General features: G+C 66.1%; 53 protein-coding genes and 1 tRNA gene (1 of these 54 only partly in view). 35 read left to right on the forward strand and 19 right to left on the reverse strand.

The window, feature by feature from the left end; genetic code table 11:
• Positions 1–466 precede the first annotated feature (466 nt).
• The 7 genes from ACFVVK_RS12930 to ACFVVK_RS12960 all read right to left on the reverse strand — a co-directional run bounded on the left by ACFVVK_RS12930 (position 467) and on the right by ACFVVK_RS12960 (position 9,135).
• Positions 467–1,234 carry a GntR family transcriptional regulator gene (locus tag ACFVVK_RS12930; RefSeq protein WP_390267258.1) on the reverse strand — a complete coding sequence of 256 codons (768 nt, stop codon included), beginning with the start codon at positions 1,232–1,234 and terminating at the stop codon, positions 467–469.
• A gap of 68 nt (positions 1,235–1,302) precedes the next feature.
• Entirely contained in the window at positions 1,303–1,986 is a 684-nt protein-coding gene (locus ACFVVK_RS12935; RefSeq protein WP_390267261.1) for a hypothetical protein, read from the reverse strand.
• Between the two features lie 99 nt (positions 1,987–2,085).
• On the reverse strand, positions 2,086–2,907 hold the full coding sequence (locus ACFVVK_RS12940) for an HAD-IIA family hydrolase (RefSeq protein ID WP_390267264.1): 822 nt from the start codon (positions 2,905–2,907) through the stop codon (positions 2,086–2,088).
• A 169-nt stretch (positions 2,908–3,076) separates the two neighbouring features.
• Positions 3,077–4,486, reverse strand: a complete 1,410-nt coding sequence (gene eat / locus ACFVVK_RS12945) for an ethanolamine permease (RefSeq protein ID WP_390267267.1) — start codon at positions 4,484–4,486, stop codon at positions 3,077–3,079.
• Positions 4,487–4,915: 429 nt separating this feature from the next.
• Complete coding sequence (locus ACFVVK_RS12950; RefSeq protein WP_390267270.1) at positions 4,916–6,286, reverse strand: iron-containing alcohol dehydrogenase; 1,371 nt, start codon at positions 6,284–6,286, stop codon at positions 4,916–4,918.
• Entirely contained in the window at positions 6,270–7,772 is a 1,503-nt protein-coding gene (locus tag ACFVVK_RS12955) for an FGGY-family carbohydrate kinase (protein WP_390267273.1), read from the reverse strand. The genes ACFVVK_RS12950 and ACFVVK_RS12955 overlap by 17 nt, the downstream gene beginning before the upstream one ends.
• Positions 7,773–8,265: 493 nt before the next feature.
• Positions 8,266–9,135 carry a hypothetical protein gene (locus ACFVVK_RS12960; RefSeq protein ID WP_390267276.1) on the reverse strand — a complete coding sequence of 290 codons (870 nt, stop codon included), beginning with the start codon at positions 9,133–9,135 and terminating at the stop codon, positions 8,266–8,268.
• A 30-nt stretch (positions 9,136–9,165) separates the two neighbouring features.
• Between ACFVVK_RS12960 and ACFVVK_RS12965 the strand changes: the two genes are divergently transcribed.
• From ACFVVK_RS12965 to ACFVVK_RS13025, 13 genes are all read left to right on the forward strand, one after another.
• Positions 9,166–10,260 carry a hypothetical protein gene (locus ACFVVK_RS12965; RefSeq protein ID WP_390267279.1) on the forward strand — a complete coding sequence of 365 codons (1,095 nt, stop codon included), beginning with the start codon at positions 9,166–9,168 and terminating at the stop codon, positions 10,258–10,260.
• 4 nt (positions 10,261–10,264) lie between these two features.
• A complete protein-coding gene (locus ACFVVK_RS12970) occupies positions 10,265–11,254 on the forward strand; it encodes an HAD-IIA family hydrolase (protein WP_390267282.1) in 990 nt (329 codons plus the stop codon).
• Positions 11,255–11,263: 9 nt separating this feature from the next.
• Complete coding sequence (locus ACFVVK_RS12975; RefSeq protein WP_390267285.1) at positions 11,264–11,626, forward strand: hypothetical protein; 363 nt, start codon at positions 11,264–11,266, stop codon at positions 11,624–11,626.
• Positions 11,623–12,435, forward strand: coding sequence for a TlyA family RNA methyltransferase (locus ACFVVK_RS12980; protein WP_390267288.1), 813 nt, complete (start codon positions 11,623–11,625; stop codon positions 12,433–12,435). Before ACFVVK_RS12975 ends, ACFVVK_RS12980 begins: the two co-directional genes overlap by 4 nt.
• 22 nt (positions 12,436–12,457) lie before the next feature.
• Complete coding sequence (locus ACFVVK_RS12985; RefSeq protein WP_390267291.1) at positions 12,458–13,495, forward strand: NAD kinase; 1,038 nt, start codon at positions 12,458–12,460, stop codon at positions 13,493–13,495.
• A gap of 3 nt (positions 13,496–13,498) precedes the next feature.
• Positions 13,499–15,235: a DNA repair protein RecN gene (gene recN, locus ACFVVK_RS12990; protein ID WP_390267294.1), complete on the forward strand. Its 1,737-nt coding sequence runs from the start codon at positions 13,499–13,501 to the stop codon at positions 15,233–15,235.
• A gap of 52 nt (positions 15,236–15,287) precedes the next feature.
• Positions 15,288–17,069, forward strand: coding sequence for a CTP synthase (locus ACFVVK_RS12995; RefSeq protein ID WP_390267664.1), 1,782 nt, complete (start codon positions 15,288–15,290; stop codon positions 17,067–17,069).
• Between the two features lie 27 nt (positions 17,070–17,096).
• Positions 17,097–17,762, forward strand: coding sequence for an NUDIX domain-containing protein (locus tag ACFVVK_RS13000; RefSeq protein ID WP_390267297.1), 666 nt, complete (start codon positions 17,097–17,099; stop codon positions 17,760–17,762).
• A complete protein-coding gene (gene xerD, locus ACFVVK_RS13005) occupies positions 17,759–18,820 on the forward strand; it encodes a site-specific tyrosine recombinase XerD (protein ID WP_390267300.1) in 1,062 nt (353 codons plus the stop codon). The genes ACFVVK_RS13000 and xerD overlap by 4 nt, the downstream gene beginning before the upstream one ends.
• 111 nt (positions 18,821–18,931) lie before the next feature.
• Positions 18,932–19,453 carry an RNA polymerase sigma factor gene (locus ACFVVK_RS13010; protein ID WP_390267303.1) on the forward strand — a complete coding sequence of 174 codons (522 nt, stop codon included), beginning with the start codon at positions 18,932–18,934 and terminating at the stop codon, positions 19,451–19,453.
• A 2-nt stretch (positions 19,454–19,455) separates the two neighbouring features.
• Positions 19,456–20,247, forward strand: coding sequence for a hypothetical protein (locus ACFVVK_RS13015; RefSeq protein ID WP_390267306.1), 792 nt, complete (start codon positions 19,456–19,458; stop codon positions 20,245–20,247).
• Positions 20,248–20,296: 49 nt separating this feature from the next.
• Positions 20,297–20,782, forward strand: coding sequence for an 8-oxo-dGTP diphosphatase (locus tag ACFVVK_RS13020; RefSeq protein ID WP_390267309.1), 486 nt, complete (start codon positions 20,297–20,299; stop codon positions 20,780–20,782).
• A 156-nt stretch (positions 20,783–20,938) separates the two neighbouring features.
• Positions 20,939–21,844, forward strand: a complete 906-nt coding sequence (locus ACFVVK_RS13025; RefSeq protein WP_390267312.1) for a hypothetical protein — start codon at positions 20,939–20,941, stop codon at positions 21,842–21,844.
• 94 nt (positions 21,845–21,938) lie between these two features.
• Here ACFVVK_RS13025 and ACFVVK_RS13030 read toward each other — a convergent pair whose 3' ends face one another.
• From ACFVVK_RS13030 to ACFVVK_RS13050, 5 genes are all read right to left on the reverse strand, one after another.
• On the reverse strand, positions 21,939–23,078 hold the full coding sequence (locus ACFVVK_RS13030) for a bifunctional 2-methylcitrate synthase/citrate synthase (RefSeq protein ID WP_390267315.1): 1,140 nt from the start codon (positions 23,076–23,078) through the stop codon (positions 21,939–21,941).
• 61 nt (positions 23,079–23,139) lie between these two features.
• Positions 23,140–24,042, reverse strand: coding sequence for a methylisocitrate lyase (prpB, locus tag ACFVVK_RS13035; RefSeq protein ID WP_390267318.1), 903 nt, complete (start codon positions 24,040–24,042; stop codon positions 23,140–23,142).
• The gene (locus ACFVVK_RS13040) at positions 24,042–25,562 is read right to left on the reverse strand and encodes an MmgE/PrpD family protein (RefSeq protein WP_390267321.1); all 1,521 of its coding nucleotides are present in this window, start codon (positions 25,560–25,562) and stop codon (positions 24,042–24,044) included. The genes prpB and ACFVVK_RS13040 overlap by 1 nt, the downstream gene beginning before the upstream one ends.
• A gap of 10 nt (positions 25,563–25,572) precedes the next feature.
• Complete coding sequence (locus ACFVVK_RS13045) at positions 25,573–26,214, reverse strand: GntR family transcriptional regulator (protein ID WP_390267324.1); 642 nt, start codon at positions 26,212–26,214, stop codon at positions 25,573–25,575.
• A gap of 185 nt (positions 26,215–26,399) precedes the next feature.
• Entirely contained in the window at positions 26,400–27,599 is a 1,200-nt protein-coding gene (locus ACFVVK_RS13050; protein ID WP_390267327.1) for an ROK family protein, read from the reverse strand.
• 169 nt (positions 27,600–27,768) lie between these two features.
• Here ACFVVK_RS13050 and ACFVVK_RS13055 point away from each other — a divergent pair, with 169 nt between their 5' ends.
• Genes ACFVVK_RS13055 through ACFVVK_RS13075 form a run of 5 tightly spaced genes read left to right on the forward strand, consistent with a single transcriptional unit; the run spans position 27,769 to position 33,274 of the window.
• Positions 27,769–29,181 carry an extracellular solute-binding protein gene (locus ACFVVK_RS13055; RefSeq protein ID WP_390267330.1) on the forward strand — a complete coding sequence of 471 codons (1,413 nt, stop codon included), beginning with the start codon at positions 27,769–27,771 and terminating at the stop codon, positions 29,179–29,181.
• Positions 29,156–30,121 carry a carbohydrate ABC transporter permease gene (locus tag ACFVVK_RS13060; RefSeq protein ID WP_390267333.1) on the forward strand — a complete coding sequence of 322 codons (966 nt, stop codon included), beginning with the start codon at positions 29,156–29,158 and terminating at the stop codon, positions 30,119–30,121. Before ACFVVK_RS13055 ends, ACFVVK_RS13060 begins: the two co-directional genes overlap by 26 nt.
• Positions 30,118–30,987 (forward strand): carbohydrate ABC transporter permease, encoded by an 870-nt coding sequence (locus tag ACFVVK_RS13065; RefSeq protein WP_390267336.1) that lies wholly within the window; start codon positions 30,118–30,120, stop codon positions 30,985–30,987. The genes ACFVVK_RS13060 and ACFVVK_RS13065 overlap by 4 nt, the downstream gene beginning before the upstream one ends.
• Entirely contained in the window at positions 30,987–32,066 is a 1,080-nt protein-coding gene (locus ACFVVK_RS13070) for an ABC transporter ATP-binding protein (protein WP_390267339.1), read from the forward strand. Before ACFVVK_RS13065 ends, ACFVVK_RS13070 begins: the two co-directional genes overlap by 1 nt.
• A gap of 2 nt (positions 32,067–32,068) precedes the next feature.
• Positions 32,069–33,274: a CehA/McbA family metallohydrolase gene (locus ACFVVK_RS13075; protein WP_390267342.1), complete on the forward strand. Its 1,206-nt coding sequence runs from the start codon at positions 32,069–32,071 to the stop codon at positions 33,272–33,274.
• A gap of 127 nt (positions 33,275–33,401) precedes the next feature.
• On the opposite strand, the gene ACFVVK_RS13080 is transcribed toward ACFVVK_RS13075, so the two are convergent.
• From ACFVVK_RS13080 to ACFVVK_RS13090, 3 genes are read right to left on the reverse strand one after another with little or no spacing between them, the layout of a single operon-like run.
• Entirely contained in the window at positions 33,402–36,122 is a 2,721-nt protein-coding gene (locus ACFVVK_RS13080) for a hypothetical protein (protein WP_390267345.1), read from the reverse strand.
• Complete coding sequence (locus ACFVVK_RS13085) at positions 36,119–37,255, reverse strand: Gfo/Idh/MocA family protein (protein ID WP_390267348.1); 1,137 nt, start codon at positions 37,253–37,255, stop codon at positions 36,119–36,121. The genes ACFVVK_RS13080 and ACFVVK_RS13085 overlap by 4 nt, the downstream gene beginning before the upstream one ends.
• A complete protein-coding gene (locus tag ACFVVK_RS13090) occupies positions 37,255–38,160 on the reverse strand; it encodes a TIM barrel protein (RefSeq protein WP_390267351.1) in 906 nt (301 codons plus the stop codon). The genes ACFVVK_RS13085 and ACFVVK_RS13090 overlap by 1 nt, the downstream gene beginning before the upstream one ends.
• Positions 38,161–38,423: 263 nt before the next feature.
• Here ACFVVK_RS13090 and ACFVVK_RS13095 point away from each other — a divergent pair, with 263 nt between their 5' ends.
• A complete protein-coding gene (locus tag ACFVVK_RS13095) occupies positions 38,424–39,179 on the forward strand; it encodes a GntR family transcriptional regulator (RefSeq protein ID WP_390267354.1) in 756 nt (251 codons plus the stop codon).
• 66 nt (positions 39,180–39,245) lie between these two features.
• Here the strand turns inward: ACFVVK_RS13095 and ACFVVK_RS13100 are convergent, their stop codons facing one another.
• Positions 39,246–39,959: a response regulator gene (locus ACFVVK_RS13100; protein ID WP_390267357.1), complete on the reverse strand. Its 714-nt coding sequence runs from the start codon at positions 39,957–39,959 to the stop codon at positions 39,246–39,248.
• Entirely contained in the window at positions 39,956–41,662 is a 1,707-nt protein-coding gene (locus tag ACFVVK_RS13105) for an ATP-binding protein (RefSeq protein WP_390267360.1), read from the reverse strand. The genes ACFVVK_RS13100 and ACFVVK_RS13105 overlap by 4 nt, the downstream gene beginning before the upstream one ends.
• A gap of 135 nt (positions 41,663–41,797) precedes the next feature.
• Here ACFVVK_RS13105 and ACFVVK_RS13110 point away from each other — a divergent pair, with 135 nt between their 5' ends.
• The 10 genes from ACFVVK_RS13110 to ACFVVK_RS13155 all read left to right on the forward strand — a co-directional run bounded on the left by ACFVVK_RS13110 (position 41,798) and on the right by ACFVVK_RS13155 (position 51,774).
• On the forward strand, positions 41,798–43,165 hold the full coding sequence (locus ACFVVK_RS13110; RefSeq protein ID WP_390267363.1) for a cation:dicarboxylate symporter family transporter: 1,368 nt from the start codon (positions 41,798–41,800) through the stop codon (positions 43,163–43,165).
• A 322-nt stretch (positions 43,166–43,487) separates the two neighbouring features.
• On the forward strand, positions 43,488–44,387 hold the full coding sequence (locus ACFVVK_RS13115; protein ID WP_090956659.1) for a ParA family protein: 900 nt from the start codon (positions 43,488–43,490) through the stop codon (positions 44,385–44,387).
• 170 nt (positions 44,388–44,557) lie between these two features.
• Positions 44,558–45,337, forward strand: a complete 780-nt coding sequence (locus tag ACFVVK_RS13120; RefSeq protein ID WP_390267667.1) for a segregation and condensation protein A — start codon at positions 44,558–44,560, stop codon at positions 45,335–45,337.
• A gap of 68 nt (positions 45,338–45,405) precedes the next feature.
• Positions 45,406–45,999 (forward strand): SMC-Scp complex subunit ScpB, encoded by a 594-nt coding sequence (locus tag ACFVVK_RS13125; protein WP_390267670.1) that lies wholly within the window; start codon positions 45,406–45,408, stop codon positions 45,997–45,999.
• 122 nt (positions 46,000–46,121) lie between these two features.
• Positions 46,122–47,351 carry a pseudouridine synthase gene (locus ACFVVK_RS13130; protein WP_390267367.1) on the forward strand — a complete coding sequence of 410 codons (1,230 nt, stop codon included), beginning with the start codon at positions 46,122–46,124 and terminating at the stop codon, positions 47,349–47,351.
• A gap of 2 nt (positions 47,352–47,353) precedes the next feature.
• Complete coding sequence (locus tag ACFVVK_RS13135) at positions 47,354–48,463, forward strand: prephenate dehydrogenase (RefSeq protein ID WP_390267370.1); 1,110 nt, start codon at positions 47,354–47,356, stop codon at positions 48,461–48,463.
• Positions 48,463–49,248 (forward strand): (d)CMP kinase, encoded by a 786-nt coding sequence (gene cmk, locus ACFVVK_RS13140; protein ID WP_390267373.1) that lies wholly within the window; start codon positions 48,463–48,465, stop codon positions 49,246–49,248. The genes ACFVVK_RS13135 and cmk overlap by 1 nt, the downstream gene beginning before the upstream one ends.
• Before the next feature lie 73 nt (positions 49,249–49,321).
• Entirely contained in the window at positions 49,322–50,002 is a 681-nt protein-coding gene (locus ACFVVK_RS13145) for a lysophospholipid acyltransferase family protein (RefSeq protein ID WP_390267376.1), read from the forward strand.
• Complete coding sequence (gene der / locus ACFVVK_RS13150) at positions 49,999–51,549, forward strand: ribosome biogenesis GTPase Der (protein WP_390267379.1); 1,551 nt, start codon at positions 49,999–50,001, stop codon at positions 51,547–51,549. Before ACFVVK_RS13145 ends, der begins: the two co-directional genes overlap by 4 nt.
• Positions 51,550–51,697: 148 nt before the next feature.
• A tRNA-Pro gene (locus ACFVVK_RS13155) sits at positions 51,698–51,774 on the forward strand.
• A gap of 89 nt (positions 51,775–51,863) precedes the next feature.
• Here ACFVVK_RS13155 and ACFVVK_RS13160 read toward each other — a convergent pair.
• Positions 51,864–52,733, reverse strand: a complete 870-nt coding sequence (locus ACFVVK_RS13160) for an Fpg/Nei family DNA glycosylase (RefSeq protein WP_390267382.1) — start codon at positions 52,731–52,733, stop codon at positions 51,864–51,866.
• A 235-nt stretch (positions 52,734–52,968) separates the two neighbouring features.
• Here ACFVVK_RS13160 and gcvH point away from each other — a divergent pair, with 235 nt between their 5' ends.
• From gcvH to ACFVVK_RS13185, 5 genes are all read left to right on the forward strand, one after another.
• On the forward strand, positions 52,969–53,355 hold the full coding sequence (gene gcvH, locus ACFVVK_RS13165; RefSeq protein WP_390267385.1) for a glycine cleavage system protein GcvH: 387 nt from the start codon (positions 52,969–52,971) through the stop codon (positions 53,353–53,355).
• 173 nt (positions 53,356–53,528) lie between these two features.
• Positions 53,529–54,005, forward strand: coding sequence for an FHA domain-containing protein (locus ACFVVK_RS13170; protein WP_390267388.1), 477 nt, complete (start codon positions 53,529–53,531; stop codon positions 54,003–54,005).
• Positions 54,006–54,022: 17 nt separating this feature from the next.
• Entirely contained in the window at positions 54,023–54,745 is a 723-nt protein-coding gene (locus ACFVVK_RS13175) for a MerR family transcriptional regulator (RefSeq protein ID WP_390267391.1), read from the forward strand.
• Positions 54,745–55,248 carry a bifunctional nuclease family protein gene (locus ACFVVK_RS13180; RefSeq protein WP_390267394.1) on the forward strand — a complete coding sequence of 168 codons (504 nt, stop codon included), beginning with the start codon at positions 54,745–54,747 and terminating at the stop codon, positions 55,246–55,248. Before ACFVVK_RS13175 ends, ACFVVK_RS13180 begins: the two co-directional genes overlap by 1 nt.
• Before the next feature lie 261 nt (positions 55,249–55,509).
• Positions 55,510–56,106, forward strand: coding sequence for a MerR family transcriptional regulator (locus tag ACFVVK_RS13185; RefSeq protein ID WP_390267397.1), 597 nt, complete (start codon positions 55,510–55,512; stop codon positions 56,104–56,106).
• Positions 56,107–56,196: 90 nt separating this feature from the next.
• On the opposite strand, the gene ACFVVK_RS13190 is transcribed toward ACFVVK_RS13185, so the two are convergent.
• Positions 56,197–57,057, reverse strand: a complete 861-nt coding sequence (locus ACFVVK_RS13190; RefSeq protein ID WP_390267400.1) for a ParA family protein — start codon at positions 57,055–57,057, stop codon at positions 56,197–56,199.
• 321 nt (positions 57,058–57,378) lie between these two features.
• Between ACFVVK_RS13190 and ACFVVK_RS13195 the strand changes: the two genes are divergently transcribed.
• Positions 57,379–57,393 carry the 5' end (the start) of a pyruvate carboxylase gene (locus tag ACFVVK_RS13195; protein WP_390267403.1) on the forward strand. It continues 3,384 nt past the right edge of the window, so only the first 15 of its 3,399 coding nucleotides appear in the window; the start codon lies at positions 57,379–57,381; its stop codon lies beyond the right edge, outside the window.

Here is a 57,393-nt window from a genome sequence, read left to right on the forward strand (position 1 = left end):
GCCGGAACACCATTCAGGTCGAGGACCCCAACCACCAGGTTGGGGTCCTCCCGCATTTAACACCACAAGCCGCCCGGAAAACACCCCGGCACCAGACACGCTCCCTCACTTCGCGCCCACCCGGGCCGGACGCTCCCACACGTTGTGCACATCCGGGCCGGACGCTCCCTCACGTTGTGCACATCCGGGGGAGACGCTCCCTCACCTTCCGGCGTGACCGGCGGCCGGGAGGTGCGGGAGCCGTCAAAACCGCGGGAGCATCAGAAAGGAACCTGCCACAGCTGAGGGAGGGTCGCGGCCTGCGACGAGAGTTCCTGATTTGCCCAGGCGTTCTCTCACCGGAGACGGGAGCTGCGACCACGCAACCGTGCTGCATGATTCGCGAGCCATGGGTCCGGCCGGCCGGACAACTTTAAATGAGTCGGCCGGGCACGCTTTGGGCGTGCCCGGCCGTTCTTCAGGTGATTTAGGACCGCGTCTCAGCAAGAGCCGGGGCGGTCTCGACGCTGTGGGCTGGCGGTTGGGCGCGCCGGTTGAGCCACATTTCGAAGACGTCGCTGGTGTGCCATTCGTAGGAGGCGAGTACGGGTGTGCCGTTGATGTCGTAGTCGACCTCGTCGAAGTAGAGCAGCGGGACGCCGTCGCTGACCCGCAGCTGTGCGGCCTCCGGGGGTCCGGCGAGGACGGGGAGCAGTTTGGCCCGCCCGTTCCGGACGCCGTAGTTGAGGTTTTCAAGCATGTCGAACAGCGAGGCGCCCAGGTTGCCGCGGATTTCTTCCGGGACGATGGCCAGCGGCACGCGGTCCACGCTGTAGACGACGGGCCGGTCATCGGCGAACCGGACCCGTTCGACGACGACGACCTCGGCCCCGTGGTCCAGTTTGAGCCGAGCACGGTCGCCGTCGTCGGCGGGCTGGACGCGCTGGGAGATGATCCGGATGCTGGGGGTGAACCCGGCGGCCTGGATCATCGCGGTGTAGCTGACGTTCAGGTCCAGAGCGTGGCGCTGCGGCACCCGGGTGACGAAGGTTCCCTTGCCGTGGAGGCGGGAAAGGTACCCGGCGTCGATCAGTGCCCGGTAGCCCTCGCGGACTGTGGCCCGGCTGACGGCGAACTTGATGGACATTTCGTCTTCGTTGGGGAGTCGGTCGCCGACCACATACGTGCCGTTGCTGATGAGCTCCGTGAGTTCATCGCGAACCTGTTCTGCAAGATTTGGCCGGCGACCCGACATGGTGTCCTCCCTTTGACAATGAATCCAGTGTACTGGCGGTTGGGGGCGGGGGTTGGATCCGTCCGGGGTTAGACCCGGGCGTCGTCGTGCGCGAAGGCCAGCGCGGTGCGGACCTGGGACACGACGTCCTTTTCGCCGGGCAGCTTGCCGTCGAAGATGGCCGCGCCGATGGTGAAGCCCCACGCGCCGGCCTCGGCGAGTCCGCGGATCTGCGCCTCGGAGACGACCGAGCCGGCGGCGATGGTGGGACCGTCGACAACCTCCGCGACGGCGGCGGTCAGTTCCAGCGGGTCAACGGAGGCGTGGCGGTAGGCGAGCAGATCCACGCCGTGGACGCCGTCCATTTTGGAGAGTTCGGCGGCGTGCGCGGTGATCTCCTCGATGCTGCCCAGCAGTGCACTGGGGTGCCCGGCGACCCGGCCCGGGAAGGGGGCGAACTTGATTCCCGTGCCGGCGAGCTTTTCGATAGCTTCGGCGGCGAACTTGCCGCCGACGATCCAGTCCACGCCGGCGGCGATGGCGGCGTCGACGGAGTCCATCTCGTCGGCCTTGTCCACCGAGACGATCTCCAGGTAGACCACGAGGCCTGCGGCGTGCGCCGCGGCGGTCAGTTCGCGGGCCTTCTCGGCGGTGGCGCCGACATCCTTGAAGCCGATGTGACGCAGGCCGGTGTCTTTGACCTGCTCGAGGACCTCGAGGGCGTTGTCGACGGTGCGGTCGTTGTGGGTGAGCATGAAGATGAATTCAGACATTGTTCTTGTTCTTTCTGTGGGTGGGTGGTGCGTTTTGGGGGTTTGCGGGTGGTGCGTTTGGGTTGGTTTGGGGCTGTGGGGGATCGTTTCCCGGTCCCGTCAGGCCGCGATGAGGCCGCGGACGTCGTCGAGGACGTGGGTGGGGTGAATCGTCGAAGCGGCGAGATGCTCATCCGTCGTCGCCCCGGACATCACGAGGGCTGAAGCCATGCCGGCGTTCAGGCCCATGGCGACGTCCGTCAGCAGCCGGTCGCCGACCATGACAGCCTCGTTGGCGGGGACGCCGAGCCGGTCCAGGAAGGCATTGGCCATGTGGACGCTGGGCTTACCGACAATCGCCTCGGCCCGGCCGCCGCTGCAGGCCTCGACGGCGGCGAGCATGGCGGCGCAGTCCGGCAGGCCACCGTCCGGGGTGGGGCAGTACGGGTCGGGGTTCGTGGCGACGATGACTGCGCCGGCCTTGACCGCCTGGTAGGCCCGGGTCAGTTTGTCGTAGTCGAAGGTCCGGTCAAAGGACACGACCACGACGTCGGTCTCCAGGGGGTTTTCGGTCAGAGTGAACCCGGCGCGGCGCAGGGACTCGATGAGCACCGGTTCGCCCACGGCGAGGACCCGGGATCCGGGGTGACGCCCCGTGAGGTACAGGGTGAGCGCGTCCAGGGCCGAGATCACGTCGTCTGCAACGGCCGGGATGCCGAGCTTGGTCAGCTTCGCCGCGTAGTTCTCGGCGGTTTCGAGGGGCTTGTTGGTCACAAACACCACCCGGGCGCCGGAGTCACGCAGCGCTGCCACGACGGCGTCCGCACCTTCGATGAGGTCATCACCGAGGTAGAGCGTGCCGTCCAGGTCGAAGGCGTAGCCCCGGTACAGCGGGGTTGTCCCGGTCCGGGCCGCTTCTTTGGCGAGCAATTCAACGGGCATCTTTGCCCTCCTTCCGGCTCCTGAGAGCCTGTAATACCGGTCTAACGTTAGACGTCTAGCGACTCAAGTTCGTATTGGGGTTGTGGCGGAAATTCATTAGCGGGTTTTTGGGCTGCCTGGCGGGGGCTGCTGCAGGGGTGCAGTGGCCCCCGCCAGGCGGCCGGGGTGGTCAGGCTTCTTCGGTCAGGGCGTGCTCGGTCAGTGCCAGTTCTTCTTCGGCGGTGTAGTTGCCGACCCGCTTGCGGCCGACGGCGAAGTAGTAGGCCATGAACAGTGCCACCATGATCGCGGCGATGACGAACGCGAGCGGGAAGCTGACCAGGGCGGCGGGGATCAGGACCCCGGCCAGGACCAGGGCGATCCACATCGTCACGCGTCCACCGCGGGCCTTGTAGGGGCGGTGCAGTTCGGGGCGCTTCTTCCGCAGCACCAGGGCTGCGGCCATCATCAGCATGTAGGACACTGCTGCGACGAGCACCGAGAGGGTCACCAGGACCGGAATGGCGTCCGGGAGGATGGTGGCGCCGAGGACGACGAAGACGAAGCCGACCACGCCGGGGACGATGAGCGAGCCGATCGGGGCGTGATGCTTGTTGAGCTTGGACAGCCATGCCGGCAGGTAGCCTGCCCGGGACAGGGCGAAGGTCTGGCGCGAGTAGGCGATCACGATTGCGTGGAACGAGGCGACCAGGGCCGCGAGGCTGAAGCTGGCGATCACCGGAACGATCCAGGTCTGGGATCCCACGACGTTGGACAGGGCCACGGTCAGCGGGGCAGCGGCGCCGGGGAAGTCTGAACCGCCGACGCCTGCGGCGACCGTGAGCGTCCCGAGGCCGACCACGGCCAGCGTGAGGAAGGCCATGACCAGTGCCTTGGGGATGTCCTTGGCGGGGTTCTTGGTCTCTTCGGCGGCCATGGGAAGGCTCTCGATGGCGAAGAAAAACCAGGCGGCCAGCGGCAGGGTGGCCCAGAGGCCGCCGATGCCGTTCGGGAGGATGGCCCCGCCGGAGTAGGCGTTCAGGTTATCCAGCGACATCTTCGGAGCACCGATGGCCATGAAGACTACGAGGCCGATGACGGCGACGGCGGTGAACACGAACTCAACCTTCATCGAGTTCCCGGCGCCCAGGAGGTGGACCACCGTTGAGCCGATGTACAGGACCGCGGCGCTGACCAGGATCGGTACATCGGGGAAGAGGACCTGCACGTACGCGCCGACGGTCAGCGCCACCGCGACCGGGGCAAACACGAACTCGAGCAGGACGCTCACTCCGGCGAGGTATCCCCAGACCCGGCCGAGGGCCGTGCGGACGTAGGCGTAGGCTCCGCCGGCGTGGGGCACTGCCGCGGACAGTTCGCCGATCACGGTTGAGAGTCCTGCGTAGAGAAGGCCCATGATGGCAATCGCGATCAGATAGCCCCAGTAGCCGGTAAGCCCGAGGCCTGCGTTCCACCCGTAGTAGTCGCCGGAGATGACGGCGCCGACGCCGATGCCCCACAGCAGGAGAGGGCCGGCAACTTTGTGGAGTTTTTTCTTGCCCTCCGCCTGCACGGGGGAAAGTGTAGCTGTTTGTGACACGTACCTGCTCCTTTGCGGGTTGTATCGATTTGGTGGGAAAGCCCCATGGATTTCCGGTGGCATGCCGTGCTGGGTTGCTGTACCAGCAGGGCCGGGCGCCGGTGGTTCGTTGCCGGCGCCGGGCCGCCGCGGATGGCGGCAGGCCCGGCCTTTCTCGCGACGGCCTTGGCTGGGAGTTGCCGGGGAAGCGACGTTGCTTCCCCGGACCCTCTGGCCTCTGCCTGCCTGAGCGGCTTGTGTATTAAGCATAGCAAGTCGTTAGACGTCTAACAAGAAGATATTTTGGTGAATTTGCGGATACTGAAACCCGTGCTGGAAGACACGGGGTACGACAGGGACGGCCAAGTGCGGCGGGTGCCGCGGACAGGCGCCCAGGCCGCAATCCCGGTCCGCCAGGCGGTCCGGGATTGCAGCATGTGGCGAGGGTGGTTAGAGGCCGGCGCCGATCCGTTCTGCCTCAGCCAGTGCGGCCAAGACGTCGGTCATGGTCCATGCGCCAGTCAGGTAGGCGAGGTCGGCGATGTTGAAGCGGTTGCGCATCAGGTGGCAGTTCATGAGCGCCCAGATCACGTCGTCCTCTTTGCTGGGGTTTTCGAGTTCGGAGAACCTGGTGGGTGCGCCGGCGGCGCGCAGCGCCGCGACGATGGCTTCGGGTTCGCCAAGCAGGCCCGAGAGCACGTGGGCGTGCGCGGCCCAGGATTCGGCGGCGTCGCGGATTTTGGTGCCGGCGTCGACGGAGCGCAGGTGTTCGAGCTTCTTGGAATAGTCGGACCAGCACTCGTTGCTTGTGGCGCCGGCCTCGTCCATCCAGTCGAAGGCTTCCCGGACGGTGCGTTCGGCCTCGGCCGGGGACGGGAGCCGGAGATTACCGATGTTTCCGGTGCGGAGCCGCTCGTTCATCTTTCGCCACAGAATCGCGACAACAATGGTCGCGACGCCCACCTGGGCACCGTGGTGGGCGGTGTCTTTGCCGCGGGCGCTGTTGGCCATGTCCAGCATGTGGCTGATGACGTGTTCCATGCCGGAGGACGGGGAGGTCTGTCCCGCGACGCCCATCGAGATGCCGGACAGGGTCACGAACTTGGCCAGTGTGGCCAGGGACTCCGGGTCGGATGACCCTACGCCTTCGGCCAGTCCTAGCAGTTCGGCGCCGTGGCGGCGGGTCATCGTCGCGGCTTCGTCGGAGAAGCCGCGGTCCATATCGACCAGGGAGGACAGGTACCAGTCCGCGGGGGCGGTGAACATGGAAATCATGTCGCCGAGTCCGGAGCGGTTCAGCAGGGCCGGGGCGCCCTCGAGGACGGTGCTGTCCACAACAAGGGCGCTGGGCCAGCCGGAGTGGGCCGTGCGCTTCACGCCGTTGATCAGCAGCACTGACTGGTCGTCGGCGAAACCGTTCACCGAGGCGGCGCTTTGTACGACGACGTGTGGCCTGTCTCCCGCCGCGACCTTGCCTATGTCGCACAGCGTGCCGGAGCCGATTGTGACAATGACGTCCGCGCCGGCGCAGCCCGCGGTGGCATCGCTGACGGTACGCTCGTCTGCGTGGACGTGGCCGGGCAGGGTAACGGCGGTAACGGTGCCGAGGGTTTCGAGGAGGCCGGCGACTGCGGGCTTGAGGAACATGCCGGAGCCGGTGGTGTACTCGTCCTCGTCGGTGAGGAGTGCGATGGTGTTGTGTTCGGGCAGTGCGGCGACGATGTCCCGGACGGAGTCGAGCACCTCGGGGCCGATGACGACCCGGTCGAGGCCGACCAGCGGGTGCGTGAGGTAGTGGTCGAGGTCAGACGAGAGCGTCATGGCGTGATTCCTTCTGGGAGATTGATTCGACGGCGTCGAAGAGGGAGCGGTAGTCCTGGTAGGCCGATTCGAGGGCCTCGGCGTGAGCCGGTTGGGGATCAATGGTGGTGGGGTCAAGCTCGACAACGGCGTCGACGGCTGTTTCGAGGCTGCGGAAGATGCCGGCGGCAACGGCGGCGAGTAGTGCCCCACCCGTTGCGCTGGTCTCTTCGGTCAGCACCTTCTGGATCGGGGTGCCGCAGAGGGTCGCCTTGGCCGAAAGCCACAGCGAGCTGCGGCATCCGCCGCCCACGACCCGGACCGACTGGGCCAGGCCCAGGGCGTCGATCCGGTCGTAGATGTCCCGGAACGCGAAGCAGTTCGCCTCGATGATTGCCCGAGCCAGGTCGGCGGAGTCGTGATTCATGGACAGGCCGGAAAACGTCCCGCGCAGGGAGTCGTTCCACCGCGGTGCCATCGATCCGGTCAGAGCCGGGATGAAGCGGACACCGCGCGCACCAGGTTGTGACTGGGCGGCCCGGTCGAAGAATTCCTGCTGGCTGATGCCCAGCACGTTCTTGGCGAACCACAACGTGTTGCCGCCGGCGACGAATCCGGGGTTCTCGATCAGGTAGCTGCCGTCAACCGCGTGCGCATGCGTTTCGACGAGTTTTGTCTCATCGAAGACGGGAACGCTGCTCGAGACACCGACCGGCTCGGCCGTGCCGAGGATATCGACGACCACCCCGGAGCGAACGCCCCCGGCGCCCAGGCAGGCAGCGTGGTCATCGCCCGTGCTGACCACGACCGCGCAGTTTGTGGACAGGCCGAGCGCATCAGCGGCTTCTGCAGTCAGGTTGCCCGCGACGTCGGTGGCGCGGCCAATCTCCGGCAATTTTGCCCGGTCCAGCCCGGCCGCGTCGATGAGTTCATCGCTCCAGTCGCGGGCGACGACGTCGTACAGCAGGGATGACGACGAGTTGGCGTGGTCCTGGATGGAGCGGCCGGTCATCCATGCGACAGCGTAGCCGCCAACTGACGGCAGAGACGCGGCCTGACGGTAGACCTCGGGCTCATTGTCAGCCAGCCACATGATTTTGGGCGCAGTGTGCGAAGCATCGAGGTTCAGTCCTGTTCGGGCGAACAGCCGATCCGGATGGATGGCATTCCCGAGCCGGGCAACCTGGTCCGTGGCACGCCGGTCAAGCCAAATGATCGCCGACCGCAGCGGGCGCAGGTGCCTGTCTATGGGAACCACCCCATCCACCTGGCTCGACAGTCCGAGGTGTGTTACTTCGGCCGGATTTACACCGGTCCTGGCGAGCACGGCACGCACACTTGCGGCAATGCCGTTCCGGTAGTGCGCGGGGTCCTGCTCTGCCCAGCCGCTGTGCGGGTGCTGCATTGCGTAGCCGCTGTTTGCTGTTGCGACGATATCGCCCTCCGGCGACATGAGCACCGCCTTGGCGCTCTGCGAGCCAAGGTCGCAGCCGATTACATATCCCATGAAATACTCCTTTGTATCCCAGTGGCCTTCCCCCAGAGCCATCTCCATCTGCGTAAGTCGTCAGACGTCTAATAACTATGGTAAGAGCGCGTGCCATGATCGTCAACTCATCGATTCGCCCAGCCGGATCAGGCCGCCTGAAGGGAGTGGCAGGGCCATCACTGTCCGGTACATTTCCCTGAACCGACGGCGTTCTCGGGACTCCGTGGCGGTCAATTAGCGAAGCGGGCTGCCGTGCCCGCGGCAGTTGGCCGCGCCCCAACGCTTCCGAGGGACCCGCGCATCCCGCGCCCCAACGCTTCCGAGGGACCCGCGCATCCCGCGGCAGGGGCGTTGTGAGTCTCGCCACCGACCGGGGCCAGCGGCCGTTGCCGTTAGCCGGTGCCGGGTTGCTCGCCTAGAATTGGGGGAGATGTACGGACTTCGAAGCGCTTGTTTTCGGGTTGCGTAGGAAACGAAACACGGAACAGAGCGGCTGCGATTGCGCCAGTGGTCAGCTCTCAACAGGAGGAATCCCAGCATGGCTGAGCACAATGATGGCAACCGCGGCGGCAAGGCCCGCGACAACTCTGGCGGACGTGGTTCCGGTGGAGCCCCATTCCGCGGCACGAGCAACTCTGGCGGCGATCCCCGCGGGTTCCGTTCCAGGGAAGACCGTGACCGCAAGCCGTATGGTGACCGTGCTCCGCGCGAGGGCGGGGATCAGCGTGGTTTCGGCGGCAGCGAGCGTAAGCCGTACAGCGGTGGCGGCGAGCGTAAGCCGTATGGTGATCGTGCCCCGCGTGAAGGTGGCGGCCAACGCAGCTTCGGTGGCGACAGCCGCCCGTCTTATGGTGACCGCAAGCCGTACAGCGGCGGCGGCGATCGTGACCGTAAGCCGTATGGTGATCGTGCCCCGCGTGAAGGTGGCGGCCAGCGCAGCTTCGGCGGCAGCGAACGCAAGCCGTACAGCGGTGGCAGCGAGCGTAAGCCGTATGGTGATCGTGCCCCGCGTGAAGGTGGCGGCCAGCGCAGCTTCGGTGGCGACAGCCGCCCGTCTTATGGTGACCGTAAGCCGTACAGCGGCGGCGGCGATCGTGACCGTAAGCCGTATGGTGACCGTGCCCCGCGTGAAGGTGGCGGCCAGCGCAGCTTCGGTGGCGGCGATCGCAAGCCGTACAGCGGTGGCGACAGCCGCCCGTCCTATGGTGACCGTAAGCCGTATGGTGATCGTGGTCCGCGTGAGGGCGGCGAGCGTCGTAGCTTCAGCGGCGGCGACCGTGATCGCAAGCCGTACAGCGGCGGTGACAACCGCAAGCCGTTCGGCAACCGTGAGGACCGTCCGGCACGCGGCTTCGACCGTGGCGAAGCAGGTCCGCGCCAATTCGGACGCGACCGCCCCGAGGACCGGCCCGTGCGCGTGCCGAACGCCCGCGATCTTCGCAGCGCCAACCGTCCCGACCGCGAGCGTTCGCCCCAGATCGAGGAGGATGTCACCGGCAAGGAGCTCGACCGCGCCACGCAGCACCAGATCAAGACGCTCGAAGGCACCAGCGCCGAATGGGTTGCACGCCACCTGGTCATGGCAGGGCGGCTTCTGGACGAGGAGCCGGAGCTGGCCTTCCAGCATGCCTTGGCAGCCAGCCGCCGTGGCGGACGGCTCGCGGCCGTCCGCGAAGCTGTCGGTCTGACCGCCTATGCGGCCGGTCACTTCGGTGAAGCACTCCGGGAATTCCGTACCTACCGCCGAATCAGCGGCTCCAACATGCACCTGCCAGTCATGGCTGACTGCGAGCGGGGCCTTGGCCGCCCGGACCGGGCACTGGACATGGCCCGGTCCGAGGAAGCCAAGGATCTTGACGCCCCGGGCAAGGTGGAACTGGCCATCGTTGCCGCCGGAGCCCGAACCGACCTCGGGCAGCTGGATGCCGCGGTGTCGGAGTTGGAGATCCCGCAGCTGGACATCAACCGCGCCTTTTCCTACAGCCCTCGGTTGTTCCGCGCCTACGCTGATGCCCTGACGGCCGCCGGACGCGAACCCGAAGCCGCCAAATGGCAGCGGCAGGCCGGCGTCGCGGAAAACGCACTTGGCCTCGGGGAAGAAGAGGAACCGGACATCATCGACCTCGGCTGGGACGAGGAAGAAGAAGCGCGCGAGGAAGAGCGGCAGCGCCAGCTTCGCGCCCAGCAGGCCGCCGACACGCAGGCCGGGATGGACCACGGCGCACCGCGCGCCGCAGACGCTGCAGCTGCGGAAATCTCCGGTCCCGCCGGAGCGCGGAACGGCGTGAACCCGATCGACGAAGGTTCCGATGACGCAGAGGCGGACCACTTCGAGTCCGACGACGCCGAGTCGGACGAGGATTCCCTGGAAGCCGACGTTCTCGACGGAGCCGACGGCGAGACCAACGAGGCGGACGGGGAAGCCGGCGAGGAGCCGGACACGGAAACGGAACACGAACCTGTCGACGACTCAGAGCTCGCCGGGCGTGACCGGGTCGAGGACTAGTCGCGTGAGCGGAGCTGCACTGATCTCAACCTTTGATGCCCTGCTTTCCGATCTGGACGGCGTGGTCTACGCCGGCGCCCACGCCATTCCTGGCGCCGTGGAGTCGTTGCGCCGGCTCGCCGACGTCGGCGTAGGACTGGGTTATGTCACCAACAACGCCTCCCGCTCGCCGGCACAGGTCGCGCAGCACCTGCGCGAGCTCGGCGCCCCCGCCGAGGACAGCCAGGTAGTGAGTTCCTCGCAGGCTGCGGCGGCGCTGCTGGCCTCCCTGCTCCCGGCCGGAGCGCACGTGCTCATCACGGGAAGTGCCGCCCTGGCCCAGGAAATTGAGCTGGTCGGCCTGGTTCCCGTCCACAGCGCGGCGGAGAACCCTGTCGCCGTTGTGCAGGGCTTCAGCCCGGATATTGGCTGGAAGGACCTGGCCGAGGCGACGTACGTCGTCACGGGAGGCGCCCTGTGGGTGGCGACGAACACGGACATGTCCATTCCCCAGGCGCGTGGAATCGCCCCGGGCAACGGGACGCTGGTGGCAGCCGTGGCGGCAGCAACCGGTAAGACCCCGATCGTGGCCGGCAAGCCGGAAGCACCGCTGTTCCACACCGCGGCCAAGCGGCTGGCCGCCGACCGGCCGCTCGTCGTCGGCGACCGCCTGGACACCGACATCCTGGGCGGCAACAACGCCGGCTTCGCCACGGTGGCCGTGCTGACCGGAGTGGACACAAGGGAGTCGATCCTCGCCGCCCGGACGGTGGAGCGACCCGATTTCCTCATCCACGACCTGACGGCCCTGTACGCACCGTACCCGGCAGTGGAGCACGACGACGGGCGGTTCCGCAGCGGTACGGCCTCGGCGATCGTCCGCGGACAGTCCGTCCACATCAGGGGCGACCCCGCCGATCTCGATTCGTGGCGTGCCGCCTGTTCGGCCTGGTGGGCCGCGAACCCCGAGACGGTCACTCCGCTGGCTCCGGACCTCGAGTGGCTCGATCACTAGACTGGACTCATGACCGAGCTAAACCAGGAGCCCCGCACGGAGCCCAGCGTCGATCCTGAGCCGTTGCCGCGCGAGCAATTGGATCACGCATCCGGACCCGAAGGGCCGCCGGAGGCCGCTGAAGAAGCACCGCCACTGGCGGCCGGCGTCGACTGGCCCGCACTGCAGGCGCAGAGCCAGGCCCACGGCCAGGACCGGACCGTCAGCGCCGTGCTGGACCGCCTCGCGGCCGTGCGGCTCACGCCGGTGTCCGGCCACGGCGAAGTCTATGCGGGCATGCACGATGCGCTGCTGGAGGCCCTGAATGAAGACGTGGCCTCCCACGCCGGCCCGGCGCGCCGTATCCATGCCGCGGGGGACGGGGGAGCGTGAGCCGGCTTGACCAGGCCCTCGTCAGCCGCGGGCTGGCCAGGTCCCGCACCCACGCCGCCCGCCTCATTTCCGAGGGCAAGGTGAGCTCCGGCGGCGAGGTCCTCGCCAAGGCCTCCCTGCAGATTCCGGACGGCACCGCGCTGGACGTGGCAGCCTCAGCCGAGGACGGCTACGTCAGCCGTGCGGGGCACAAGCTGGCCGGGGCGCTGGATGCCTTTCCCGCCGTCGACGTCGCCGGCAAGCGCTGCCTCGACGCAGGCGCCTCGACCGGCGGGTTCACCGATGTGCTGCTCCGCCGCGGTGCCGCACACGTGGTCGCCGTCGATGTCGGGCACGGCCAGCTGGTCCCGGAGATCCGGCACGACGCCAGGGTCTCCGTCCATGAAGGCCTCAACGTCCGGTACATGACGCCGGCGGGGATCGGCGGACAGGCCGCGCTGACCGTGGCGGACCTGTCCTTCATCTCGCTGACCCTCGTGGTGGCACCGCTCGCCGCCTGCACCGGGCCAGGCGGCGACCTTGTGCTCATGGTCAAGCCGCAGTTCGAGATCGGCAAGGACCGGCTGGGCCGGACCGGCGTGGTGACCTCGGAGCGGGAACGCCGGCTCGCGGTCGGCAAGGTGGCTGCCGCCGCCGTTGACGCGGGGCTGGAACTGAAAGGCCTCGCCCAAAGCCCGCTGCCTGGCCAGGACGGCAATGTCGAGTACTTCCTGTGGATTAAACGCCCGATGTCGGAAGTCCCGCCTAAGATCGAGGAGCGGGACGCAGCGGTTGCTGCGTTGCTCGGAACAATCTGGCCGAACCACTAGTACCACCAGAAGGCGGAACCTGATGAGCAGGCGTGTCCTCATCCTTGCCCACACGGGACGCGAGGAGTCCCTCAAAGCTGCCTGGGAGGCCTGCGCCCTCCTGTACGGATCCGGCCTGATCCCCGTGATGCAGGAGACCGAGCTCGGGGACATGGTCCGTTTCTTCGGCCAGCTCGACCACCCAGTCGAGGTCCTGCACGACCACGTGCAGCTGCCCGACGTCGAACTGGTCATGGTGCTCGGCGGCGACGGCACGATCCTCCGCGCCGCCGAGCTCGTCCGGGAAGTCGACGTGCCGATGCTCGGCGTCAATCTCGGCCACGTGGGATTCCTGGCCGAGAGCGAGCGTGCAGACCTCGCGCAGACCGTCGAGTGGGTCGCCAGCCGTGAATACACGGTGGAGGAGCGGATGACGATCGACGTCCAGGTGTGGGTCCGGGGCCAGAAAATCTGGCATACCTGGGCCCTGAACGAGGCCGCGATCGAAAAGGCCAACCGGGAACGGATGCTCGAGGTGGTCACCGAAGTCGACGAACGCCCGCTGACCTCCTTCGGCTGCGACGGCGTGGTTCTGGCCACGCCCACGGGCTCCACCGCTTACGCCTTTTCTGCCGGTGGCCCCGTAGTTTGGCCCGAGGTCGAAGCCCTGGTGATCGTGCCCATCAGCGCCCACGCCCTCTTCGCAAAGCCGCTGGTCGTCTCGCCCCGGTCCAGGCTCGCCGTCGAGATCCTCAACCGGACCGATGCCCAAGGCGTCCTGTGGTGCGACGGCCGGCGGTCCGTGGATCTGCCGCCCGGTGCACGCGTCGAAGTGACCCGCTCGGCGACGCCCGTGCGGCTGGCCAGGACGCACCAGACACCGTTCTCGGGCCGGCTGGTGCGAAAGTTCCAGCTCCCGATCCAAGGCTGGCGCGGCCCCATGCCGCAGGCCGAGACCATCCACACCGGACCCATCCCGATCATCCGCACGCCGCGGCCCATGCCGCCGCTGCCCTCGCCGCGCGACGCGGAACCCGGTGACACGCCCGATTCCTCGCCCGATCCCTCAACCGGGAAGTGAAGCATGCTTGAAGAACTGAGAATCCGCGACCTCGGCGTCATCACCGACGCCACCCTGCCGCTGGGCCCGGGCCTCAGCGTGGTGACCGGCGAAACCGGCGCCGGCAAGACCATGGTGGTCACCGCCGTCGGCCTGCTCCTTGGCGCCAGGTCCGACGCCGGCGCCGTCCGCAGCGGCGCGAAGAGCGCATCGGCCGAGGCGGTGCTGAAGCTCGACGCCGGGCACGCCGCCGTCGCGCGGTCCCGTGAGGCCGGCGCGGATGTTGAGGAGTTCGACGGCGGCGCTGAACTGCTGCTGGCCCGCAGCGTCGGCGCTGACGGCCGCAGCCGCGCCTACCTTGGCGGGCGGGCAGCACCTGTCGGCGTGCTCGCCGAAATCGGCGAAACCCTCGTGGTGGTGCACGGGCAATCGGACCAGATCCGGCTCAAGAGCCCGGTGGCGCAGCGCGGCGCCCTGGACAAGTTCGCGGGGGAGAGCCTGGCGGGAACACTGTCCGCATACCAGGAGTTGTACGCCCACTGGAACGCCAGCCAGGCCGAACTCGACGGACTGCGCAGCGCCGCGCGCGAACGCCTCCGCGAGGCTGAGTCGCTGCAGGCGGCCCTGGCCGAGATTGACGCCGTCGACCCGCAGCCGGGGGAGGACGAGGCCCTCAAGGCCGAGGCCGTGAAGCTGGCCAACGTGGAGGAACTGCGGATCGCGGCCAGCACCGCGCACCAGGCGCTCATTGCCGAGGACTTTGGCGAAGAAGCAGATGCCACCACCCTGGTGGACGCCGCCAAGCGCACGCTGGAGCACGTTGCCGAACACGACGAGGAACTGGGCTCGGCCGCGGCCCGCCTGGCCGAGGTGGGATTCCTGCTCAACGACATCGCCGCGGAGCTCGCCAGCTACCAGGCCGCCCTGGACACCGAGGGCCCGGAACGGCTCGCCGAGATCGAGGAGCGCCGGGCCGCGCTGGCCAAACTGGTCCGCAAGTACGCGCCAAGCATCGACGAGGTGCTGGTCTGGGCCGAGGAAGCCCGGGCCCGGCACGATGAGCTGCAGGACGACTCCACCCGGATCGAATCCCTGGACGCCGAGGTCGCCCGTGCCGAGGCCGGGCTCCGGAAGCAGGCCGCCGCCATCAGCAAAGCGCGCACGAAGGCGGCGAAGGACCTCTCCGCCCGGGTCAGTGCAGAGCTGACCGCCCTGGCCATGGCGGACGCCACCCTGGTCATCAACGTGGAACCCTCGGGACAGCTGGGACCGTTCGGCGCCGACGAAATCTCGTTCCTGCTCCAGCCGCACTCCGGTGCCCCGGCCCGGCCGCTGGGCAAGGGCGCCTCCGGCGGTGAACTCTCCCGCGTCATGCTTGCCATCGAAGTGGTGCTGGCCGCCGTCGACCCCGTCCCGACCTTCGTCTTCGACGAGGTCGATGCCGGTGTCGGCGGCCGCGCCGCCGTCGAAATCGGCCGCCGGCTGGCGATGCTGGCCCGGCACGTCCAGGTTCTCGTGGTCACCCACCTGCCACAGGTGGCAGCCTTCGCGAACCAGCACATCCGCGTCACCAAGACGTCCGTCCGCGGCGCCGACGGCGCCACCGCCACGGGCTTCACCTCCAGCGACGTGCAGCTGCTGGACGAGGCCGAGCGCGTCCGCGAGCTGGCCCGCATGCTGGCGGGCCAGGAGGACTCGGATTCCGCCCGGGCCCACGCCCAGGAACTGCTGGACGACGCCAAGCTCCTGCCGCAGGCCTAAGGACAACAATCTCACCGGTATTCCGGCAAAGAACGCGTGGAAGGCGGAAATGATGATAAGCTCAAACCCCGTGGTGCAGCGATCAAACTCTCGTGTAAATTCCCGGTTTCCGGGCTCGTCCAAGACGACCAAACACATCTTCGTCACCGGTGGTGTAGCGTCCTCGCTCGGTAAGGGACTGACGGCTTCGAGCCTCGGTCACCTCCTGCGGGCCCGCGGTCTGTCTGTAACAATGCAAAAGCTCGATCCCTATCTCAATGTCGATCCGGGCACGATGAACCCCTTCCAGCACGGCGAAGTCTTCGTCACTGACGACGGCGCCGAGACGGACCTGGACATCGGCCACTACGAGCGTTTCCTCGATGAAAACCTCGAAGGCTCGGCCAACGTCACAACCGGTCAGGTCTACTCGACGGTCATCGCCAAGGAACGCCGGGGCGAATACCTCGGCGACACGGTCCAGGTCATCCCTCACATCACCGATGAGATCAAGCGCCGCATGCGGCTGCCCGCCGAGGGCAAAAACGCACCCGACGTCATCATCACCGAAATCGGCGGAACCGTGGGCGATATCGAATCCCAGCCGTTCCTCGAATCCGCCCGGCAGGTCCGCCAGGACATCGGCCGTGGCAACGTTTTCTTCGCGCACGTCTCCCTGGTGCCGTACATCGGGCCGTCGCAGGAACTGAAAACCAAGCCCACGCAGCACTCCGTGGCCGCGCTGCGCTCCATCGGTATCCAGCCCGAAGCGATCGTGATCCGATCGGACCGCGAAGTGCCGGAGGCCATGCGCGCCAAGATCGGCCGGATGTGCGACGTCGACATTGAAGCCGTCATCGGCTGCCCGGACGCGCCCAGCATCTACGACATCCCCAAGACCCTGCACACCCAGGGCCTGGACTCGTACATCGTCCGCGCCCTGGACCTGCCGTTCAAGGACGTTGACTGGACCAGCTGGGACAGGCTCCTCGAGGCCGTCCACAACCCCAAGCACGAGGTTGAGGTTGCCCTGGTGGGCAAGTACATCGACCTCCCGGACGCCTACCTGTCGGTCACCGAGGCCCTGCGCGCCGGCGGCTTCGCCAATGACACCAAGGTCAAGATCCGCTGGGTCCCCTCGGACGAATGCGAAACGCGCGAGGGCGCAGTGCAGTCCCTCGACGGCGTCGACGCCGTCTGCGTCCCGGGTGGCTTCGGCATCCGCGGCCTCGAAGGCAAGCTCGGCGCGCTGAAGTACGCCCGCGAAATCAAACTCCCGGTCCTGGGCCTGTGCCTGGGCCTGCAGTGCATGGTGATCGAGTACGCCCGCAATGTCGTCGGCCTCGAAGGCGCCTCCTCCTCCGAGTTCGATCCGGAATCGAAGTATCCGGTCATCGCCACGATGGAAGAGCAGCTCGAATTCGTTGAGGGCCGCGGCGACCTTGGCGGAACCATGCGCCTGGGTCTCTACGAAGCCAAGCTGGACGAAGGCTCCGTCGTTGCCGAAACCTACGGCGCGACGACGGTCAGCGAACGCCACCGGCACCGCTACGAGGTCAACAACAAGTACCGCGGGCAGATTGCCGCCAAGGGCCTGTCCTTCTCGGGCACGTCGCCCGACGGCAAGCTGGTGGAGTACGTCGAACTTCCCCGCGAGGTGCACCCGTACTACGTCGCCACGCAGGCCCACCCCGAGCTCAGCTCGCGCCCCACGCGCCCGCACCCGCTGTTCGCCGGCTTGGTCAAGGCGGCCCTGCAGCACCAGCGCGACGCCGACGCCGCACCGGCCAGCCGTGCCAAGCCGGCGGCTCCGGCCGCTGACGCCGAGCCGTCGTCCGCAGCTGTGTCGAAGTAATTTCCAACTAAATCAAAGGACGGCGCGATGCCCGGTAAGTCTGAGACCCACAATGCTGCACGGCAGGTTTCGGATGAACCGAGCCCGCGCCGTCTTTTGTCGTCCCGGAAGGTGTACGAGGGCCGCATCTGGGATGTGGTCAGCGACAGTTTCCAGCTCAATAACGACGGCGATGCCCTGGTCCGGGACTACATCCAGCACCCCGGCGCCGTCGCGGTTTTGCCGATGAACGACGCCGGCGAGGTGCTGCTGATCAAGCAGTACCGGCACCCGGTCGCCATGGATCTTTGGGAGATCCCGGCCGGGCTGCTCGACGTCGAAGGCGAAGATTTCGTGGTCGGCGCGGCCCGCGAGTTGGCTGAGGAAGCAGACCTCGTGGCAGAGCGCTGGAACGTGCTGGTCGACTTCTTCAACTCCCCGGGATCCTCCAGCGAGGCCATCCGCATCTACCTGGCCCGCGGCCTCACCGACGTGCCTGGACACGAACGGCATATCCGCACCGACGAAGAGGCGGAAATCGAGCTGCACTGGACCCCGCTCGACGCCGCGGTTCGGGCAGTGCTGGAGGGCCGCCTCCACAACCCGTCCGCCGTCGTCGGCATCCTTGCGGCCGCAGCGGCGCAGGCGGACAACTTCCAAGGCCTCCGCCCGGCCGATGCGCCGTGGCCGGAACATCCCAGCCAGCGCCGATGACCGATGCGCTGACTGCCGCGCTTCCGGCCCCCGCGCAACCGCCGGCCCCCGCGCCAGTGGAGGCAGCCGCTCCCGGAAGCCGGCCCACCCGGCCACCCACAGCGATAGACCGCGCAATTACTGACTACTTGCAGCACATGGGGGTGGAACGGGGGCTCGCGACCAACACCCTCTCCGCCTACCGGCGGGACCTGGCCCGTTATGCCAGGCACCTCATGCACACAGGCCGGGAACGCCCGGACGAGATCACCCGGCATGATGTCACCGGTTTCGTCCGGGCCCTCTCCGACGGGTCCGACGGCGGCTCCGCCCTGGGCATCCGCTCCGCCGCCCGCACGGTGGTGGCCGTGCGCGGACTCCACAAATTCTGGGCGCTCGAAGGGGTCACGCCGACCGACCCGGCCAGCGATGTCCACCCGCCGATGCCCGGCAAACGCCTGCCGAAGGCCATCAGCGTCGATGAGGTGACAAGGATTCTTGAGGCCGCCGGCACCGACACCGCGGCCGGCCTCCGCGACCGGGCGCTGCTCGAGTTCCTGTACTCCACAGGCGCCCGAATCAGCGAGGCCGTGGGCCTGGACGTGGACGACATCTCGCTGCAGGCCGCGGGCCAGGGGGACCCGGAGGCCGGAACAAGCGACGGCCCCGCGATCGTCCGGCTCTTCGGCAAGGGCTCCAAGGAACGCCTCGTTCCGCTGGGATCCTACGGGGCGCGGGCCCTCGATGCCTACCTCGTCCGCGGCCGGCCCCTGCTGGCCGCCAAGGGCAAGGGCACCCCCGCCCTGTTCCTCAACGCCCGCGGCGGCAGGATCAGCCGGCAAAGCGCGTGGACCATCCTTAAGACCGCGGCCGAGAAGGCCAACATCACCAAGGACGTTTCACCGCACACCCTGCGGCATTCCTTCGCCACCCACCTGCTGGAGGGCGGCGCCGACGTCCGGGTGGTCCAGGAACTGCTGGGACACGCCTCCGTGACCACCACTCAGGTGTATACCCAGGTAACGGCCGATACATTGCGGGAGATCTACGCCGCCGCGCACCCTCGGGCCCTCGGCTAAGCCGCATTTCGCCGGTTCCGGCACCGCGTGCAGGTTCCTGCGAACTTTCTTGCTGGCCCGTGTAATGAATCACCGTTCACAGGACACTTAGACATCAAGAAGAAGTCATCGATGTCCGGGGGAACCACCATGTTGGCTGCCAAAGAGCAAGCGTTCATTGATCTGCACACCCAGCACTCCGCGCGCGTGTACCGCTACATTGCCTGCCGTATCAGTGACCGGCACCGCGCCGAGGAACTAACTGCGGACGTCTTCAGAATTGCCTGGGAAAAAGAGCTGTCGGAATCGCCCGGCATTGGCTGGCTGCTGGCGACGGCCCGGAACGTGATCGGCAATGAGTACAAGGGCCGCCGTCGCCGGCAGGAACTCGTCGAGAGACTGAAGGTTCAGGCCCGCAGCCAAGTCCCCGCGTCAAATGATGAAGAACGGATCGCCGTGGCAGATGTGCTGGTACGGCTCAGGGAGCGGGACCGCGAGGTTCTTATGCTCAGCTACTGGGACGAGCTGACCACCGCAGAACTGGCGCAAACGCTGGAATGTTCCTCTTCGGCAGCTGCAGTCCGCCTGCACCGGGCACGCCGGGCATTCGCGAAAGCTGCCCCCTCACATCTCATGACCGAACGGAAGGACTAGCCATGGACCGCATCGAACAGCTCATGAAGGATGCAAAACCCCGGGTGGGAGAGCCCGACGCAGTGCCGGGAAATGACTTTGTCCGCTCGAGCGTATTTTCCACGGATCCGAACCTTGTTCGTTTGGCAAGGCGCACGCCGGCACGACGCCATGCCGTGCGGGCCTCGGCCGCGACTGCACTGGCCGCTGCAGCTGTGGTTGGCGCAGTGGTTGTCGGCGGCAACCTCATGCCCCAACCGGCGCCCGGGCCGGCCCAGACGGGCATTCCGGCGCCGGCTGCCTCCGCCAGCCCCTCGCCGGAGCACCCAAGCCCATCCACTGCCGCTCCCACCGCCAACCCCACTGCCTCTCCCACTCCGGCGAAGACCGCAGCCGGCGCTTTGAGCACGGACGGCGTCGAGTGCACCATAGCGAACGTTGACCAGCAGCGCAACGACCAGGAACGGGCAATCAAGGCGATTCCCGCCGCCGAGCGGGCCTACTACACCGTGCTGGGCTGTGCCGACGGATGGCTCGCGTACTCCATCTCCGATGAAGGGGTCCGGGCGCTCCAGCTCGACGGCGGCAATGCGTGGTACATGATCGCCAAACTGCGGAACGGGCGTTTCCTCTGCGACGTCCGGCAGGAATGGTCCAGCGTATTCACCTGGAAGTTCCAAGCGCTGAACAATGACGTCTCGCAAAACGGGCAGCGGCTCACGCCGCAGCAGGCCATGGACAAGGAATTCGAGACAAAGGGGATTCCCGTCGAACTGCGGCCGCAGCTTGTGGGCGATGGTCCGGCAGCCGGGTAGCGACAGCCATATCGCATCGGTGCCCCGCGACCGCTATAGGGTTGAGCACATGAAGCTCACGCCAGTCACTCTCTGCTTCCCGCTCCGTGACGCGGAGACTGGCACCGAGGTGCTGTTGGGCCTGAAAAGAACCGGTTTCGGCACCGGCAAGATCGTGGGCATCGGGGGCCACGTGGAGCCGGGGGAGAGCGACGCCGAGGCCGTGGTCCGCGAGGTCTGGGAAGAGGCCGGCATCGTGGTGCTCCAGGAGGACTTGGCCCACGCCGGCGTCGTCGAGTTCATCTTTCCCGCCCGGCCCGAGTGGAACATGTCGTGCCGCCTCTTCACCACCCGCCGGTGGGACGGCGAGCCCGCCGAGAGCCCGGAAATCACGCCCGAGTGGTTCGACTCCGAGTCGTTGCCGCTGGAGCGGATGTGGCAGGACGCGGCGCACTGGCTGCCTCCGGCGCTGGCAGGCGGAACGATCGACGTCGTCGTGGTCCTCAACGAGGACAACGAGACCGTTGCGTCCGTCCGGTATCCCTCCGCAAAGTGAGCAGGGCTTCCGCGCCGCAGAATTCCGCGACTCGAAATCGTGTTACCGGCAATGCCGCGGACTGACCGGTAGCCTAGGGTTCGAACACTGTGCCGCGGCGATCCGCGCATTCATCGCACATCCGCGAGCGGCACACGGGCCATTTGGGGGCAAGGCATGGACTCAAACAATCACGACCTTCCTGGCGGGGATCCTTGGGACGACGAGCCGTCCACGGGCACCGGGGCACGCCGGCGCTGGCCGTGGGCGGCCGCCATCGTCGCCCTCGCCGTGGCGGCGGTCGCCGGCGGCGTTGCCGTGGCCGGAAACATGGGGTCTGCTGGCCGGGCCCCCGCGGCAGCCTCGACGGCCGCAGTGATGGCACCGACGGCGTCCGCCTCCCTCACGGCGACGCCGTCGCCGATCGTAGCGACGTCGGTGTCCGCGACGCCGCCGTCTTCCGTGCCGCCATCGTCGTCCGCAACCTCGGCTGCGGCCACCCCGGCACCTTCTGCCGGGGCGTGGCGGACCTTCACCAGCGCCGATTCGAAGGTCAGTTTCGACTACCCGGCCTCCTGGCGCGTCTCCGACGCCGGCGGGGGCTCCGGCGGGGTTGATGTTGATGTTGCGAATGAGGCCGCCGTGGTGGTGGCCTCCCTGCACCTCGGCCCGTCCGGTGGGCTCGGCGGCGCGTGCCAGGGCGACGTTCCCTACACGGTGCTTGATTCGGCCGAAGTGGATCTTCCGCACCAGCCCGCGAAGGGCGCTGTCACGCCGAGGTTTGCCTTCCGGGCCCTCCAGGAGCCGAACCGCGTCACGGCGTCCTTCGGACTAACGGACACTCCGGCCGGCCAGAACGGCAGCACCTGCATGTTCTACAACGTGGTCACGGGGCCGCCCGAGTGGCCAATGTTCTCCTTCGCCGACGCTTTCCAGGTCCAGGCGGGGGGCTCGGAGGACGATCCCATGCACAAGGGAGCAAAGACGTTCCCCTCGTTGGACGCAGCCCGGGCCTACATGCAGACCCCGGAGTACCTGAACGCGAAGCGCATGATTACCTCGCTGAAGATCAAAGAGGGCTAGCACGACCCTTTCCGGCAGAACGTCCGGCGGGCCGGCCACCCTGTCGAGGTGACCGGCCCGCCGTCGTACGCGCATAGGAACGCGGACGAAACCGCTACGGCAGGTGCCGTTCCTCTTCGCCGTTGTATTCGCTGAGCGGGCGGATCAGGGAGTTCGCATCCAGCTGCTCCATGATGTGCGCCGTCCAGCCGGTGATGCGGCTGGCAACGAACAGGGGAGTAAAGGTCTGGGTGTCGAAGCCCATGAGGTGGTACGTGGGGCCGGTGGGGTAATCGAGGTTTGGCTTGATGCCCTTCGCCTCGTCCATGGCGGTTTCGAGGCCGTTGTACAGGCCCAGCAATTCGGGCCGGCCGTAGTGCGCGATCATCTTGTCCAGGGCGGACTTCATGGTGGGCACCCGGGAGTCGCCGTGCTTGTAGACCCGGTGGCCGAAGCCCATGACCTTCTTCTTCTGGGCCAAGGCGTTTTCCATCCACTCCTTGGCCCGGGAATGCGCGTCTTCCAGCGACTCCTCGGGCCGGATGCCGATCTCGTCGAAGGTGTGCATGACGGCCTCGTTCGCCCCGCCGTGCAGGGACCCCTTCAGGGCGCCGATGGCACCGGTCACGGCCGAGTGCAGGTCCGAGAGGGTGGAGGTGATCACCCGGGCCGTGAAGGTGGAGGCGTTGAAGGAGTGCTCGGCGTACAAAATCATGGAGACGTTGAACGCGTCGACCACCTCAGGGACGGCCTCCTCGCCGAACGTCATCCAGAGGAAGTTGGCGTCGTAGCCCAGGTCCTCGCGCGGCTCCACGAGGTCCTGGCCGTGACGGCGCCGCTGGTCGTAGGCCACCACCGCCGGCATCGCGGCGAACAGATCGATGGCCTTGGCGAGGTTGGCTTCGCGCGAGGAATCCTCGGCGAGCGGGTGCCGTGCCCCCATGACGGAGGTCGCGGTCCGGCAGACGTCCATGGGGTGGGAGGTGGTGGGCAGCGCGTCGATCACCTGTTTGACCACCGGGTCCAGGGCGCGGCCGGCACGTTCCCTCGCGGTGAACTCGGCCAGTTCCTCTGCGGCGGGCAGTTCGCCGTTCCACAACAGGTAGGCGACTTCCTCAAAGCTGCACCTGGCGGCCAGCTCCTGGACGGGGTAGCCGCGGTACAGCAGGGAGTTGGTGTCCGGGTTGACCTTCGAGACCGCGGTGTAGTCCACCACGACGCCGGCGAGGCCCTTTTTGATGTCTTGTTCAGCCATGCTGAAACTCCTTTGTTCCTATCGCCTGTTACCGGCACGTGCCGGCGGTTCCATGCGGGGCTTACTGACCTGGGATGTGGAAATTAAAGACTCCGGTATCGAAACGGTTGTAAGCCTCATAATCAACGAGATCGTACAAACGCGCACGGGTCAGCATGCTTCCAACCTGTGCTTCCTGGGTTCCGTCGGCCTTAATCGATTCCAGAGTACGCTCCGCAGCACCCATGGCACTACGGAGCAGCGTTACCGGATAAATGACCATGTTCACGCCGACACCGGCCAGCTCTTCAACGGTGAACAGTGCGCTCTGGCCGAATTCGGTCATGTTGGCCAGGATCGGGACGTCGACGGCGTCGCGAATGGCCTTGAACTCGCTCAGATCCTTCATGGCTTCGGGGAAGATTGCGTCCGCCCCGGCCTCCACGAGCGCGCGGGCGCGGTCCTGGGCGGCCTGAAGCCCGTCCGTGGCGCGGATGTCTGTCCGCGCCATGATCAGGAAGTTCGGGTCGCGCCGGGCGTCGGCCGCCGCGCGGATCCGTTTGGTGGCGGTCTCAAGGTCCACCACGTTCTTGCCGTCGAGGTGCCCGCAGCGCTTGGGGTTGAACTGGTCTTCGATGTGGCAGCCGGACAGGCCGGCGTTCTCGAGTTCCTGCACACTGCGGGCCACGTTCATCGGCTCCCCGAAACCGGTGTCGGCGTCGACGATCGCCGGCAGGTCGGTCATCCGGGCGATCTGCCCGGCCCGGGTGGCCACCTCGGTGAGGGTGGTCAGCCCGATGTCCGGCAGGCCGAGGTCATTGGCCAGGACGGCGCCGGAAATGTAGACGCCCGCGAATCCCTTTTCCTCGATCAGCCGGGCCGAGAGCGGGTTGAACGCGCCCGGGAACTGCGCGATGGTGCCCGAGGCCAGAAGCTCGCGGAACCGGATCCGCTTCTGCTCCGGGGTGACTTTCGAGTACAGCATTAGAAGAGTCCCTTCGGCGCGGCGGCGGGGTCGATCACGCCGTCGGCCGCCTGGATGTTCAGCTGGTCCAGTTCGCCGGCGGCGAGTTCGGGAAGCCGCGCAGCGGCGGCGAGGAAGCGCTCGATCTCCTCATCGGCAACGAGGCCGGCGGCGAGGGTGCGGAACTTGTTGACGTACTGCTCCCGCGCGAACGGCCGGGCCCCCAAGGGGTGGGCATCGGCGACCGCGATTTCGTCGGTGATGACGGTGCCGTCCGCCAGGGTGATGACCACGGAACCGCCGAAGGCCTTCTCTGCAATGTCCAGGGAGTGGTAGCGCCGGGTCCACTCCGGATCCTCCACCGTGGTGACCTTGTGCCAGAGTTCCACGGTGTCCGGGCGGGCGGCGCGTTCCGGGGCATAGGAGTCGACGTGGTGCCAGGCGCCGTCCTGCAGTGCCACGGTGAAGATGTACGGGATGGAGTGGTCCAGTGTTTCGCGGCTTGCCGTCGGGCTGTATTTCTGCGGGTCGTTGGCGCCGGAGCCGATCACATAGTGGGTGTGGTGGCTGGTCTTGATCAGCACGGATTCCACGTTGGCCGGATCCTTGACCTCGGGGTGCTCGCCGTGCAGTTTGCGGGCGAGGTCGATCCACGCCTGCGCCTGGTATTCGGCCGAGTGCTCCTTGGTGTACGTGTCCAGGATGGCGCGCTTGGCTTCGCCCGCCTCGGGCAGCGGGACCAGGTAGGAGGCGTCCGGACCGTCGAGCATCCAGGCGATCACGCCGTCTTCGCCCTCGTAGATCGGCACGGGGGAGGTCTGCCCGCGCATGGCACGGTCCGCGGATTCGATCGCCATCTTGCCCGCGAACGCCGGCGCGTGCGCCTTCCAGGTGGAGATTTCGCCCTTGCGCGACTGCCGCGTGGCGGTGGTGGTGTGCAGCGCCTGGCCGACGGACTGGAAGATCGTCTCGACGTCGAGGCCCAGCAGGGTGCCGATGCCGGCCGCCGCGGAGGGGCCGAGGTGGGCCACGTGGTCGATCTTGTGCTCATGGAGGCAGATGGCCTTGACCAGGTTGACCTGGATCTCGTAGCCGGTGGCGATCCCGCGGATCAGCTCGGCTCCGCTGGAGCCGACGTGCTGGGCCACGGCCAGAATCGGCGGGATGTTGTCGCCCGGGTGGGAGTAGTCCGCGGCCAGGAAGGTGTCGTGGTAGTCCAGTTCACGGACTGCGACGCCGTTGGCCCAGGCCGCCCATTCAGGCGCCACGCGCTCCTCGATGCCGAAGACCTTCGAACCCTTGCCGCCGGTGGTGGGGCCGTGGGTGAGGGCCTGGGCCCGGGCCGCGACGATCGGGGCGCGGTTCAGCGAGGCGACCGCCACCGAGGCGTTGTCGATGATCCGGTTAATCACCATGTCGGTGACCTCGTCGGTGACTTCCACAGGATCGGCGGCGACCCTGGCGATCTTGTATGCAAGCTGGTCCTCGCGGGGAAGGTTTTCCTCGCTCTTGTAAACGCGGACGTGGTGTTCCGTGACCATGGTGCTCCTTCTAGTGAGGTACGTGGGTGGCTTTGACGTGGGAAAGACTGCGGTGCAGGTGCAGCGTGGTGGCGGCCTCGGCCAGCCGCGGGTTGCCCGCGGCAATCGCTTCGGCGATGGCGGCGTGCTCGGCGGCGGCGGCGGTGAGCCGGGCGGCGTCGTCGGCGGCCAGGCGCCGGACGCGAACCAGATGGACGCGGAGGCTGCGCATGGCCTGGACGAGGTAGGAGTTGGAGATTGCGGCGTCGATTGCGGCGTCCAGCCGGCCCACCAGCCCGTAGTAGTCGTGCAGGCCCGGACCCCCGGCGCCGATCAGTTCCGGGGCCCGGAGCAGCTCGCGCCGCAACTTCGAGAAGGCCGCCGGGTCACCGCGCTCGGCGGCCAGCGCCGCGGCCCGCCCTTCGAGGGTTTCGCGCAGTTCGAACAGTTCGTCGATGTCCTCCAGGGAAATGTCGGTCACGACGACGCCGCGCCCGCCGGCCGCCGTCGTCAGCCCTTCGGCCGTGAGCCGGCTCAGGGCCTCCCGCAGCGGGGTGCGCGAGACGCCGAGACGCTCCGACTGTTCCACCTCCGCGAGCACCGTTCCGGGCAACAGGCGCCATTCGATGATGTCGTCGCGCAAAGCCGCATAGGCCTTATCGCTGGCGCGCATCCTGCCTCCCTCGGGGGTCGCTGTAGGGGTTGAGCAGAATCAGTGTATACATGAAGGCGCCATTTGCCCAGAACGTCCGCCTTTTCCGTGGAAATGCGGCTGGCTCTGTATACATACAGTGTAGCGTCCAGATGCCCACGAAAACCTCCCCCGCGCCTGCGGTGCCCGGAACAGGAGCGCCAACCCTATTCGAGCAACAGGCCTCCGGATCGGGGAGCGAGGACGTGGTCAAGGACAATGGATGCGGCTCCAACCGCAGCGATGTCCTCTCCCAGGACGGACCCTGCCAGTTCCACCTCATGGATCATTCCCATGGCCAGCCGAGTGGAAAGAGCGGCGCGCAGTACCTCCAGGTAGCGGCTTCCCACCGGCGACCATGACGGTCCGCCGAAAACTATCCCGTCGACGTCCAGGAGGTTGGCGACGTCCTCAACCGCGCGGGCGAGGCGGGCGCCCGCAGCCCGGAAGAGCGCATCTGCTCTTTCGTCTCCGGCATCAGCCAGCGCCGCCAGATCACGGAAGCGGCCGGTGATCAGCAGCAAATCAGTGTCTTCGACAGGGCCGGCGATGATCCCTTCAGTGACGGCTTCCCTCACGAGCTGAACGGGCATGACTGAAACGCCCAGGCAGCCCATTCGCCCACAGCTGCACAACCGGCCTCCTTCACCGGTGGAAAAATGCCCGATTTCGCCTACGTTATTCGATGAGCCACGCACCACTTCGCCGTTCATCACAACGGCTGCGCCGATGCCGCTTCCGAGGTAAATGAAGGCAAAATTCTGGTCTGACCGTTTCTCCCGCACCCATAGCTCGGCGTGTGCCGCCGCCGTCGAGTCTTTGTCCAGAAACACGTTGAAGCCTGTTGCTTTGCCGAGAGATTCGCGCAACTCGACCCTCTCCCAACCCGTCAGCATGGGCGGCCCGACCACCGCTCCCTGATCGAACTCGATCGGACCCGGAGCGGCTATGCCGACGCCCAGCACTAGCGTTCGCGGAATGCCGGTCTCGCTGATCAGTTCCTCGATGGCCGAGGCTAACCTGGCCACGGTTTCATCCGGGCTGGCCACCGCCTCGACCGGGACGTGGCGGCGATGCACCACAGTGCCGGCGAGGTCCAGTAGAACAAAAGTAAGCATGGAGGGATCCAAATGGGCCCCCACGGCATATCTGCTGCTCGGATCGATGGTCAGGGTGGTCCTGGGTTTACCCTGCGGCACGTGGACCTTTCCGCTTTCCCGGATCAGTCCCAGATCGAGCAGCCTGCGGGCAATGTTGGACACCGTTTGGGTCGACAATCCAGTGGCGCCGATGAGCTCCACCCTGCTCAGTCCGGCCTCCGAGCGCCGCACGAGGTCGAGGACGACGGCTTGATTGAAGGCGCTCACGCGCTCAAGATTCGATCCCCGCGGCATGAAAAAACCCCTAACTCAATTTATTTGACTAAGCCCGATCCTAGACTATAGTGGCGTGTGTCACACGCTGTCACACAGTTCGGACACTTCATCAATCAGCTTCGCAGAGGCGGAGCTCTGTCTCCCAAAGGGAACCCCTGATATGACTCGGAAGAGATTTATTGCGGCCGCGGCAGGCGTACTGGCGGGCACCGTTGCCCTAAGTGCCTGTGGCGGCTCTGCTGCACCGTCATCGGCACCTAATCAGAATGCGGACGCCAAAGAGGTCACGCTCACGATCACCGCCAACGCCATCTCCGGCGGCAAGAACGCGGTTGGAGCCGACTGGATCACCAACTACGTCATCCCGAAGTTTGAGGAAGCGCAGAAGGCCAAGGGCGTCACGGCAAAGGTGAACTTCCAGCCCAACGGTGTGGACGACCAGGCCTACAAGACCAAGATCTCCTTGGACCTCTCCACCGGCCAGGGCGCCGATGTCGCCGCCATCGACGGCATCTGGCTCGGCGAGTTCGCAGATGCCGGATACATCAGCCCGCTTGACGATATTGTCGGCAAGGACAGGGTTGCACAGTGGGACGGCTGGAAGCAGATCAAACCCGCTGTCCAGCAGCTCACCACCTACGACGGCAAAGTTTATGGTGTCCCGGACGGCACTGACGGCCGCGTCATCTACTTCAACAAGAAGCTGTTCGCTCAGGCTGGCCTGCCGGCTGACTGGCAGCCGAAGAGCTGGGATGAAATCCTGGACGCGGCGCGGAAACTCAAGAGCCTTCCCGGGGTGACCCCGTTGCAGATCAATGCAGGCAAAGCAATGGGTGAAGCGGCAACGATGCAGGGGTTCCTGCCGCTGCTGCAGGGCACCGGTCAGTCCATCGAAAAGGACGGCAAGTGGCAGGGCAACAGCTCCGCCGTCCAGGACGTGCTGCGCCTTTACTCGACTGTTTACGGCTCGGAGAAACTGGGGGACCCGTTGCTGCAACAGGACGCGAAGGGCCGGGATAAGTCTTTCGAGGAATTCTCCAAGAACAAGTTGGGCATCCTGATCGAGTGCGATTACCTCTGGCGCTCGGTGATCAACCCCAAAACCGGCGTCGCTCCCATGGCAGACCGGGACACCGCTGTCGGCTGGGCCAAGATCCCCGCACAATCCGCGGGCAAGGGCCCCAAGGGTGGTGACTTTGTCAGCATGTCCGGCGGCTCGGGCGAGGTGATCAACCCGAAGACCAAGTACCCGCAGCAGGCCTGGGAACTGCTCCAGTTCATGGCCTCGGCAGATGCCATCAAGGCACGGATCGGCTCGACACCGCAGATCTCAGCCCGCGACGACGTCAACGCTGAGGTCCTTAAGGCCGATCCCTTGCTGAACTTCATCTCCACAGAGGTCCTGCCGGTTACGGCATACCGGCCCGCTCTCGCGGATTACACCCAGGTCTCCGCCGCTCTGCAGGACACCACCGGCCAGATCGTCTCGGGGAAGTCCGCCGAGGACGCAGGCGGCGCCTACCAGAAGGCCTTGGAAGGAATCGTCGGTGGAAACGACAAAACTTTCAAGTGACGAACTCGTAGAGGTACCGGTGCCCGCCGTTGCGGCGGGCACCGGTACGTCCCGGGCAGTCCAGGACGACGGCGATGTCGCCGGTCTCGGCAAGGCCAGGGCTGCTGCTTTCCTGGCGCCGGCCCTGCTCCTGATCTCGCTGTTCCTTGTCTTCCCGGCCCTCTGGACTCTGTATCTGGGCTTGACGAATTACCGGTTGAGCGGCTCGGCCGCAAAAAATCCGCAATTCGTCGGCTTGGACAACTACGTCGCCGCGCTCTCGGACGACAGGTTCTTCAACTCGCTGGGATTAACGCTCATTTTCGTGTTCGGATCTGCGGTTATCGGGCAGTCCGCTCTCGGGTTCGCTATTGCCTGGACTATGACCAGGGTCAAAAAATCCGTCCGGGCAGTAGTGGAGTTCTTTGTCCTCCTGGCGTGGATCATCCCCAGCTCGGTCACTACATTCCTGTGGTACGCCCTCCTGGACCGGAGCGACGGAACCTTGAATGCGATGCTGTCCACGGGCAACACCGCGTGGCTGCTCGATTACCCGCTGCAGAGCATCATCGCGTTCAATACCTGGGTCGGCACGGCGTTCTCCATGCTTCTGTTCAGTTCGGCCCTGGCGTCGGTACCGCCGTCACAGCTCGAGAGTGCCCGCATGGTGGGCGCTGGCGCCTGGTCGCAGTTCCGCGACGTCGTGTTTCCCCATATCAGGGGACACATCCTGACCAACACGCTGCTGATCACGCTCTGGACCTTCAACACCTTCACGCCCTACCTGCTGACCGCGGGGGGACCCGATGACCGGTCCAACATTCTTCCGATCTTCATCTACCACCTCGCCCTGAACGACGGCGCATTGGGCCAGGGCGCAGCTATCTCACTGATCATGATCATCATCAACCTGGTCATCGCCACCGTTTACCTGCGCCTGCTGAAGGAGAGAAAGTCATGACCGCGGTTCCCGGTTCGCGCACCAAGATCCAACGGGAAAGCCGGCAAATGCTGGGACACTTCCTGGGGCTGATGGGCAAGAGCGTGTTCACCGCGCTGGTATTGGCGTTCTTTGTCATTCCCGTTCTGTGGCTTGTCTTCGCACCTTTTGACGCGCACCCGAGCCTAAATGTGAAGCTGCCGGAGTTTACGCTCAACAACTTCAGGGTCCTGCTGGAGAATCCCATCGCCATCGCTTCGCTGGGCAATTCACTCATCCTGGCCCTGGGGTCGATGGCCGTGGTGCTGGTACTCGGGTCGCTTGCCTCTTATTCGCTTTCCAGGGTGAAGATTCCCGGGCGCGATCTGCTGCTCTACACACTGCTGCTGCTCTCATCCATCATCACCGGCACCGCCGCCATGGTGCCGACATTCCTGCTGATGGTGAAACTGGGGCTTATCGATTCCCAGTTCGGTGTCATTCTCGTGCTCAGCGGGGGCATCCTGCCGACAGTAATCTTCATCCTCAAGGACTTTATGGACTCGACCCCTAAGTCCTACGAGGAATCCGCCCGTCTCTATGGCGCCAAGCCGTTGCGGATCCTTTGGGACGTAGTTGTCCCACTGGCCCGGCCGGGACTTGCCACCATCGCAGTCTGGGCCGTGGTGCAGGTATGGGGCAATTTCCTGGTTCCCTACCTCCTGCTGAGGTCCCCGTCGAAGTCTCCCGCGGCAGTGGTGATGTACACCTTCTACACCGAAGGCGGCCAGCCCAATCTCGCCCTGATTTCTGCCTTTTCCCTGCTCTTCTCAATCCCCGTCGTCGCTATGTACTTTTTCGTCAACCGGCGTTACGGGTTCCGCTTCCATGGAGGTATCAAAAGCTAATGGCCAGCATCACCACCAGCTCCCTGATCAAGGAGTATCCCGGCGGGGTCCGCGGCGTGGACGGGATGGACGTCACCATCCACGACGGCGAATTCTTCGCCCTGTTGGGTCCGTCCGGCTGCGGGAAGACCACCCTGCTACGCACCATCGCCGGACTGGAGAAATCCACGTCGGGCAGCATCACAATCGGGGAGCGGGAAGTCACCAACATGGAACCTGGCCAGCGCCGCGTCGCCATGGTGTTCCAGGACTACGCGCTGTTCCCGCACATGTCCATTGCCGATAACATCGCTTACCCGCTGAAGATTCAAAAAGTAGCCAAAACCGAGCGGCTTTCCAGAGCCGAGGAGGTGGGGGACAAGCTGTCACTCCAGGGCCTGCTTGAGCGGCGCCCGGGACAGCTCTCCGGCGGCCAGCAGCAGCGCGTGGCCTTGGCGCGCGCAGTGACCAGCCGGCCCGACGTGTTCCTGTTTGACGAGCCGCTGTCGAACTTGGACGCCCGCCTTAGGCTTGAGGCACGGACGTTCCTTAAAAAGCTGCAGCTGGACTTGGGTGTGACCACTGTTTTCGTCACGCACGACCAAGCTGAAGCGCTCGCCCTTGCCGACAGGATCGCCATCATGCGCTCGGGCAAAATGCAGCAGCTCGGAACCCCCCGCGAAGTCTTTCAGCGTCCGGCCAATACCTTCGTCGCTTCCTTCGTCGGCTCGACCTCCATGAACCTGATCAAGGGCAGCGTTGCCGACGGTATGGTCGCAATCGGCGGCCAGCGCGTGCCGCTGCCGACGGACGCCGCGGGGCGGGTCAGCGACGGTCAGGAGATCACCTGGGGAGCCCGGCCGGAATATCTGGGCTTGTCGGCCGGGCCTGTCCCGGGCGGCCTCGAGGGGACGGTGACGGTGTCCGAAAACCTCGGCGCCTCCGTGCTGATGACGGTGGAACTTCCCGGCAACGAGGAACTGGTCCAGGTTGTGGTGGGCGAGGACGACGAGCCCGGAATCGGTGCCCGCGTGTGGATCACCTTCGAGCCCCGGCGGACCCTGCTGTTCGACGCTGAAGGTCTGCGGATCGGAGACTAGTTGTGCGCATTACCCGCTTGCTCACCCCCGAGGATCGGGTGGAGAGCCTCTACGCTAACGTCCCGTTTGAAGTGCAGGGATGCGAGTCTTTGGAAGTGCTCCTGGAATATGACAGGTCGCGGGCGGTCATTGACCTGGGCTGCACGGGCCCGGACGGGTGGCGGGGCTGGTCCGGCGGGGCCAAGAAACGCTTCGTCATCAGCAGGACGGCCGCCTCAACGGGATACTGCCCGGGAGTGCTGGAAGCGGGACTTTGGAACGTCGTGCTCGGACTTCACCACGTCCCCGCCGAGGGGGTCAGGGTTGAACTGACGATCAATACGCCGGCGACCGGCGGAGTGGATGCGGAGCCTTCTGCTCCCGCCCCGGCCAGCACCGTCCCGGCCAGCCGTCGCCGGAGCCTTCCCGCCGAAGCAGGCATGACGTGGTTTGCCGGGGATTGCCATGCGCACACTCTCCACTCGGACGGCAGCCTCTCGATCCGTCAGTTGGCGGCCGGGGCTGCCCGGAACGGCCTGGATTTTCTCGCTGTGACGGACCACAACACCGTAAGCCACCATCCGCATCTGTTGGGTGTGGGCGGGGAATACGGCATCGCGCTGCTGCCCGGGCAGGAAGTGACCACAGTCCGGGGCCACGCCAACGCGTATGGCCGCATCAACTGGGTTGACTTCCGGCGCCACCCCGACGCCTGGCTCGACCAGGCGGAAGATGAAGGCGGCTTTTTGTCGATCAACCACCCGGTGGCGACCGACTGTTCCTGGCAGTGGCAGCTCTCGCGGAAACCGACCCATGCGGAAATCATGCACGAGACCTGGCTGCCTAACAGGCGCGACACCAGCATCTGGGCGTGGCTGAGCGCCTGGGGCGAGCCGGTGATCCCGCTGGGCGGCGGAGATTTCCACCGGCCCGAGGACGGGCACCCTACCGGGCTGCCCACCACATGGGTCCAGGCCGAAGGTGCCGGGGAAGAGGAACTCCTCGGTGGACTCAAGAGCGGGCCGACTGCCCTCAGCATGGGAATCGACGCGCCGCTGCTGCTGCGTGTCGACGGGGAATTGCTTGCTGTCGACGCTGAGGGGACACTCCTGATCGACTTCGAAGGACGTCGGCAGCTCATCCGCGGCCCCCGCGTAACCATCAAGGATCGGGGAGCGGGCCCGTACCGCCTTGAAACGGCCGACCGTCAGATTCTCGCCCTGACCTAGGCCAACGGATACGTCCTCGTGCGATTTGTCCTCGGCAGCGGGCCACGCTTGCCCCGGAGGCCGCCCTTCAGCGATCTGAAGTGGCGGCCTCCGGTTTTCTCTTTGTCGGCCTGCGGCGCGAGAAGCGCTATCCCCGCGGGCTGAGGCGTAGTGTGCGGATTTCCCACGGCTCGAGCATGAACTTGTATTCGCCGTCAGCCCGTTCCGACTCCAGCGCCCTGCCTGTGAGGTCCACGGTCGCTACCTGGCCAAAGGGGCCGCTGAGCACGGCCCCGGTGCCCTGATCGGCGAGCAGCACAACCCTGATCTCCATGTCATCGCCCACCCGGCGCATGCTGCTCATCCGTACGCTGTCACCGCGCAGGCACAGACCTTGCAGGGCTCCCGGGATTGCCTCCGCTTCCGTTCCTCGGCCCCGCACAACCAGCCCGGGAGCGTTGAAGTGGTCGGAAAGCTGCACGGCGCCTGCGTTGCGATAGCCCTTCGAGGATGCGATGACCGCGAATTCGACATCGACCTCGGTCCCGGCCTCCTGGGCGCCCGGAATCGGGATCTCAGAGGCTGCCGGTTCGTCGCGCAGTGGATGGACGTTGACGCTGATCGATCCGACGGCACGAAGCAGGGTGAGTGCCAGTTCGTTCCCCTCAACCACCTCATACTCGGTCGCATCATGCAGCAGGACAGTGGCAGGTCCTGCCGACACGAAGGTGTAGGCGGGGAAAGTCGGAAGAGGATATTCCCCGCCCCCGCCCTCTGCGGTGAGCGAGCGGCTCGTTATGGAGAACTGGCCCTCGGAAGCCGAAGACTCCACGGGGTGGGGGAGCGGAACGTGCAACCGCAGCCGGTGGTCGGCGGCTTCATTGGTGAACTGAACGCGCAGCCGGACGAATGGTTCGCCACGGCGCAGTTCCACGAACATGTGGACCGGAACGTCCACACGGTCTTCGGACCGGCAACCAAGGCCGGGCTCCATGAAGCGGGGACACGAAAAGTGCCGGCTTACCTTGACTACGGCCCTCACAGACCCGGTTTCCAGCACGTCCACAGTGATAGCCGAAGGCTCTGCGACGAGGATGTCCACGGCCGGCGGGCCGTAGTTATAGCTGTCGCCACAGTCGCCACCGTCAACGAGCCTGCCGATGCCTTGCAGGACCGTTCCGTCCGCGCCGGTCAGAGACACCGTTCCGTCCGAGCCAATCGCCACCGAAACGAGTCCGTTGCTCAAGACCCCGTCTTCGCACGTTACATGCTCCGCAGCCCGGTCCTCACGCTGGAAGACTTTGAAGGGCGTGACCCCCATGGCCGGGACCGGCACGTCGACAAGGACCCTGCGTCTGGGCTGCGCGAGGATGCGGACTTTCCACTCGCCCGGGTGCGCTTCCACGGAGGCCGCCAGGTCCGCCTTGAACGTGACGATGTCGAACACGGGGGTGGAGGGCACCTCCGCGACGTCGAACTCGAGAGAATAGGGCGCAACCCGGTAGTTCTCGATCAGCTGACCAAACAATTCACGTCCGTGGATGCGGTTCATCATGCGTTCGACCAGGACTGAAGCGTCCATCGCCTCATCACCCAGCATGGTCGGCGCTTGTCCCAGTTCCTGGACGGCCAAGACGGCGCCGTCGGCGGTTTCGGCAACCACCGGCAGACCCTCAGCAGGTGCAGGAACTTCCAGTTCGACCATCACCGTGCGGTCCGTGGGCAGGGTGTTGAGAGCTGCAAAGGCGTCGCTGGGAACGCCTTCGGCTACGGACAGGCCAACTTCGTTGCGGACGGCCCGGGCGATCTGGGTGGCTTCGTTCAGGCGTGCCTCGACCTGGTCGACAGTTTCGTCAGTTCCGGATCCGACCACGGAATCGTGGGCTGTGGACTCTATTATGCGGCGCCACGACATGCTGATGAACGGCTCAAAGTCAGCTCCGCTGTGGGTGGCGGCCAGCCGTTCGGCGTCCAGGACCATGCGCTCTGCCTTGGCCATCGCGATTTTGAGGTTCCGGCGGATCGAGAAGACGCCGGGAAGGATGTTGCCGCGCGCGTGCGAACGCAGTTCCCCGTCCACGACCTGCAGGTTTTCCCCCGGAGCAAAGGCGGCCAGGTACTCGTCTAAAGTGGCGACCCTTATGGGGAAAGCCGGAGAATCGTAGGTGTCTACGTGCCTCATGAGGCCTGTATCGGGGGGCATGTGGTCGGTGCCTACCATTCCCAGGATGGGGTCGCCGCGGTAGCGGTCGGCGGTTTCTTGCCGGTATTCCTTCAGCGCGTGGGGGATGTGTTCGGCAATGGCAAGGATGTCGAGGGCACTGCCGTATCCGTCGAAAAGGTATTCCACGCGCACAGATGACCCGTCGGGGGCCACCCAACGGAAGGAATGGCCGCTGACTTTGGACGGTACCCCACGCCACAGGCAGGCATCCGCGATGCCGGCCTGGCTCAGGATCTGTGGCATTTGGGCAACGTGCCCGAACATGTCGGGAAGGTATCCCACATTCATGTACCCGCCCAGCTTCAGCGCACCGGCCATGCCCATTTGGAGATTGCGTATGATCGTCTCGCCCGAGCACAGGAATTCGTCCAGCAGGATCTGCCAGGGACCCAGTGCCAGCTGACCGCTGGCGACGACAGCTTTGACCCTATCTGTATTTTCCGGCCGGATCTCCAGGTAGTCCTCGATCGCCGCTGTCTGACCATCCAGCGTGAACCTGAACCGGGGGTCTTCCTCGGCCATTGCCAAGACGGTGTCGAACATCTGGATCAGCTTGAAGCGGAACACCTGGAACGGTTCGTACCACTCCCGGTCCCAGTGCGTGTGCGGCACGAGGACGATGCCGGTTTCATTTGTGGCGCTCATGCGGACGCTGCCTCTCCGCCTACGGTCATGTTGAGGGACTCCGCGAGAGCCACCGCGATCAGCTGGGCTACCCTTACGTCCGCTTCGCCTTCCGCTATGCCGGTTGGCGGTCTCTCTTGCCCGTTCACCATGCGGTGGAAGGCCACGAGTTCCTGCTCAAACGCTTCTGTCACATCCTCAACCGTGCACGTGGATGCTCCGTCACCTGCTTTTTCCGTCAAGTGCAGCTTTGTGGGCGCGTTGAGTAGATAGGGGACGGTGAATTCGAGTTTCCCCGAGCCTTTGGTGTGGTGCACGGTCACGGTTTCCCGGTAGACCGGATAGTCGGCAAGGAAATGCCAGTTGAAATGGACACGAAGGCCTTCATTCACTGTCCCGCTGATTTCAATGGATCCAGGCTCATCCTGTTGTGCCCAGAAGCTGACGGCGTCAACGGTGCGGACGGGACCTACGAGTGCCCGCACTAGGGCGATGTCGTGGATCAGGCTCCCGAGTATGACGTTGGAGTACAGGCTTCGCAGCAATTCAGGGCTGCTTTGGCCCAGGGCCGCATCCAGCCTGCCGGCGTCGGCCGCTGAAAGCCCGGACAGCACCTCCGTTGGGACATCCCCCGGTGGGCGGCGAAGATTGGCGTAGGCCAGTTGCGCGGAGCCGCTCGGATGGAGAACTTCGACGTTGAGGTATCGCACGTCCTTCCGGTCCGGGAGTCGCTCCTTCAAGGCAAGGACCGCCGGATCGTACTCCTTCATGTAGCCCAGAAGGAGCATGGGCCGGCCTTGGTTTTGCTCGGCTTTGCGCAACAGGCGGATCTCTTCAAGGGAGAACGCGAGGGGCTTCTCGCAGAAAACCGCGACGCCGGCCTCGATGGCTTGCAGCGCCGGCGTGCCGTGGGAGCCCGAGGTCAGCAAGACGACAGCGTCCAACTGCTCACCTTCCAGCATGTCGGCCAGGCTTCCGTAGCGGTGCTCAGCGGCAATGCCGTACTGGTCGCCGATCTGGCCAAGCAGCGCTGGAGACAGGTCGGACACCGCGGCCAGTTCGAACAGATCCCAGCGTCGCTTGATTAGGGGCAGGTGCACGGCCTGGGCGACGGCGCCCAGGCCCACGACTCCAATTCGGAGAAGCAAGGTCATTACGGTATCCACTTTCTGATGACGTTTCGGTTGATGGCATGGTGTTTGCCTGCAAGGTCCGGATCATCTTCCGGCTGCGGTATGGTGTCCTGCTCCACCACGAGCCAGCCGTCATAGCCGCTGGCGATGAGTTCATTCATGAATCTGTCGACCGCCAGGTCACCTGCGCCCAACGGAACGAAGGCCCTACCGGCCCACACATCCCGCATGTCCCCCTTGTTCCTGACAACAGAGCGGAGCACGTCGACGCGGGTATCCTTGATGTGGACGTGGTTGACCCGTCCACTCCATCGTCCGAGACTCTCAACCGGATCCCCGCCTCCCAGGATGAGGTGGCCGGTGTCCAGGGTCAGGCCTACGTCCGTGCAGTCAAGAAACCTTTCGATCTCCTCAGGTGTTTCCACATGCGTGCAGGCATGGTGATGAAACGTGGGCTCAAAACCGCGTTCCCTTACCAGTCGCGCGGCGGCGCTGACGTTCCGTGCCAATGTGCGCCAGCCCCCAGCGGTGAGGGCAACGTCCTTTCCGCCTCCGGGGTTTGCCCGGCGCCGGTCTGAACCGCTGTCCGCCAGCGTCGGTAAAGGGAGCCGCTCATGCCCGCCAACACGGGCCTCCGTGAAAACGTCAAGGGCTTCCGAAAGCAGGGAGAGCGCGCCCGTAAATGCATCGGGATCGCTGAACGGCAGATCAATCCACCCGCCGGCGAGGGACAACCCGTGATTTCCCAGGCGGCCGCGAAGTTCAGCGCCACGACCGAGGAAGCCGACGGGGCCGAGATCGACGCCGCTATAGCCGTGCTTGCTCAAAATGGCGCACACCTCATCGGGGCCAGGCAAGTGGCCTCCTGCTGTCGCGCCCAGGTCAAACACGCCAAAACTCACGGGTGCACCCGCAACTTCAATCAAGGAGACTCCTCGCACGGCAGAAGGAATTGTTGATCCGCAGGGCCAAGGCAGTTCAGTGTTGCCGGGGGAGACCGAGTCAGGACAAGAAGTAATGTAGCCCACACCGCCCACTAAATCAATTAAGTTGAGTAAGCTCAGTGGGCGACCATTGGCCGTTCCTCGGCGAAGGCGTCCCCACGAGAGCCGAGGAAGCCGGACGTCCTCGGATTCCCGGTCGCCGTGCGTCGTATGCCCGCCCCTATTTGTTCCGGAGATGAGCAACAATGCTGCAGTGCCCCATCATTTTGCCCGACACCCTCTTCGCGGACGTTGACCGGGCTGGTCCCGTTCCCTTGTACTTCCAGGTCTCCTCGAGGATCGAAAGCGCGATCCTGTCGGGAGAGTTGCCAGCCGGCGCGCGCCTGGAGAATGAGCTGGTACTGGGCCAGAAGCTTCGCTTGTCCCGCCCGACGATCCGTCATGCAATCCAGAGACTGGTTGACCAAGGGCTGCTGGTAAAACGCCAGGGGATCGGCACCCAGGTGGTGCACCGCCCCGTCACTCCGGAGACGAGGGCGGCAAATCCCTTCGAGGACACATCCCGGATGGGACAGCATCCAAGCTTTCGGGTGCTGACGCATGAGTCCATCGCAGCTCCCGCCACGGTGGCCGAAACCCTCGGACTGGAGGCTGGCGGGGCGGTTTTCCACCTGCGTCGACTCCGTCTGGCGGGCGGGCGTCCCCGTGCCATACTCGAGAACATTCTGCCCGAAGCGTTCGCCACCCTGGCGCCGGAGCAGTTTGAGCACAACACGCTGAACCGGCTCCTCGGTGCACGGGGCGCCGCGCTCCAATCCTCGAAGGAAACGATAGGCGCCCGCATCGCCTCAGAAGAAGAGGCGGGGCTGTTGGAGATAGGCGCCGGTGAACCGGTACTCACCGTTGGCGTAACGGTCCACGACCAGTCCGGCAAAGCGGTCGGACTCGGGCAGCACTGCTATCGATCAGACAGCTATTCAACCGGGGTCACACTCGTGTAGAAGGAGCCACCGGGAGCGAGTCGCGGCCAAGTCGCCGGTCCACACGTCGCCAACCGGAGGTGCTGCTTACGACGGCGGCCGGATCCAGCGGTATTCGTTCTCCGGCCGGCCCGGAGCGCCGTACCGCGCGGCGCGGGATACTGTTCCGGCGTCGGCGAGATACTCGAGGTAACGCCGCGCCGTAACGCGGGACATGCCCAGCGCCTCCATGGCCTCGCTGGCCGACACCGCTCCGGCCTGCGCCTTGATGAAGTCCTGCACGGACTCCAGCGTGGACACTGACAGCCCCTTGGGCAGCGGCAGTTCGGAGGGTGCCCGCAGGCTGGCAAAGGCCTGGTCCACGTCGCTCTGGGATGCCCCTGGCCCTGCTGCGCCGGGGCCGGCCAGCTGGTCCCGGAACTGCCGGTAACTGGCCAGCTTGTCCGCGAAGGTTGCATACGTAAACGGCTTGATCAGGTACTGTACGACGCCGGTGGCCACGGCGCTGCGGACAATGTTCAGTTCGCGCACGGCTGTGATGGCGATGATGTCGGCGAAGAATCCGGCCGCCCGCATCCGCCGGGCGATGTCCAGACCGTGCAGGTCCGGAAGGTTCATGTCCAGAAGCACCAGCTCCACCGGCGTGCCGGCTGCGGTGAACTCCGCCATCAGCCGCAATGCGGACTGACCGTCGGGGGCGGACCCGGCCAGGGTGAAACCGTCGAGCCTGCCGACGTAGGCGGCGTGCGCGGCCGCGGCGATGGGCTCGTCCTCGACGACGAGGACGCGGATGTCGGTCATGAATGTCTCTCTGTGAGGGGCGCACGCTCGGCCGCCGGGGGCTCGGCCGGTGCGGGCGCGGCCGCCGCCGTCGGCAGTGTGACGCGGAACAGCGCCCCCGCGGGACTGGTGATTGTCATGGTACCGCCCAGGCGCTGCACGGCCTGCCTGACCAGGGCCAGTCCCAGCCCGCGTCCGAACGGGCCCGGCGCTTTGGTGCTGAAGCCATGCCGGAAGACATCGTCCACCACCTCCGGATCGATGCCAGGACCGCTGTCCTCCACCGTGATTTCCAGCGCATCGTTCGCCGTCCCGACGGTCAGTTCCACGAGCTTCGGGGCCGGCGCGTCGGCCGCGGCGTCGATGGCGTTGTCCAGCAGGTTGCCGAGAATCGCGACCAGGTCCTCGACGGCAAGGCCAGTGAATGCCGTGGAGCCGCCGCTGTTCAGGGTGAGCTCCACCCCGCGCTCGTGGGCCTCGGCGACTTTGCCCATGATCAGCGCGCCCAGGACGGGCTCTTCGATGGAACTGACGAGATCGTCGGTCAGCCGCTGGCTTAGCTCAAGGTCCTTTGTGGCGTAGTCCAGGGCCTCGGCGCCGCGGCCGAGCTCCATGAGCGAAACTATCGTGTGGAGCCGGTTCGAGTGCTCGTGGGTCTGGGCACGCAGTGCATCGGAGAGCGTGCGCATGGTTTCCAGCTCGCTGCCCATCGACTCGATTTCGGTGCGGTCCCGGATGGTGGCGACCGTGCCGAACACCGCGCCGCGCTGGCGCCCCGACGCGGAGCCCGGCCCCACGGCCGGGCCCTGGTTCACCACCAGGACGCGAGAGCCGGTCAAGTGGATTTCGTCGTGGGCTGTCCGCCCGGACTCAAAGAGATCTTTGAGGCTCGCTGCCAGCGGCAGCTCCGACAACGCCGGCGCCGGGGCGCCCTTGCCGCCGGGAATGCCACCGCCCGGGTAGCCGCCGTCGGCAGGTTGCGGGCTGAGCCCGAGCAGGGCCGCCGCCTGGTCGTTGTACATCACCACCCTGCCCCGAGTGTCGACCAGGATCAGTCCCTCCCGAACCGAATGCAACACCGATTCGTAATAGGCGAAGAGCTGGGCAAGCTGTTCGGGCCCCCAACCCCGGGTCACCCTGCGCAGGTACCGGCCAAGCAGCCAGGACGCCACGGCACCGCCGAGGAGCAGGGCAATCCCGATCACGAGCAGGGCCGGCAGCCTGCCGGAGACGGCCACGTCCACGGTTCCGACCGTCACGCCGGCGGCTACAAGGGCGCGCACTTTGCCGCTCGCGTCCTTGACGGGGACGATCGTGCGGACCGAGGGGCCGAGGGTGCCGCCGGTAGTTTCGGTGAAGGACTTGCCGTTGAGGGCGGCATCAACGGAGCCGATGTAGGGCTTTCCGATTTCCGCCTTGTTCGGGTGGGTCCAGCGGGTCCGGTCCGGGGCCATGATGGTGATGAAGTCGGCGCCGGCGTCGGCCGTGACCTTCAGGGCGTAGGGCTGCAGCAGCGCAGTCGGATCGGGGGAGTCGGCCGCCCGAAGCACGAGGGGGTTGTCGGCCACGGCGGTGGCGACCCCTGCCATGCGCCGGCCCGCCTCGGCATAGGCCTGGTCCCGGGCGTCGACGAATGCGGCCGTGCCCACGATGGCGGTCAGGGCCACCATGAACAGCAGATGTGCCGCAAACAGCCTGCGGGCAATGCTCCAGCGGTGGATCATCAACCCCTCCTACGACCAATATGAACGCAACGGTGAGCTAAGTCACTCGATCGCTAATGATGGATATCACACCGGACGTGATGAGCTCAGAGCCTGGGCCGCAGCGTCTTCCAGATTATCCAAAAGGAGACACCCATGGCATCTCAAAGAGGAGAGTCAGCGGCGCAGGACGACACGCTGACCAAGCCCCGCCGCAAAGGGCTCGACAAGTCCCACTACCTCTACATGGCCGTCATTGTCGCAGTGATTGCGGGCGCCGTCGTGGGGCTGCTGTTCCCCGAGTTCGCCAAATCCCTGAAACCGGTGGGCGACGGCTTCGTCAAACTCATCAAGATGATGATTGGCCCCGTGATCTTCTGCACCATCGTGCTGGGCATCGGCTCCATCGCCAAGGCCGCCACGGTGGGCAAGGTCGGCGGCCTGGCGCTCATCTACTTCATGGTCATGTCCACCTTCGCCCTGGCGATCGGCCTCGTGGTGGGCAACCTGATCCACCCGGGCGAGGGCCTCAACCTCGCGCCCTACGATCCGAACAAGAAGGCGGCGGCCGACAGCACGGTCGACTTCCTCATGAGCATCATCCCCGGCGACATTCCCGTCCTGCCGACCCTCTTCGCCGCGATCCTGGTCGGCTTCGCCGTACAGAAGATGGGCCCGCAGGGAGCCCCCATCCTCAAAACCGTTGGCTACGCGCAGGCCCTGGTGTTCCGCATCCTCATCATGATCATGTGGCTCGCCCCCCTCGGCGCCTTCGGCGCGATCGCCGCCGTCGTCGGTGCCACCGGCGTGCAGGCCATCTTCAGCATGTTCACGCTGATGGCAGCCTTCTACATCACCTGCGCACTGTTCATCGTCGTGATCCTCGGCGGTCTGCTCAAGGTGGTCACCGGTGTCAACATCTTCAAGCTGATGAAGTACCTGGCCCGCGAATACCTGCTGATCTTCTCCACGTCCTCCTCCGAAGCCGCGCTGCCCCGCCTGATCGCGAAGATGGAACACCTCGGCGTGTCCAAGCCCGTCGTGGGCGTGACGGTCCCCACCGGTTACTCCTTCAACCTGGACGGCACGGCCATCTACCTGACCATGGCCGCTCTCTTCGTCGCCAACGCCATGGGCACGCCCTTGGACCTTGGTGAACAGGTTTCCCTGCTGGTCTTCATGATCATCGCCTCGAAGGGCGCCGCCGGCGTCACCGGTGCCGGCCTGGCCACACTGGCCGCCGGACTCCAGGCACACGCGCCGCAGCTGCTGGGCGGCGTCGGCATGATCGTCGGCATCGACCGCTTCATGTCCGAGGCCCGGGCGCTGACCAACTTCACGGGCAACGCCGTCGCCACCGTGCTGATCGGCACGTGGGTTAAGGAGATTGACGGCGAACGCGTGGACCGTGTCCTCGCCGGCGCCGAGCCGTTCGACGAAGTCACCATGCTCGCAGGCCACGGCCACGGCCCGGCGCAGGAAACCGGTTCCACACCGACCCCGGCAGCCCCCGCCACCGTCTAGGCGCGGAAAGGCCTGAGCCAATCAGCACCGAGAACTGCCCGGACGCCCAGCGTCCGGGCAGTTCTTTGTCCGGTCCCTGTCATCCTCTCCGGCGGCCGCCGCGGCGGCTGCCAGTTCGTCCCCGGATTCTCCCTCCTGCTCCAACCTTCGACTTCAACCGGAAGGTCAAGGCTCACGGAACGGCGCTTGTCAAGGTCCGCCGAATACCGTGTCGGGCGCTGTAACCTTGGGAGGAAACACGCTCGGCTCCGTGAGCCGGCGCCAGCAACACCCAGCAACACCATGCACGACCATCACCGTCATCGAAAGTGTGGATAGATACGTGAGCAGCGAACAGGGTTCAGCAACTCTGGAAGGCATCGAACTCGATCTGGACGACGCCGTCATGGGCCCCACCGGGCGGCCCCAACGCGACTTTCCGGAGCCCGCGCCGCTGTCCTCCCATGGTCCTGCGCGGGTGATCGCCATGGTGAACCAGAAGGGCGGCGTGGGCAAAACCACGTCCACCATCAACCTCGCCGCCGCCTTGGCCGAATATGGCCGCCGCGTGCTCCTGGTGGACTTCGATCCGCAAGGCGCCCTGTCCGCAGGCCTGGGCACCAACCCGCACGAGCTCGACCTGACCGTGTACAACGTGCTGATGGACCGCAAGGTGGACATCCGCGACGCCATCCAGCAGACCGGCGTCGAGAACGTCGATCTGCTGCCGGCCAACATCGACCTCTCCGCCGCCGAGGTGCAGCTGGTCAACGAAGTGGCCCGCGAGCAGGTCCTGGATCGGGCCCTGAAGAAGGTTGAGGATGACTACGACGTCGTCCTCATCGACTGCCAGCCCTCCCTGGGCCTCCTCACCGTCAACGCGCTGACCGCCGCCCACGGCGTCATCATCCCGCTGATCTGCGAATTTTTCGCCCTCCGCGCCGTGGCGCTCCTGGTCGAAACCATTGATAAGGTCCAGGACCGGCTCAACCCGCGCCTTCAGGTCGACGGCGTCCTCGCCACGATGTACGACGCCCGGACCCTGCACGGCCGCGAAGTGATCGCCCGCCTCGTGGAGGCCTTCGGCGACAAGGTCTTTGAAACCGTCATCAAGCGCTCCATCAAGTTTGCCGACGCCACCGTAGCGGCGGAGCCCATCACCACTTACGCGGGAAACCACGTCGGTGCCGACGCCTACCGCCGCCTGGCCAAAGAGCTGATTTCGCGCGGCGGCGCGCCTTAGCCAGGCACGTGGCAGGCACTTTCCTCTCGACGGCGGAGCTCGACCTGCCCGCGGACCCCGCGGGCCAGGCAGCACCGCAGGGCCCTGCAACCCGGGGTGGTTCTGCAGCACCGGATGGCCCTGAGGGCAAACAGGGGCAGTCCGCGAAGAAGGCCGGATTCGAAGTCCGGCTGGCCAACTTCACCGGCCCCTTCGACCTCCTGCTGGGCCTGATCTCCAAGCACGAGCTGGACATCACCGAGGTGGCGCTATCCACGGTCACCGACGAATTCATCAAGTACATCAGGGGACTGCAGCAGCTGGGGGAGGAATGGGCCCTGGATGAGGCCAGCGAATTCCTGGTCATCGCCGCCACCCTCCTGGACCTCAAGGCCGCCCGGTTGCTGCCCGCCGGCGAGGTGGAGGACGACGAGGACATCGCCCTGCTGGAAGCCCGCGACCTCCTGTTCGCCCGGCTGCTGCAGTACAAAGCCTTCAAACAGGTGGCCGGCATGATCGGTTCGACGCTCGAACTGGAAGCCCGCAGATACCCCCGGCAGGTGGCACTGGAGGGACACTTGGCGGCGCTTCTTCCGGAACTTCTCTGGCGGCACACCCCGGAGCAGTTCGCCGGCCTGGCCGAAGCAGCCCTCAAGCCCAAGGAAGCCGCGCCCACGGAGGTGGGCCTGGCGCATCTGCACGGCACCCCGGTCAGCGTCAAGGAACAGGCCGAACTGCTGGGACACCGGCTCCGACAGGGCACCCCGCTGACGTTCCGGGCGCTGATCGCCGATGCCGAATCCACCCTGGTGGTGGTGGCGCGTTTCCTGGCGCTGCTGGAGCTGTTCCGCGACCGCGCGGTGGGCTTTGACCAGCTGCTGCCGCTGGGGGACCTGACCGTTCACTGGACGGCCGACGCCACAGGGTGGAGCAGCGAAAGCCTGAGTGAAGAATATGAGGACCAGCCGTGAACGACACAGAACCCGTCGACGTTGCAAGCCTGCCCGGCGGCGCCCGCGCCGCCCTTGAGGCCGTCCTGATGGTAATCGACGAACCGGCTACAGCCGCGGCCCTCGCGGCGGGGCTGAACCTGACGGTCGACGTCGTCGACTCGCTTCTGGCTGAACTGCAGCGTGAGTATAACGGGTATACTGTTAGTGCCCCGGATGCGGACGTCGCCAGCCATAGCAGCAACACCAGCAGCAATAATGACGGCAACAATGCCGCCCCCCGGGGTTTTGAATTGCGGAATATCGCCGGAGGCTGGCGCATCTATTCCCGCGCGGAGTTCGCTGAGGTCGTTGGCGGGTTCGTGCTGGAAGGGCAAACAGCCAGGCTGACGCAGGCGGCGCTTGAGACGCTCGCCGTCATCGCTTACCGCCAGCCCGTATCGAGGGCGCGGGTGTCTGCAATTCGAGGAGTCAATGTTGACTCTGTCGTGCGGACGCTGATGCAGCGGGGGCTGATTGAGGATGTGGGAACCGATCCCGAATCCGGGGCAATCCTGTACCGTACGACATCGTATTTCCTCGAGCGGATGGGGATCGGCTCCGTTGCTGAATTGCCTCAGCTTTCCCCCCACCTTCCAGGCCTGGAAGGCATCGAGGAGTTTTACGAGCCAGGAAGAATGTAGGCAGGAAGAACGCAGACAGGAACACTGTCTGCACACAAGTATCCACCGGGCAGAACATTTTGCCCGGCCTGCGGGTGTTGTCGGGAGACAGCGGCCGCGGGCCACGAACGTTAGGACGGGTCATGACACAGGCGGGACGCCAGGGTTCACCACGTAACAGTGCCGGAGGAAACAGCGCCGGACGCAATGCCGGACGCAACAGCGCCGGAGGCAATGCCGGACGGGCAGCGGGCGGCAAGGGAGGCCGTGACTTCCCTGGTCGTGACTTCTCGAAGGGCGGCGGAGACCGCCCCTTCAAGCACCCCAAGCCTCGCGAAGAGGCCTTCATCGATCCGGACCTGCAAGCCGGCGCCCCCGCTTCCCGGCCCGCGGCCGGGGGCCGGAAGCCGAACAGCCCGGCCGCCAAGGGCGCGGCCCGCAAGCCCGGCGCCCGGAAGCCAGGCTTTGGCAAAGAACCCGGCACGCCCGGCGCGCTCAAGCCCAAACCGCGGACCGGCGCCGCGAAAGCGGCCGGGCCCCGCGCCTTCGGCAGCGAACGCTTCGGTCAGAACCTCGGGCCAGTGCGCAGGCCCGCCCGCAACCGCGGTCCGCGCCGCGAGGTCCCGCAGTCCGAGTTCCACGACGCCGACGGCATCCGCCTGCAGAAAGTCATGGCCTCCGCCGGTGTGGCCTCGCGCCGCGTCTGCGAGGAAATGATCGCCGAGGGCCGCGTCGAGGTCGACGGCCACGTCGTCACCGAGCTCGGCATGCGCGTCGACCCGAAGACCGCCGTGATCCACGTCGACGGCCTGCGCATCCAGCTCGACGAGAACATGGTCTACATGGTCTTCAACAAGCCCAAGGGCGTTGTCTCCACCATGGAGGACCCGGATGGCCGCCCGTGCATCAGCGACTTCGTGCGCAAGTACAACGGCGAGCGGCTCTTCCACGTGGGCCGGCTCGACGTCGCCACGGAAGGGCTGCTGCTCCTGACGAACGACGGCGAGCTCGCCAACCGCCTGACGCACCCTTCGTACGAAGTGCCCAAGACCTACCTCGTGCAGGTCCGCGGTCCGTTCCCGCAGGGCGTCGGCGCCGAACTCAAAGCCGGCGTCGAGCTCGAGGACGGAATCGCCTCCGTGGACTCCTTCAGGCTCGTGGACTCAACTCCGGGACATGTGCTGATCGAGGTTGTGCTGCACTCGGGCAAGAACCGGATCGTCCGGCGCCTGTTCGACGCCGTCGGCTTCCCCGTCCTGCGCCTGGTCCGCGTCAAGGTGGGCCCCATCGGTCTGGGCGACCAGCGCCAGGGCAGCATTCGCAACCTCGGCAAGCAGGAAGTCGGCCACCTGCTGGCATCCGTGGGGCTGTAGGAATGTCCGCCTTTCGCACGCACGGCCGCGGCCACCTGAACGGCCCCGTGGTCGTTGTGGGCACCGGGCTCCTGGGCACCAGCATCGGGCTGGGGCTGCGGGGCCGCGGAGTCGCCGTGTTCCTCTCGGACCCCTCGCCTACCAACCAGGCCGTCGCCGTCGACATCGGCGCCGGCCTGCCGTTGGCCCGCCTCGGGGCGGAACAGCCGGAGCTCGTCGTGGTGGCCGCGCCGCCGGACGTCACGGCCGACGTCGTGGCCAAGGCGCTGCAGGACTACCCGGACGCCGTCGTGGTGGATATCGCGAGCGTGAAGGCAAGCATTCTCGCCGACCTCCGCGGCCGCGGCGCTGACCTTGGCCGCTACGTGGGGACCCACCCGATGGCGGGGCGTGAGAAATCGGGCCCCGTCGCCGCCCGCGGCGAGCTGTTCACCTCCATGCCGTGGGTGGTATGTCCCGCGGAAGAGACTCTGCCGGAGTCCCTGCGGGTGGCGCGTGCGCTGGCCGGCGATCTCGGCGCCACCGTGTCCGAATTCGCCGCCGACGAACACGACGAAGCCGTGGCGCTGGTGTCCCACCTGCCGCAGGTGATGTCCTCGCTCGTCGCCAGCCGGCTGCAGGGCACACCGCTGCATGCGCTGTCCCTTGCCGGCAACGGGCTGCGGGATGTCACCCGCATCGCCGCGAGCGATCCCACCCTCTGGGTCCAGATCCTGGGCGCGAACGCCGACAAGGTAGTCGGGATCCTGCACGGCGTCCGGGAGGACCTCAACCGGCTAATCGGAACCCTGGAAGCCCCGACCGCTCCCGGCGCGCGGCTGGACCTGGCGCAGCTGATCAGCGAAGGCAACGCCGGCCAGTCCCGGATTCCGGGCAAGCACGGCGGCCCCCCGCAGGCGTACTCGTGGCTGACCGTACTGGTGGATGACACCCCCGGACAGATCGCGAAGCTCCTGACCGAGATCGGTGAGATCGGCGTCAACCTCGAGGACCTCCGCCTGGACCACTCCTCGGGACAAAACGTGGGCATGGTGGAGATTTCCGTCCTGCCCAACAAGCACGACCTCCTGATAGAAGCCCTTAACGACCGCGGATGGCAGGTACTGCAGTAATGACCCAGGAACTTATCGAGACAGTGAACGTGCTCCGCCCCGGAAAAAGCCTTGTGGTTGCCATCGACGGTCCCTCCGGCTCCGGCAAGTCCAGCGTCAGCAAAGAGGTGGCACGCCGGCTCAAGCTGGCCTACCTCGACACCGGTGCGATGTACCGCGCACTGACGTGGTTCTGCGTGCAGAACGGCACGGACCTGGACGACGGCGCCGCAGTCGAAACCGCTGCCGAGACCCTTCCGCTGGAGATCAGCACGAGCCCGGAGGAAGAGTACGTCCGCGTCGGCGGCACGGACGTCACGCTCGCCATCCGCGAGCCCTCGATCTCCGCCGCTGTCAGCGCCGTCGCCACCACCCTGGGCGCGCGCACGGAACTCATCCGCCGGCAGCGCGAACTGATTGAGAAGCACCACCGCCGCATGGTGGTCGAGGGCCGGGACATCACCACCGTCGTCGCACCCGCGGCGGAAGTCCGGATGCTGCTCACCGCCAGCGAAGAAGCCCGGCTGCGCCGCCGCGGCATCCAGCTGGGCGGGAGCCAGAACGCCGAGCAGCTGGCGGCCCAGGTCACCCACCGCGACGCCAAAGACTCCACCGTGGTGAACTTCACCACGGCGGCCGACGGCGTGGTGACCCTGGACTCCTCTGACCTCGACTTCGACGGGACGGTCCAGGCCGCCCTCGACATCGTGGACACGGTGATCAACCACCCCGCTGTCAAGCCAGGCGTCCAGCACAGCAGCGTCCAGCACAACACCGCCCCGCTCCGGACCGCCCACGGTGACTGACGGGAGCGCCGGCACGACTGCGGCAGACCTGTCCTCGCTGCCCGGCCACCGAAGCACAGCGTGGAGCCGGCCTGTGGGGTGGCTCCTGGACCACGTCGTCTACCGCACCTCGGTGACCGGACGGTCAAACGTCCCGGCGGCCGGCCCTGTGATCTTCGCCGGCAACCACATCAGTCTCCTCGACGGCCCCGTCATGTTCGGCGCCTCGCCCCGGCCCATGCACATCCTCGTCAAACAGGAGATGTTCACGGGGTTCCTCGGCCGGGTACTCACCGCCTCGGGCCAGCTGCCGGTGGACCGCCGCGGCGGCCGTGCGGCGCTGACCGTGGCGCGGCGCCTCCTCGGCTCCGGACGGTGCGTCGGGATCCTGCCCGAAGGCACCCGGGGGAGCGGCGCCGCTGACGCAATCAGCAATGGCGTTGCCTGGCTGGCGCTCAACTCCGGCGCCACGGTGGTTCCCGTGGCCATTCTGGGGACCAGGGTCGGCGGCGAACACCTGGACAGTGTTCCCGCGCCCCGGCGGCGTCTGCACGTCAGCTTCGGCGGAGCCATCAACGTCAGCCGCAGGCCCGGTGAGACCGGCCGTGTTTCAATGGACAGGGCGGGAACAGAAATCCGGGCCGCCCTGGCCCGTCACGTCCAGGACGCGGTCGAAAGAACCGGGCAGCCCCTGCCCCACGCGGAATCCCCGCATGAACTTCACGAAGCAGTAGCCGGGACGCCGGCAGATCACCACCTAAGGAAAGTGCAATGAGCGATACGACTCAAACCTCCGGCAATTTCGGCGCCGGCGAAGACGAATACACGCCCACCGGCACCGACCAGGTGGCTGAACACCTCGCCGCACTGGACGACGAGGAGGCCGAGCTCCGCGCCGCCTCCCTCCGCGCGGGCCTGGACGACTACGAGCTCGACGAGGACGACGCCGCCCTGCTGAGCGGCCACTACGACGACGAGGACTTTGACGGTCCGGTCAAGCTGGATCCGGTCCTGGCCATCATCGGCCGGCCCAACGTCGGCAAGTCCACCTTGGTCAACAGGATCCTGGGCCGCCGCGAGGCAGTCGTCGAGGACACGCCCGGGGTCACCCGCGACCGCGTCATGTATTCGGCGCACTGGAACGGCCGGAACTTCACGGTGGTGGACACCGGCGGCTGGGAGCACGACGCGCGCGGTATCCACGCCCGGGTCGCCGAGCAGGCCGAGATGGCCGTGGAACTCGCGGACGCGGTCCTGTTCGTCGTCGACTCCGCCGTGGGGGCAACCGCCACCGACGAAGGCGTCATGAAGATGCTGCGCAAGTCCAAGAAGCCGGTCATCATGGTGGCCAACAAGGTCGATGACTTCGCCCAGGAAGCCGACTCCGCCGTTCTCTGGGGGCTCGGCTTCGGCGAACCGTACCCGGTCTCGGCCCTCCACGGCCGCGGCGTGGCCGACCTTCTGGACCACGTCATGGACACGCTCCCCGAGTTTTCCACGATCGAGGGCCTCGAGCGCTCCGGCGGGCCCCGCCGCGTCGCGCTGATCGGCCGGCCGAACGTCGGGAAGTCTTCGCTGCTGAATAAGCTGGCCGGGTCCGAGCGCGTGGTGGTGGACAACACCGCCGGCACCACCCGGGACCCCGTCGACGAATTCATCGAACTCGGCGGCCGCACCTGGCGCTTCGTCGACACCGCCGGCATCCGCCGCCGCCAGCACATGGCCCAGGGCGCGGACTTCTACGCCTCCCTGCGGACGCAGAGCGCGCTCGAAAAGGCCGAGGTCGCTGTCGTGCTCCTCGCGGTAGATGAGGTGCTCAGCGAGCAGGATGTCCGCATCCTGCAACTGGCCATTGAATCGGGCCGCGCCCTGGTGCTGGCCTTCAACAAATGGGACCTCCTTGACGACGAGCGCCGCCGCTACCTGGAACGCGAAATCGAACAGGATCTCGCGCACGTAGCCTGGGCCCCGCGCGTCAACATCTCGGCCAAGACCGGCTGGCACAAGGACCGGCTGGTCCCGGCTCTCGATACCGCGCTGGAAAGCTGGGACAGGCGCATCCCCACCGGACGCCTCAACGCGTTCCTGGGCGAACTGGTGGCAGCCCACCCACACCCGGTCCGCGGCGGCAAGCAGCCCCGTATCCTGTTTGGCACCCAGGCTTCGAGCCGGCCCCCGAAGTTCGTGCTCTTCACCACCGGATTCCTGGATCCGGGATACCGCCGCTTCATCACCCGACGCCTCCGCGAGACCTTCGGTTTCGAAGGCACGCCGATCGAAGTCAACATGCGTGTGCGCGAAAAGCGGGGGAAGAAGCGTTAATTCCGACACACCCCGCCGTGACAGCATGAAATTGTCACAGGCACCCTCCGGAATCGTGTAAGCTTTTGGAGGTGGTTCGGCCGGACTGCTTGGAAGGAAACCCGGAGAGATACCGGAGCGAATTCCGAGCGGAGAACGGCAGGACTAGCGGGCTGTAGCGCAGCTTGGTAGCGCACTTGACTGGGGGTCAAGGGGTCGCAGGTTCAAATCCTGTCAGCCCGACCAACAGAAAGTACCCCGCCATTCCTGACAAGGGAATGGCGGGGTTTTCTGTTTCCTCCTGCGCCGGCCAGCGCCGCATGATGCGGAAGCGCTCATTTCAGGAAGCGGGACGTCCGGCGGTCGGCCAGAATCTTTCCCTTGGTCTGGCAGGTCGGGCAGTACTGCAGGGCAGTGTCCGCAAAGGAAACCTCGCGAACAGTGTCACCGCACACCGGGCAGGCTTCGCCGCTCCGGCCGTGGACCCGCATGTGGCTCCGCTTGGTGTCCTTGAGCTCATTCGGCGCTTTACCGCTGGCTTCCTTCAGGGCCGTCCCGAGAATGCCGTGGATGGAGTCATAAAGTAGCTCGACCGCCTCCCGGTCCAAGGACTTGGCGATGGCGAACGGTGAAATCCTGGCCGCATGCAGAATCTCGTCACTGTAGGCGTTTCCGATGCCGGCAATGACGCTTTGGCTTCGCAGGAGGCCCTTGACCTGCTGGGAACTGGACCCCAGAATCTCCGCCAGGATATCGACGTCGAACCCCGCACTGAACGGGTCCGGTCCGAGCGCCGCAATCCCGGGCACGTCGTACGGGTCCCGCACCACATAGATCGCCATGCCCTTTTTCGTGCCCGCCTCCGTCAGGTCCAGGCCGCGCGGGCCGGATCCGCCGGAGAAGGACAGCCGGGCCGCAATGTGGCCTTGGCCCATTTTCAGCCGGATGTCGTTGGGCGCGTCGGTGAAGCGGACCCAACCGGCCCGTGCCAGGTGGAACACGAACGACACCCCGTCGGCGTCCACGCAGACGAACTTGCCGAAGCGGCGCACCCCGGTGACTGCCCGCCCCTCCAGCCCGGAAAAGGGCGGATCCGCTGTTTTGAGCACCGCGAACGAGACGATCTGAACCTTCGTGAAAACGGTGCCGATCAGCTGCTGGCCCAGGAAATCCGTCAGGGCCGCCACCTCCGGGAGTTCTGGCATGGCCTAGCCCCTTTCTGCTGCGGCGCGTGGAATTTCTACCATGCCGGCGCCGTTTTCGGCGATGCCGGCGGGACCCCGGGTGGCGCCCTTCCGGACCCTGGCGCGTGCGTTTTCCGTCATCGCATCATGATGCCAGAGTCCTCCCGGGGGCCTGCCGGATATGCCTATACTTTTCAGCGGCGGACAGTTCGTTTGGCCGCCGCTGACATAGGTGATTCCCGATGAAAGGCCCGTCATGAGCATCATTCCCGAAGAACTGTCCTACACCGCAGAACACGAATGGGTTTCGGCTCCCGATGCCGACGGCGTGGTGCGGGTCGGCATCACCGATTTTGCCCAGGACGCCCTCGGGGATGTCGTCTACGCCCAGATGCCCGAAGTCGGGACAAGCATCAAGGCCAACGACGTCGTCGGAGAGGTTGAATCCACGAAGAGTGTCAGCGACATCTACGCCCCGGTGGCGGGCGAGGTCGTGGCCCGCAACGAGGCCCTGGACACCGATTCGGCCCTGATTAATTCGGATCCGTACGGTGAGGGGTGGCTCATCGAAATCAGGCTCGCCGAAGCGGACGCAGTGGAGTCGCTACTCAGTGCATCCGAGTATGAACAACAGGTAGGCTAAAGACAGAGGACGTTCGGACAGGGACGGTGGGGGAGTGTTGTTGGACAGCGAGCTGTTGGAGAACAAGACACCGCCACGCCCCGCCGAAAGCCTCAAAACCGGGACTGCGAGGCTTTCCCGGACGGCATGCGTTGTTTGCAGGGGGGACACCTGCAACGAATGAGGAGGACTCAATGTTTGGGCACGAACGGAACCCCACCGGTCGCGGTAAGGGCACAGGTGGAGTGAAGGCTTCGGAGACCACGTCGATCAACCTCACCCCTGTGCGCGACGAACCGCACTTTACCCCGAAGCTCACCGCCGAGGAATGGACATCCGTGGAGGCCCTTCCCTTCGGATCGGCACTGCTCGTGGCGCACAGCGGCCCCAACGCAGGCGCACGCTTCCTGCTGGACTCGGACGTCACATCGGCGGGCCGGCACCCGGACGCGGACATCTTCCTTGACGACGTCACCGTCTCCCGCAGGCACGTCGAGTTCCGCCGCACCGCCCGCAGCTTCGAGGTCGTGGACACCGGAAGCTTGAACGGCACCTACGTCAACCACGACCGCGTCGACGCCGTGGAATTGAAGTCCGGCAACGAAGTCCAGATCGGCAAGTTCCGTCTCACCTTCTACATGAGCCCTGCCCGCGCAGCAGGCAACGTCTGATTGCGGGGTAGCTGCCTGTGGCCACGGCACAAGCGGATCGGCGCGGACCCCAGGTTCTGAACATCGGTGAGGTCCTCGCCCAGCTGAGTGACGACTTCCCGAGCATGACGGCGTCCAAAATCCGGTTCCTTGAGGAAAAGGGCCTGATTAATCCGCAGCGGACGCCCGCCGGCTACCGGCAGTATTCCGAGAACGACGTCGAACGGTTGCGTTTCGTCCTGGCCCTCCAGAGGGACCAGTACCTGCCGCTGAAGGTCATCAAGGATTACCTGGATGCGATTGACCGCGGCGAACGGCCCGAGAATTTGCCGGCAGGCGTCACGGTTTCCCCGAGGATCGTTTCGGAGGAACTCGCCACAGAGCTCCAGGGCAGGGCCCGACGGCTCAGCGAAGAGCAGCTGAGGACGGAATCCGGGGCGAGCGTTTCGCTGCTGGAGTCACTCCTCAGCTATGGCCTGATCGGCCACGTCAACGGCAAGTTCGACGAACACGCCCTGCAGGTAGCCCGGGCCTGCGTCCAGCTGGAGAGCCACGGCCTGGAGCCGCGTCACCTGCGGCCCTTCCAGGCGGCCGCCGACCGCGAATTCGGGCTCGTGGAACGCGCTGTGGCCACCCTGACCTCCCGCAAGGACGCAGCCTCCCATGCCCGGGCCGCCGAGGCCGCACGGGAAATCAGCGACCTCTGCCTGTCACTGCACCAGGCACTGGTCCACGACCGCATCTCAAGAATGGACATCTGATGATTGAGGTGGAGATTGTGGGCGTGCGGATCGAGTTGCCATCCAACCAGCCGCTTGTCCTTCTCAAGGAAATCCATGGTGAGCGCCACGTGCCGATCTGGATCGGGACCCCGGAGGCCAGTGCAATCGCGCTGGCCCAGCAGGGGGTCGTCCCGCCGCGACCGATGACCCATGACCTCCTGGTCGACGTTGTCGAGGCCCTGGGCCACACCATCGTCAGCGTCAACATCGTGGCGGTGGAAGACAACATCTTCTACGCACAGCTGCAGTTCGAGAACGGCACCACCGTGAGTTCACGGGCCTCGGATGCCCTGGCGCTTGCCTTGCGCGCCAAGTGCCGGATCTGGTGCGCCGACGCCGTCATGGACGAGGCCGGCGTCCGGATTACCGAACACGACGAGGGCGAGGACACGCACCCCGGCCCCGCTGTCGACGAGGAAGGTGAGATGCGCCGCTTCCGCGAGTTCCTCGACGACGTCGAACCTGAAGATTTCGCTGGCTGAGGGCCGTCGAACGTTAAACCCAAGAATGAAACTTTCGACACGCCCGCCGAATAGGCCCAACGTCTTTGACCTTGGGCTCTGGCAGGCCTAACGTCGGAGGTACAAGTTCCCATTGCATACGGTAGCCGCGCAAGTCACACTGGAAAGTGCAGCCCGGCTGAATTACACGGATGGATTCTTCATTCTGTGTTCTGCAGCTGTTCACACACATGGCTGCCGATGCGATTTACTCAGGGGGAACTCACAACAAGGAGGGTCCACGTGAGTCCGAAAGGCGAAGCAGGCGAGCTCAAGCAGGCCGCAACGGCCGGTGTTGCTCTGCCCGCCAGCGGTGCCCAAGGCCTGCTGTTCACCGAGGATCTTCCGGTTTTGGACGAAGACGCGGGCTACCGCGGCCCCACCGCCTGCAAGGCGGCCGGCATCACCTATCGCCAGCTCGACTACTGGGCCCGCACCGGACTTGTTGAGCCCGCCGTCCGCGGCGCGGCCGGTTCCGGCTCGCAGCGGCTCTACGGCTTCCGCGACATCCTGGTCCTCAAGGTGGTCAAGCGCCTCCTGGACACCGGGGTTTCCCTGCAGCAGATCCGCACCGCCGTCGAGCACCTGCGGGAGCGCGGCGTCGAAGACCTCGCCCAGATCACGCTCATGAGCGACGGCGCCAGCGTCTACGAGTGCACCTCGGCCGACGAAGTGATCGACCTCGTCCAGGGCGGCCAGGGGGTGTTCGGCATCGCCGTCGGCCGTGTTTGGCGTGAGGTTGAAGGTAGCCTCGCCGCCCTGCCCAGCGAACACGCCGCGGACCAGTCCTTTCCCGACGACGAACTGAGCAAGCGCCGCGCAGCCCGCAAGATCGGCTAGCCCACCGCGTGTACATATCACTGAGGCCGCCTTCCCATCCGGAAGGCGGCCTCAGTTATATGTACACACGGTGCCGCGGGGGGTAGTTGCTTAGCGTTGGCTGCGGTCGCGGATGGCGCCGGCGGCGGCGAGTCCGCGGGGGTGGATCAGGTTCTGCAGCAGGGCATCGAAGAGGCCTGCCGCGTTCTTGGCGGAGTCGCCCGGCCAATGGTGGATGGAGTGGGCCGCGCCCTGGATCTGCTGCCAGTTGGCCTGCTCCGGGATGTGCGGGGCCAGCAGCAGCTCACCGAACATGGACTCCATCTCCGCGAGCCGGAACGCGTGCTCGGCCGAGCCGCTGCGCACCCGGTTGGCCACGATGCCGGCGGGGGACAGCCGGGGCGCGAATTCCTGCCGAAACAGCTGGATGGCACGCATGGTGCGCTCCGTGCCGGCTACCGAGAAGAGGCCCGGTTCGGCGACCAGGGCCACCTTGTCGCTGGCGGACCAGGCCATCCTGGTGAGGCCGTTCAGTGATGGGGGGCAGTCGATCAGGACCAGCTTGTAGTCCGCGGCGCCGGCCAGGACGGTTGAGAGCCGGCGGAGGTCGCGGCGGCCAAGGTCGGGCCGATCGTAGATGCCGGTGTAGGCCGAGCCCACGGCCACATCAAGGACGTGCGGCGCCGGACCATTCGCCTTGCCGTTGGCCTTGCCGTTGGACCGGGCATTGTCCACCCAGCCGCTGGCCACTACATTGTCCGCGAGGTGCGCACGTCGGGGCGACCGGAGCATCCTACCGATGTCGAGCTGGTCGTCCGGGCTGACGCCCAGGGCGGTGCTGGCATCTGCATGCGGGTCAAGGTCGACGACGAGCGTGGGGATGCCTGCGGCCAGTGCCGCCGACGCCAGTCCGGAAGTCACGGATGTCTTGCCGACACCGCCTTTGAGGCTGCTGATGCTCACTACTTGCACTTGAAAAACCAATACCTAACGCCGGTTGCCGAGACTGGGTCGTGCCGGCTCCTGCGTTCTCCAGAGCCGGGGCGTGCATGCGCCACGCACCCACTCATCATATGTTGATGCTCCGGCGAATCCCGTTTCATCCGGCCCCGGGGCGGCAGAACCTGGCGGACGGGGCGCTGCAGGGGCGATCGCCGAAGAACCAGGCCCTGCCCATTGCGCCGTCCGTGACGCATAATGCTGTGACAGTCGCCACAATGATTTGTGTTTGCCCACACACGTCTTGGACACTGTGAGCACTTACCGATACGCCCGCGATGATGCAGGAGAAGTATGTTTTCTAAGATT

The organism is Arthrobacter sp. NPDC058192, from assembly GCF_042883665.1.
GTDB lineage: Bacteria > Actinomycetota > Actinomycetes > Actinomycetales > Micrococcaceae > Arthrobacter.

Bases quoted from the DNA above. Each gene is read 5' to 3' on its own strand.
- ACFVVK_RS12955 (WP_390267273.1), bottom strand. From the start codon at position 7,772: ATGGGATATGTAATCGGCTGCGACCTTGGCTCGCAGAGCGCCAAGGCG.
- ACFVVK_RS13085 (WP_390267348.1), bottom strand. From the start codon at position 37,255: ATGACCTTGCTTCTCCGAATTGGAGTCGTGGGCCTGGGCGCCGTCGCC.
- ACFVVK_RS13170 (WP_390267388.1), top strand. From the start codon at position 53,529: ATGTTTGGGCACGAACGGAACCCCACCGGTCGCGGTAAGGGCACAGGT.
- ACFVVK_RS12975 (WP_390267285.1), top strand. From the start codon at position 11,264: ATGACCGAGCTAAACCAGGAGCCCCGCACGGAGCCCAGCGTCGATCCT.
- ACFVVK_RS12935 (WP_390267261.1), bottom strand. From the start codon at position 1,986: ATGTCTGAATTCATCTTCATGCTCACCCACAACGACCGCACCGTCGAC.
- ACFVVK_RS13110 (WP_390267363.1), top strand. From the start codon at position 41,798: ATGGCATCTCAAAGAGGAGAGTCAGCGGCGCAGGACGACACGCTGACC.
- ACFVVK_RS13000 (WP_390267297.1), top strand. From the start codon at position 17,097: ATGCCCGGTAAGTCTGAGACCCACAATGCTGCACGGCAGGTTTCGGAT.
- ACFVVK_RS13025 (WP_390267312.1), top strand. From the start codon at position 20,939: ATGGACTCAAACAATCACGACCTTCCTGGCGGGGATCCTTGGGACGAC.
- ACFVVK_RS13070 (WP_390267339.1), top strand. From the start codon at position 30,987: ATGGCCAGCATCACCACCAGCTCCCTGATCAAGGAGTATCCCGGCGGG.
- ACFVVK_RS13020 (WP_390267309.1), top strand. From the start codon at position 20,297: ATGAAGCTCACGCCAGTCACTCTCTGCTTCCCGCTCCGTGACGCGGAG.
- ACFVVK_RS13080 (WP_390267345.1), bottom strand. From the start codon at position 36,122: ATGAGCGCCACAAATGAAACCGGCATCGTCCTCGTGCCGCACACGCAC.
- ACFVVK_RS13095 (WP_390267354.1), top strand. From the start codon at position 38,424: ATGCTGCAGTGCCCCATCATTTTGCCCGACACCCTCTTCGCGGACGTT.
- ACFVVK_RS13160 (WP_390267382.1), bottom strand. From the start codon at position 52,733: ATGCCAGAACTCCCGGAGGTGGCGGCCCTGACGGATTTCCTGGGCCAG.
- ACFVVK_RS13055 (WP_390267330.1), top strand. From the start codon at position 27,769: ATGACTCGGAAGAGATTTATTGCGGCCGCGGCAGGCGTACTGGCGGGC.
- ACFVVK_RS13040 (WP_390267321.1), bottom strand. From the start codon at position 25,562: ATGGTCACGGAACACCACGTCCGCGTTTACAAGAGCGAGGAAAACCTT.
- xerD (WP_390267300.1), top strand. From the start codon at position 17,759: ATGACCGATGCGCTGACTGCCGCGCTTCCGGCCCCCGCGCAACCGCCG.
- ACFVVK_RS13130 (WP_390267367.1), top strand. From the start codon at position 46,122: ATGACACAGGCGGGACGCCAGGGTTCACCACGTAACAGTGCCGGAGGA.
- cmk (WP_390267373.1), top strand. From the start codon at position 48,463: ATGACCCAGGAACTTATCGAGACAGTGAACGTGCTCCGCCCCGGAAAA.
- ACFVVK_RS13065 (WP_390267336.1), top strand. From the start codon at position 30,118: ATGACCGCGGTTCCCGGTTCGCGCACCAAGATCCAACGGGAAAGCCGG.
- ACFVVK_RS12985 (WP_390267291.1), top strand. From the start codon at position 12,458: ATGAGCAGGCGTGTCCTCATCCTTGCCCACACGGGACGCGAGGAGTCC.
- ACFVVK_RS12950 (WP_390267270.1), bottom strand. From the start codon at position 6,286: ATGACGCTCTCGTCTGACCTCGACCACTACCTCACGCACCCGCTGGTC.
- ACFVVK_RS13100 (WP_390267357.1), bottom strand. From the start codon at position 39,959: ATGACCGACATCCGCGTCCTCGTCGTCGAGGACGAGCCCATCGCCGCG.
- ACFVVK_RS12930 (WP_390267258.1), bottom strand. From the start codon at position 1,234: ATGTCGGGTCGCCGGCCAAATCTTGCAGAACAGGTTCGCGATGAACTC.
- ACFVVK_RS13030 (WP_390267315.1), bottom strand. From the start codon at position 23,078: ATGGCTGAACAAGACATCAAAAAGGGCCTCGCCGGCGTCGTGGTGGAC.
- gcvH (WP_390267385.1), top strand. From the start codon at position 52,969: ATGAGCATCATTCCCGAAGAACTGTCCTACACCGCAGAACACGAATGG.
- der (WP_390267379.1), top strand. From the start codon at position 49,999: ATGAGCGATACGACTCAAACCTCCGGCAATTTCGGCGCCGGCGAAGAC.
- ACFVVK_RS12995 (WP_390267664.1), top strand. From the start codon at position 15,288: ATGATAAGCTCAAACCCCGTGGTGCAGCGATCAAACTCTCGTGTAAAT.
- ACFVVK_RS13135 (WP_390267370.1), top strand. From the start codon at position 47,354: ATGTCCGCCTTTCGCACGCACGGCCGCGGCCACCTGAACGGCCCCGTG.
- recN (WP_390267294.1), top strand. From the start codon at position 13,499: ATGCTTGAAGAACTGAGAATCCGCGACCTCGGCGTCATCACCGACGCC.
- prpB (WP_390267318.1), bottom strand. From the start codon at position 24,042: ATGCTGTACTCGAAAGTCACCCCGGAGCAGAAGCGGATCCGGTTCCGC.
- ACFVVK_RS13180 (WP_390267394.1), top strand. From the start codon at position 54,745: ATGATTGAGGTGGAGATTGTGGGCGTGCGGATCGAGTTGCCATCCAAC.
- ACFVVK_RS13105 (WP_390267360.1), bottom strand. From the start codon at position 41,662: ATGATCCACCGCTGGAGCATTGCCCGCAGGCTGTTTGCGGCACATCTG.
- ACFVVK_RS13015 (WP_390267306.1), top strand. From the start codon at position 19,456: ATGGACCGCATCGAACAGCTCATGAAGGATGCAAAACCCCGGGTGGGA.
- ACFVVK_RS13045 (WP_390267324.1), bottom strand. From the start codon at position 26,214: ATGCGCGCCAGCGATAAGGCCTATGCGGCTTTGCGCGACGACATCATC.
- ACFVVK_RS13125 (WP_390267670.1), top strand. From the start codon at position 45,406: ATGGTAATCGACGAACCGGCTACAGCCGCGGCCCTCGCGGCGGGGCTG.
- ACFVVK_RS13010 (WP_390267303.1), top strand. From the start codon at position 18,932: ATGTCCGGGGGAACCACCATGTTGGCTGCCAAAGAGCAAGCGTTCATT.
- ACFVVK_RS12940 (WP_390267264.1), bottom strand. From the start codon at position 2,907: ATGCCCGTTGAATTGCTCGCCAAAGAAGCGGCCCGGACCGGGACAACC.